Origin of the sequence: Phaeacidiphilus oryzae TH49 (assembly GCF_000744815.1) — a bacterium.
Classification (GTDB): Bacteria; Actinomycetota; Actinomycetes; order Streptomycetales; family Streptomycetaceae; genus Phaeacidiphilus; species Phaeacidiphilus oryzae.
In genome coordinates, this window is sequence record NZ_JQMQ01000005.1 from 5,205,136 (window position 1) to 5,258,579 (window position 53,444).

The 53,444-nt window shown below is 70.7% G+C and carries 74 protein-coding genes (2 of these 74 only partly in view); 65 read left to right on the plus strand and 9 right to left on the minus strand.

Annotated features, from left to right (window positions below; genetic code table 11):
- The 3 genes in view from BS73_RS26725 to BS73_RS26735 are tightly spaced (each overlapping or abutting the next) and all read left to right on the plus strand, a layout consistent with a single transcriptional unit that may run on beyond the window.
- Positions 1-197, plus strand: the 3' portion of a protein-coding gene (locus BS73_RS26725) for a replication initiator (protein ID WP_051940733.1). Its footprint begins 1,207 nt before the window's first position; 197 of the gene's 1,404 nt are visible here — the last part of the coding sequence; its start codon lies off the left edge, out of view; its stop codon occupies positions 195-197.
- Positions 179-385, plus strand: a complete 207-nt coding sequence (locus tag BS73_RS26730) for an excisionase family DNA-binding protein (RefSeq protein WP_037576687.1) — start codon at positions 179-181, stop codon at positions 383-385. The genes BS73_RS26725 and BS73_RS26730 overlap by 19 nt, the downstream gene beginning before the upstream one ends.
- Entirely contained in the window at positions 385-1,572 is a 1,188-nt protein-coding gene (locus BS73_RS26735) for a tyrosine-type recombinase/integrase (protein WP_051940735.1), read from the plus strand. Before BS73_RS26730 ends, BS73_RS26735 begins: the two co-directional genes overlap by 1 nt.
- Before the next feature lie 327 nt (positions 1,573-1,899).
- Here BS73_RS26735 and BS73_RS26740 read toward each other — a convergent pair whose 3' ends face one another.
- Positions 1,900-3,159, minus strand: a complete 1,260-nt coding sequence (locus BS73_RS26740) for a tyrosine-type recombinase/integrase (RefSeq protein ID WP_051940738.1) — start codon at positions 3,157-3,159, stop codon at positions 1,900-1,902.
- Positions 3,160-3,610: 451 nt separating this feature from the next.
- Complete coding sequence (locus tag BS73_RS26750) at positions 3,611-3,988, minus strand: helix-turn-helix domain-containing protein (RefSeq protein ID WP_051940741.1); 378 nt, start codon at positions 3,986-3,988, stop codon at positions 3,611-3,613.
- A gap of 259 nt (positions 3,989-4,247) precedes the next feature.
- Here BS73_RS26750 and BS73_RS26755 point away from each other — a divergent pair, with 259 nt between their 5' ends.
- The 26 genes from BS73_RS26755 (at position 4,248) to BS73_RS26865 (ending at position 18,368) form a co-directional block, all read left to right on the plus strand.
- Entirely contained in the window at positions 4,248-4,484 is a 237-nt protein-coding gene (locus tag BS73_RS26755; RefSeq protein ID WP_037576690.1) for a hypothetical protein, read from the plus strand.
- A gap of 79 nt (positions 4,485-4,563) precedes the next feature.
- Positions 4,564-4,806, plus strand: coding sequence for a hypothetical protein (locus BS73_RS26760; RefSeq protein WP_037576694.1), 243 nt, complete (start codon positions 4,564-4,566; stop codon positions 4,804-4,806).
- A 151-nt stretch (positions 4,807-4,957) separates the two neighbouring features.
- Positions 4,958-5,263, plus strand: a complete 306-nt coding sequence (locus tag BS73_RS26765; RefSeq protein WP_152617731.1) for a hypothetical protein — start codon at positions 4,958-4,960, stop codon at positions 5,261-5,263.
- Positions 5,260-5,670, plus strand: a complete 411-nt coding sequence (locus BS73_RS26770; protein WP_152617732.1) for a hypothetical protein — start codon at positions 5,260-5,262, stop codon at positions 5,668-5,670. The genes BS73_RS26765 and BS73_RS26770 overlap by 4 nt, the downstream gene beginning before the upstream one ends.
- Positions 5,667-5,789: a hypothetical protein gene (locus BS73_RS40480; RefSeq protein ID WP_265736877.1), complete on the plus strand. Its 123-nt coding sequence runs from the start codon at positions 5,667-5,669 to the stop codon at positions 5,787-5,789. Before BS73_RS26770 ends, BS73_RS40480 begins: the two co-directional genes overlap by 4 nt.
- Positions 5,786-5,974 (plus strand): hypothetical protein, encoded by a 189-nt coding sequence (locus BS73_RS26775; protein WP_037576701.1) that lies wholly within the window; start codon positions 5,786-5,788, stop codon positions 5,972-5,974. Before BS73_RS40480 ends, BS73_RS26775 begins: the two co-directional genes overlap by 4 nt.
- Positions 5,971-6,138 (plus strand): hypothetical protein, encoded by a 168-nt coding sequence (locus tag BS73_RS38375; RefSeq protein WP_161789708.1) that lies wholly within the window; start codon positions 5,971-5,973, stop codon positions 6,136-6,138. The genes BS73_RS26775 and BS73_RS38375 overlap by 4 nt, the downstream gene beginning before the upstream one ends.
- Positions 6,135-6,611: a hypothetical protein gene (locus tag BS73_RS37725; RefSeq protein WP_037576703.1), complete on the plus strand. Its 477-nt coding sequence runs from the start codon at positions 6,135-6,137 to the stop codon at positions 6,609-6,611. The genes BS73_RS38375 and BS73_RS37725 overlap by 4 nt, the downstream gene beginning before the upstream one ends.
- Before the next feature lie 3 nt (positions 6,612-6,614).
- Positions 6,615-6,857 (plus strand): recombinase family protein, encoded by a 243-nt coding sequence (locus tag BS73_RS26785; protein WP_037576705.1) that lies wholly within the window; start codon positions 6,615-6,617, stop codon positions 6,855-6,857.
- Positions 6,854-7,390: a hypothetical protein gene (locus BS73_RS26790; RefSeq protein WP_037576708.1), complete on the plus strand. Its 537-nt coding sequence runs from the start codon at positions 6,854-6,856 to the stop codon at positions 7,388-7,390. The genes BS73_RS26785 and BS73_RS26790 overlap by 4 nt, the downstream gene beginning before the upstream one ends.
- Positions 7,387-7,686: a hypothetical protein gene (locus BS73_RS38380; protein WP_037576711.1), complete on the plus strand. Its 300-nt coding sequence runs from the start codon at positions 7,387-7,389 to the stop codon at positions 7,684-7,686. The genes BS73_RS26790 and BS73_RS38380 overlap by 4 nt, the downstream gene beginning before the upstream one ends.
- On the plus strand, positions 7,683-8,399 hold the full coding sequence (locus BS73_RS26800) for a WhiB family transcriptional regulator (RefSeq protein ID WP_037576714.1): 717 nt from the start codon (positions 7,683-7,685) through the stop codon (positions 8,397-8,399). Before BS73_RS38380 ends, BS73_RS26800 begins: the two co-directional genes overlap by 4 nt.
- Before the next feature lie 114 nt (positions 8,400-8,513).
- Positions 8,514-9,176, plus strand: coding sequence for a 3'-5' exonuclease (locus BS73_RS26805; protein ID WP_084704387.1), 663 nt, complete (start codon positions 8,514-8,516; stop codon positions 9,174-9,176).
- Positions 9,177-9,251: 75 nt separating this feature from the next.
- Positions 9,252-10,496, plus strand: coding sequence for an ATP-binding protein (locus tag BS73_RS26810; RefSeq protein WP_063837074.1), 1,245 nt, complete (start codon positions 9,252-9,254; stop codon positions 10,494-10,496).
- Positions 10,497-10,582: 86 nt separating this feature from the next.
- Positions 10,583-12,049 (plus strand): UvrD-helicase domain-containing protein, encoded by a 1,467-nt coding sequence (locus tag BS73_RS26815; protein WP_037576718.1) that lies wholly within the window; start codon positions 10,583-10,585, stop codon positions 12,047-12,049.
- A gap of 59 nt (positions 12,050-12,108) precedes the next feature.
- Positions 12,109-12,489 (plus strand): hypothetical protein, encoded by a 381-nt coding sequence (locus BS73_RS26820; RefSeq protein WP_037576720.1) that lies wholly within the window; start codon positions 12,109-12,111, stop codon positions 12,487-12,489.
- Between the two features lie 3 nt (positions 12,490-12,492).
- Positions 12,493-13,308, plus strand: a complete 816-nt coding sequence (locus BS73_RS26825) for a DUF2303 family protein (protein ID WP_037576722.1) — start codon at positions 12,493-12,495, stop codon at positions 13,306-13,308.
- A gap of 84 nt (positions 13,309-13,392) precedes the next feature.
- Positions 13,393-14,226 (plus strand): hypothetical protein, encoded by an 834-nt coding sequence (locus BS73_RS35115; RefSeq protein ID WP_051940743.1) that lies wholly within the window; start codon positions 13,393-13,395, stop codon positions 14,224-14,226.
- Positions 14,226-15,557, plus strand: a complete 1,332-nt coding sequence (locus tag BS73_RS35120) for an AAA family ATPase (RefSeq protein ID WP_051940747.1) — start codon at positions 14,226-14,228, stop codon at positions 15,555-15,557. The genes BS73_RS35115 and BS73_RS35120 overlap by 1 nt, the downstream gene beginning before the upstream one ends.
- Positions 15,554-15,736, plus strand: a complete 183-nt coding sequence (locus tag BS73_RS37730) for a hypothetical protein (RefSeq protein WP_037576724.1) — start codon at positions 15,554-15,556, stop codon at positions 15,734-15,736. Before BS73_RS35120 ends, BS73_RS37730 begins: the two co-directional genes overlap by 4 nt.
- Before the next feature lie 2 nt (positions 15,737-15,738).
- Positions 15,739-16,209 (plus strand): single-stranded DNA-binding protein, encoded by a 471-nt coding sequence (locus BS73_RS37735; RefSeq protein WP_051940752.1) that lies wholly within the window; start codon positions 15,739-15,741, stop codon positions 16,207-16,209.
- A 39-nt stretch (positions 16,210-16,248) separates the two neighbouring features.
- Entirely contained in the window at positions 16,249-16,611 is a 363-nt protein-coding gene (locus BS73_RS26850; RefSeq protein ID WP_037576727.1) for a hypothetical protein, read from the plus strand.
- The gene (locus BS73_RS26855; protein ID WP_037576730.1) at positions 16,608-17,006 is read left to right on the plus strand and encodes a hypothetical protein; all 399 of its coding nucleotides are present in this window, start codon (positions 16,608-16,610) and stop codon (positions 17,004-17,006) included. Before BS73_RS26850 ends, BS73_RS26855 begins: the two co-directional genes overlap by 4 nt.
- On the plus strand, positions 17,003-17,149 hold the full coding sequence (locus tag BS73_RS38385) for a hypothetical protein (protein ID WP_161789709.1): 147 nt from the start codon (positions 17,003-17,005) through the stop codon (positions 17,147-17,149). The genes BS73_RS26855 and BS73_RS38385 overlap by 4 nt, the downstream gene beginning before the upstream one ends.
- Entirely contained in the window at positions 17,146-17,649 is a 504-nt protein-coding gene (locus tag BS73_RS26860) for a DUF1643 domain-containing protein (RefSeq protein ID WP_037576733.1), read from the plus strand. Before BS73_RS38385 ends, BS73_RS26860 begins: the two co-directional genes overlap by 4 nt.
- A 92-nt stretch (positions 17,650-17,741) precedes the next feature.
- Entirely contained in the window at positions 17,742-18,368 is a 627-nt protein-coding gene (locus BS73_RS26865) for a hypothetical protein (RefSeq protein ID WP_037576736.1), read from the plus strand.
- A gap of 18 nt (positions 18,369-18,386) precedes the next feature.
- On the opposite strand, the gene BS73_RS37740 is transcribed toward BS73_RS26865, so the two are convergent.
- On the minus strand, positions 18,387-18,833 hold the full coding sequence (locus BS73_RS37740) for a hypothetical protein (RefSeq protein ID WP_152617733.1): 447 nt from the start codon (positions 18,831-18,833) through the stop codon (positions 18,387-18,389).
- Positions 18,834-18,854: 21 nt separating this feature from the next.
- Positions 18,855-19,334 (minus strand): hypothetical protein, encoded by a 480-nt coding sequence (locus BS73_RS26870; protein ID WP_152617734.1) that lies wholly within the window; start codon positions 19,332-19,334, stop codon positions 18,855-18,857.
- A 241-nt stretch (positions 19,335-19,575) separates the two neighbouring features.
- On the opposite strand from BS73_RS26870, the gene BS73_RS26875 reads away from it, so the two are divergent.
- Positions 19,576-19,821, plus strand: coding sequence for a hypothetical protein (locus BS73_RS26875; RefSeq protein ID WP_037576740.1), 246 nt, complete (start codon positions 19,576-19,578; stop codon positions 19,819-19,821).
- A gap of 126 nt (positions 19,822-19,947) precedes the next feature.
- Here the strand turns inward: BS73_RS26875 and BS73_RS36595 are convergent, their stop codons facing one another.
- The 3 genes from BS73_RS36595 to BS73_RS26885 form a co-directional block, all read right to left on the minus strand.
- Entirely contained in the window at positions 19,948-20,082 is a 135-nt protein-coding gene (locus tag BS73_RS36595; protein WP_235215543.1) for a YegP family protein, read from the minus strand.
- 556 nt (positions 20,083-20,638) lie between these two features.
- Entirely contained in the window at positions 20,639-21,097 is a 459-nt protein-coding gene (locus tag BS73_RS26880) for a hypothetical protein (RefSeq protein ID WP_152617735.1), read from the minus strand.
- A gap of 104 nt (positions 21,098-21,201) precedes the next feature.
- Entirely contained in the window at positions 21,202-21,420 is a 219-nt protein-coding gene (locus BS73_RS26885) for a hypothetical protein (protein ID WP_152617736.1), read from the minus strand.
- 381 nt (positions 21,421-21,801) lie between these two features.
- Between BS73_RS26885 and BS73_RS26890 the strand changes: the two genes are divergently transcribed.
- From BS73_RS26890 to BS73_RS26940, 12 genes are all read left to right on the plus strand, one after another.
- A complete protein-coding gene (locus BS73_RS26890; protein WP_037576748.1) occupies positions 21,802-22,326 on the plus strand; it encodes a hypothetical protein in 525 nt (174 codons plus the stop codon).
- A gap of 74 nt (positions 22,327-22,400) precedes the next feature.
- Complete coding sequence (locus BS73_RS26895) at positions 22,401-22,631, plus strand: hypothetical protein (protein WP_051941565.1); 231 nt, start codon at positions 22,401-22,403, stop codon at positions 22,629-22,631.
- Between the two features lie 77 nt (positions 22,632-22,708).
- A complete protein-coding gene (locus BS73_RS26900) occupies positions 22,709-22,957 on the plus strand; it encodes a hypothetical protein (protein WP_037576751.1) in 249 nt (82 codons plus the stop codon).
- A gap of 99 nt (positions 22,958-23,056) precedes the next feature.
- On the plus strand, positions 23,057-23,248 hold the full coding sequence (locus BS73_RS26905; RefSeq protein WP_037576754.1) for a hypothetical protein: 192 nt from the start codon (positions 23,057-23,059) through the stop codon (positions 23,246-23,248).
- Positions 23,245-24,450, plus strand: a complete 1,206-nt coding sequence (locus BS73_RS26910) for a hypothetical protein (RefSeq protein WP_037576757.1) — start codon at positions 23,245-23,247, stop codon at positions 24,448-24,450. Before BS73_RS26905 ends, BS73_RS26910 begins: the two co-directional genes overlap by 4 nt.
- The gene (locus BS73_RS26915) at positions 24,447-26,648 is read left to right on the plus strand and encodes an FtsK/SpoIIIE domain-containing protein (RefSeq protein WP_051940757.1); all 2,202 of its coding nucleotides are present in this window, start codon (positions 24,447-24,449) and stop codon (positions 26,646-26,648) included. The genes BS73_RS26910 and BS73_RS26915 overlap by 4 nt, the downstream gene beginning before the upstream one ends.
- Before the next feature lie 186 nt (positions 26,649-26,834).
- A complete protein-coding gene (locus BS73_RS38390) occupies positions 26,835-27,011 on the plus strand; it encodes a hypothetical protein (RefSeq protein ID WP_161789710.1) in 177 nt (58 codons plus the stop codon).
- 66 nt (positions 27,012-27,077) lie between these two features.
- On the plus strand, positions 27,078-27,413 hold the full coding sequence (locus BS73_RS26920) for a hypothetical protein (protein WP_051940759.1): 336 nt from the start codon (positions 27,078-27,080) through the stop codon (positions 27,411-27,413).
- 85 nt (positions 27,414-27,498) lie between these two features.
- Complete coding sequence (locus BS73_RS26925; protein WP_037576760.1) at positions 27,499-27,843, plus strand: hypothetical protein; 345 nt, start codon at positions 27,499-27,501, stop codon at positions 27,841-27,843.
- Between the two features lie 141 nt (positions 27,844-27,984).
- Complete coding sequence (locus BS73_RS36600) at positions 27,985-28,380, plus strand: hypothetical protein (RefSeq protein ID WP_051940762.1); 396 nt, start codon at positions 27,985-27,987, stop codon at positions 28,378-28,380.
- 128 nt (positions 28,381-28,508) lie between these two features.
- Positions 28,509-28,991, plus strand: coding sequence for a hypothetical protein (locus tag BS73_RS38395; protein ID WP_037576763.1), 483 nt, complete (start codon positions 28,509-28,511; stop codon positions 28,989-28,991).
- Positions 28,992-29,315: 324 nt separating this feature from the next.
- The gene (locus tag BS73_RS26940) at positions 29,316-30,065 is read left to right on the plus strand and encodes a DNA-methyltransferase (protein WP_037576765.1); all 750 of its coding nucleotides are present in this window, start codon (positions 29,316-29,318) and stop codon (positions 30,063-30,065) included.
- A gap of 9 nt (positions 30,066-30,074) precedes the next feature.
- Here BS73_RS26940 and BS73_RS26945 read toward each other — a convergent pair whose 3' ends face one another.
- Positions 30,075-30,650: an SPFH domain-containing protein gene (locus tag BS73_RS26945; protein WP_037576768.1), complete on the minus strand. Its 576-nt coding sequence runs from the start codon at positions 30,648-30,650 to the stop codon at positions 30,075-30,077.
- Positions 30,650-31,285 carry a hypothetical protein gene (locus tag BS73_RS26950; protein ID WP_037576771.1) on the minus strand — a complete coding sequence of 212 codons (636 nt, stop codon included), beginning with the start codon at positions 31,283-31,285 and terminating at the stop codon, positions 30,650-30,652. Before BS73_RS26950 ends, BS73_RS26945 begins: the two co-directional genes overlap by 1 nt.
- Before the next feature lie 208 nt (positions 31,286-31,493).
- On the opposite strand from BS73_RS26950, the gene BS73_RS26955 reads away from it, so the two are divergent.
- From BS73_RS26955 to BS73_RS27075, 23 genes are all read left to right on the plus strand, one after another.
- Entirely contained in the window at positions 31,494-31,745 is a 252-nt protein-coding gene (locus tag BS73_RS26955; protein WP_152617739.1) for a MerR family transcriptional regulator, read from the plus strand.
- 308 nt (positions 31,746-32,053) lie between these two features.
- Positions 32,054-32,293, plus strand: a complete 240-nt coding sequence (locus tag BS73_RS26965; RefSeq protein ID WP_037576780.1) for a hypothetical protein — start codon at positions 32,054-32,056, stop codon at positions 32,291-32,293.
- A gap of 452 nt (positions 32,294-32,745) precedes the next feature.
- The gene (locus BS73_RS26970) at positions 32,746-33,183 is read left to right on the plus strand and encodes a phage terminase small subunit (protein ID WP_037576783.1); all 438 of its coding nucleotides are present in this window, start codon (positions 32,746-32,748) and stop codon (positions 33,181-33,183) included.
- Complete coding sequence (locus tag BS73_RS26975; protein WP_037576786.1) at positions 33,176-34,900, plus strand: terminase; 1,725 nt, start codon at positions 33,176-33,178, stop codon at positions 34,898-34,900. Before BS73_RS26970 ends, BS73_RS26975 begins: the two co-directional genes overlap by 8 nt.
- On the plus strand, positions 34,897-36,339 hold the full coding sequence (locus BS73_RS26980) for a phage portal protein (RefSeq protein WP_037576788.1): 1,443 nt from the start codon (positions 34,897-34,899) through the stop codon (positions 36,337-36,339). The genes BS73_RS26975 and BS73_RS26980 overlap by 4 nt, the downstream gene beginning before the upstream one ends.
- On the plus strand, positions 36,320-37,093 hold the full coding sequence (locus tag BS73_RS26985; RefSeq protein ID WP_037576790.1) for a VG15 protein: 774 nt from the start codon (positions 36,320-36,322) through the stop codon (positions 37,091-37,093). The genes BS73_RS26980 and BS73_RS26985 overlap by 20 nt, the downstream gene beginning before the upstream one ends.
- Positions 37,094-37,157: 64 nt before the next feature.
- Positions 37,158-37,772 (plus strand): hypothetical protein, encoded by a 615-nt coding sequence (locus tag BS73_RS26990; RefSeq protein ID WP_037576792.1) that lies wholly within the window; start codon positions 37,158-37,160, stop codon positions 37,770-37,772.
- Between the two features lie 13 nt (positions 37,773-37,785).
- Positions 37,786-38,745 carry a phage major capsid protein gene (locus BS73_RS26995; RefSeq protein WP_037576793.1) on the plus strand — a complete coding sequence of 320 codons (960 nt, stop codon included), beginning with the start codon at positions 37,786-37,788 and terminating at the stop codon, positions 38,743-38,745.
- 1 nt (position 38,746) lies between these two features.
- Positions 38,747-39,844, plus strand: a complete 1,098-nt coding sequence (locus tag BS73_RS27000; protein WP_235215545.1) for a glycosyltransferase family 4 protein — start codon at positions 38,747-38,749, stop codon at positions 39,842-39,844.
- 13 nt (positions 39,845-39,857) lie between these two features.
- On the plus strand, positions 39,858-40,253 hold the full coding sequence (locus BS73_RS27005) for a hypothetical protein (protein ID WP_037576796.1): 396 nt from the start codon (positions 39,858-39,860) through the stop codon (positions 40,251-40,253).
- 95 nt (positions 40,254-40,348) lie between these two features.
- Positions 40,349-40,615, plus strand: coding sequence for a hypothetical protein (locus BS73_RS27010; protein ID WP_235215546.1), 267 nt, complete (start codon positions 40,349-40,351; stop codon positions 40,613-40,615).
- A gap of 13 nt (positions 40,616-40,628) precedes the next feature.
- Entirely contained in the window at positions 40,629-40,955 is a 327-nt protein-coding gene (locus BS73_RS27015; protein ID WP_037576802.1) for an HK97 gp10 family phage protein, read from the plus strand.
- Positions 40,955-41,356, plus strand: coding sequence for a phage tail termination protein (locus BS73_RS27020; protein ID WP_037576805.1), 402 nt, complete (start codon positions 40,955-40,957; stop codon positions 41,354-41,356). The genes BS73_RS27015 and BS73_RS27020 overlap by 1 nt, the downstream gene beginning before the upstream one ends.
- 85 nt (positions 41,357-41,441) lie before the next feature.
- Positions 41,442-42,044, plus strand: coding sequence for a phage tail tube protein (locus BS73_RS27025; RefSeq protein WP_037576808.1), 603 nt, complete (start codon positions 41,442-41,444; stop codon positions 42,042-42,044).
- 103 nt (positions 42,045-42,147) lie between these two features.
- Complete coding sequence (locus BS73_RS27030) at positions 42,148-42,573, plus strand: hypothetical protein (protein ID WP_235215548.1); 426 nt, start codon at positions 42,148-42,150, stop codon at positions 42,571-42,573.
- A gap of 56 nt (positions 42,574-42,629) precedes the next feature.
- On the plus strand, positions 42,630-42,980 hold the full coding sequence (locus tag BS73_RS27035; protein ID WP_037576811.1) for a hypothetical protein: 351 nt from the start codon (positions 42,630-42,632) through the stop codon (positions 42,978-42,980).
- An 18-nt stretch (positions 42,981-42,998) separates the two neighbouring features.
- Positions 42,999-47,939 carry an aggregation-promoting factor C-terminal-like domain-containing protein gene (locus tag BS73_RS40485; protein WP_051940768.1) on the plus strand — a complete coding sequence of 1,647 codons (4,941 nt, stop codon included), beginning with the start codon at positions 42,999-43,001 and terminating at the stop codon, positions 47,937-47,939.
- A complete protein-coding gene (locus tag BS73_RS27045) occupies positions 47,936-48,229 on the plus strand; it encodes a hypothetical protein (protein ID WP_037576814.1) in 294 nt (97 codons plus the stop codon). Before BS73_RS40485 ends, BS73_RS27045 begins: the two co-directional genes overlap by 4 nt.
- 18 nt (positions 48,230-48,247) lie before the next feature.
- A complete protein-coding gene (locus BS73_RS27050; RefSeq protein ID WP_051940771.1) occupies positions 48,248-50,482 on the plus strand; it encodes a hypothetical protein in 2,235 nt (744 codons plus the stop codon).
- Between the two features lie 15 nt (positions 50,483-50,497).
- Positions 50,498-51,793 (plus strand): DUF5047 domain-containing protein, encoded by a 1,296-nt coding sequence (locus BS73_RS27055; protein WP_051940772.1) that lies wholly within the window; start codon positions 50,498-50,500, stop codon positions 51,791-51,793.
- Positions 51,794-51,873: 80 nt separating this feature from the next.
- Positions 51,874-52,470 carry a hypothetical protein gene (locus tag BS73_RS27065; RefSeq protein ID WP_037576820.1) on the plus strand — a complete coding sequence of 199 codons (597 nt, stop codon included), beginning with the start codon at positions 51,874-51,876 and terminating at the stop codon, positions 52,468-52,470.
- 17 nt (positions 52,471-52,487) lie between these two features.
- Positions 52,488-53,387, plus strand: coding sequence for a glycoside hydrolase family 25 protein (locus BS73_RS39955; RefSeq protein WP_063837075.1), 900 nt, complete (start codon positions 52,488-52,490; stop codon positions 53,385-53,387).
- Between the two features lie 42 nt (positions 53,388-53,429).
- Positions 53,430-53,444, plus strand: partial view of a hypothetical protein gene (locus tag BS73_RS27075; protein ID WP_037576823.1) — the 5' end (the start) only. Its footprint extends 420 nt past the window's final position; only the first 15 of its 435 coding nucleotides appear in the window; it begins with the start codon at positions 53,430-53,432; the stop codon falls past the right edge of the window.

The following is a 53,444-nucleotide window of genomic DNA, read 5'->3' on the forward strand; positions in this document are numbered from 1 at the left end:
CCCTCCGCCAGACCCGCACCGATCACCGGGCGGCCGAGAGGGCACGGCGCCTCGGCCTGGCCGACCGGCCCACCCTCGTGATCGGCCACTGGCGCTACGCCGGCCGCGGCTACACCCCGGCAGAGGCCCTGATCGCCTCGGCCTCGGCCTCGGCCGACCCCGGAGGGGAGGGAGCCCCGTGGCTGAACGTCTCCTGACGATTCCTGAGGTCGCCGAACGGCTCGGGACCACCCCGCGGTTCCCCCGCCGGCTCATCGCGGAGCGGCGCATCACCTTCGTCCACGTCGGGCGCCACGTGCGCATACCCGAGCCGGCCTTGGACGAGTTCATCGCGAGCAACACCACCCACCCGATCAGGCGGCGACACGGAAGGCAGGTGGCCTGATGCCCAACTCCAAGGGACGCAAGCGGCGGTTCGGCGCAGTCCGGCAACTCCCCTCCGGCCGCTGGCAGATCCGCTACCCCGACCCGCAGACCAAGCAACTGCGCAACGGGGAGCGCACCTACCCGAGCAAGACCGATGCCGAGGCCGCGTTGTCGGTCATCGAGGCGGACATCCTGCGCGGGCAGTGGACAGACCCGGAGGCCGGGAAGGTCACGTTGGCGGAGTTCGCTGGGCCGTGGCTCAAGGAACGGAACCTGGCTGCCAGTAGCCGGGACCGCAACGAGGTGGCCATTCGGCTGCATCTGGTGCCGAAGCTGGGGGACCTGGCGCTCAATCAGATCAGTACGCCTCGGGTTCGACGTTGGCGGGCCGAGCTGCTGGACTCCGGGGTCGGTGAGCCGACGGTCGTGCGGGCGTACCAGGTGCTGCGCGCGATCATGAACACCGCTGTCGACGACGGGTTGATTCAGCGCAACCCCTGTCGGATCAAGGGCGCGGGGGTGACCAAGACGCCGGAGCGGCCGACGCTCACCGTCGCTGAGGTCTTCAAGGTGGCGGATGCCATCGAAGCGCGGTACCGCACGCTGGTGCTCCTGGCGGCGTTCGCCAGTCTGAGGTTCGGGGAGCTGGCGGCGCTGGAGCGGCGGGATATCGACCTGGGGCGGCGGGTCGTCCGGGTGCAGCGGGCGCAGGTGGAGACGAAGTCGGCGGGGCTGGTGGTGAAGGCTCCCAAGACGGAGGCCGGCGTCCGGTCGGTGGCCTTTCCGGCGTCGATCGTTCCGGCGCTGGAACAGCACCTCGGCACCTTCTCCCAGAAGGGGCGTACCGGGCTGGTCTTCGTGGGGCCGCGGGGAGGGAGCCTGCGGCGGAGCAACTTCCGGGACACCTGGTTGGCGGCGCTCAAGACGGCCGGGCTGGAGAGCGTCCACTTTCATGACCTCCGGCACACCGGGAACACCCTCGCTGCGAACAGCGGGGCGAGTACGCGGGAGCTGATGCAGCGGATGGGGCACGCGTCAGTGCGGGCCGCGCTGATCTATCAGCACATGACCGGGGGACGGGACCAGATCATCGCGGAGCAGGTGGACGGGATGATCAAGGACGCGCAGAAGGAGGAGCGGAAGAGGAAGCGGAAGGCCGGGAAGGCGGGTAGGAAGCGGAAGATCGACGGGGGATCTGGCACGTAAGTGGCACGGAGGCTCCGGCAAGATCGTTCGGCCGGGGGAGTGATCAAGGCCCAGTCTCGGCGGGTATCCTCGCTGAGCTGGGCCTTCGTCATGTTCTGGATCTTGGATCCGTGGGGTGGGCGCAGACGGTTTCGAACCGCCGACCCCTGCTTTGTAAGGCACGTGGGCATAGTGATCATGGGTCTGATGAGGTCCGATGTGGACCGATGTGGGGTACGTTCGAGCCTGCTCAGGGCCAGTGCCAGGTTCCGAGACTGCGATGTGATCCGATGCGAGCGGATGTGGGCTCGTGGATTTGTTGTGGACTCACGGTGGACTGCGGCCTGCTCAGTTCGAACTGCTCACCATGCGAAGCCGCGGGGCGCCCGGGTCGAGGACCCGCCTCACGATCTCAACGGCCTCCGCCGGCGCGTGCTGGTAGATCCACGTCACCTTCGCGCCGCGCTCGTGCCCCAGGATGATCTGGGCCGTGGTCTCTGGCACGCCCTCATCGTGCAGCCGCGAAGCGAAGGTGTGCCGGATGTCGTGCACGTGCGGCCACCACTCCATCCGCCCCGTCTGCGGGTTCTTCACCGACCGTGCGATCCCCGCCTCCTGGATGGCCGAGACCCACAACCGTCGGAAGTTATGCCGACTCAGCACGCCGCCGAGTGGACCACGGAAGATCAGTTCCTCCTCATGCATGCCGTCCTGCGGAGCCGTGCGCGTCTCGGCCGGCCGCCGCAGCCGCATCGCTTCGCGCATCGCGTCCGCTGCCTTCCCCGTCAAGGGCACCGTGCGGAACCCGGCGGAGCTCTTCGGCTGTTCCTTGCGCTGCAGGCCGTGCTCGGTGGTCTCGACGATGACCTCCCGCACCTGGATCGTGCCGAGATCGAAGTCGACGTTCTGCAGTCGGAGGTCGGTGAGCTCGCCCCAGCGCAGGCCGCTCTCCTCCGCTGTGATCAGCAGCGGGTGGTAGTGCACTGGGAGGTGCTCCCGCACGAGCGCCAGCTGCTGATAGGTCGGAGGCCGCAGGTCGTCCGGGTGCTTCGGCTTCTTCCGTGGCAGCTTGATCCCATCGCAGGGATTGAAGGGGATCCTCCGGTCTCGCAGTGCGACGGCCAGCAGCCGGTCCAGCAGCTGGAAGGCCTTGATGACTGCCGTGCGCCCGGTCGCGTTGCCCATGCGAGTGACCCAGGCGTCGACGTCCATGTGGGAGATGTCGAGCAGCTTCCAGGCGCCGAAGGCCGGCTCGACGTGCACGGTCCAGGACGACACGTCCCGCTCGATGGTTGTCTGCTCGCCACGGCGGCCGCCGATGTAGTCGGAGTACAGGGTCGCCAGGGTGATCCCGGAGCGGCCCGGGTCGATGTAGGTGCCGGTCCGCACGTCGGAGCGCACCGAGTCGAGGAACGCCTCAGCCTGCTTCTTCGTGCGGAACGTCTTCGCACGCTGCTTCCCGCCTGGGTCCCGGTACCGGGCCTGCCAAGAACCCGTGCAGTCCTTTCGGGTGGGCTTCTCGCCGGGGCGAAAAGCCGCGACGCACAGCTTGCAGCTGCAGGACTTCGACCTGATCTGACGCGGATTGTTCCGCGCTTTACGAGGCATTCCTCGTCCTTTCCCCCTGCGCTTTCCCGCGCTGTTCCGGGATGAACGCCCGAGCTGGGTCTCCGCGGGGAGCGGGGATCTCGACGGGGTCGCCGCACCAACAGGTCGGCTCCGTCTGCCCGGCCGGCGCCCCGAGGAAGACCAGCAGAAGCCGGACGTGGGCACGCGCACGCTCTGCGCTGAGCCGGTCAGAGACCTTGATCGAGACGTTGGGGCGGTCGTACACCGGTGCGGCCGGATCGATGTCCGCAGTGCGGACCGTGACGCACATAGCTCCCCCTGTGCGAGACGGGTGGGTAGAGGCCGCAGGTGGAGGGTCAGCGGTAAGAATCGACCGTATACCCTCTTACCTATGTGCGTGTAGAGGTTCCGGATGACCAGATGTGCACTGCACTCATCTAGAAATGGTTGTGCTACCCGAGCATGATTTTTTAAATTGTGACGGGTGTGACTACTGAGACGCTTCCTTGTCGCTGCGCATTGCCTCCATGGTCGCGAGGACCACACGGCGCTCCTTGGTGTCCAGCTCGCGCAGCATGTGCAGGAAGTGGCTCTCCTCGTCCGGGGAGAGCGGTCCCGGCACCCGGCGGCCAGCGGCCTCGAAGACCTCGGCCGCTGGGAGCCCCAGGCCCTTGGCGAGCTTCCGCAGTTTCTCGGGGGCGGGTCCACGGCTCCCGGTCCCTCGCACGCGCGTGGCCCAGGAGTGCACAGTCGAGGTAGGTAGCCCGCTGCGACGGGCGATCGTCGTGAACCCCCAGCCCTTCTCGTCCTTGACGCGCTGGATCAGCGCCGCGAGGCCGTCCACATCCTCTTCCACGTGCGCCAGCATGGGCCAGCGTCCACATTCGGAGCAAGCTGGTAGGCGCACGTTGGCCGGTTGTCGCATCCACATTCGTGACACGGCCGATCATGCTCTGACCTGCATGATCAGCAACTGACCTGCAAGTACAGCAGATTTGTCGACATCACATCGCTTGACATCCATCCAAATCTGGATGTGGAATGTGGAAACACGGCATGGGACCGAACGGCTCCACATCCACATTCCACGAACGATCCCGGCTGCCGCGCACCCCGAGGAGACGCGCATGATCAAGCTGGACGGCGGTCAGCCGCTGAGAGAAGCACTGGCCGAGTCCAAGTTGAGCATCGCGGAGCTCGCTCAACGCACCCGCGAACTCGACCCCGAGCACCGCGGAGTCACCAAGTCGACAATCGGCCACCTCGTGTCTACGGGAACCTCCGAACGCCCCGGGTGCCGCCGGCGCGCCGCAGGCCTCATCGCGGCCGCCGTCGACCGGCCGGTCGACGCCCTATTCCGCTGATCCATCCCGCTTCGTGCGGGCGCTCGCACGCCATTGGTTTCCACATTCGCTGGAAAATCATCCACTTCCGAGGGAAGAGATGAACGACAGCATCAAGCCCCCCTGGATCCTCGTCACCCGACCTGAGCTGCTCGCGGCACTGCGCGTCAGCGAGTACTGGCTCCGCACCCGCGAGGAGGACGACCCGGAATGGCGCTCGACCGTCGAGGTCGACATCGCCAACCCGGGTTCCAGTCGGCAGAACCTCCGCTACGAGCTCAACGCGGTCGCCCGGCACCTCGGCATCCCGGTGCCCGAGGTCCCCATCGCCGAGGCCGCCTGACAGACCGCGCAGAAGGGCCGCCCGCTGCTACCCGGACGGCCCGTGCGATCAACCCAACCATCCATCTCTGACAGACATGGAAGGGGACCGCGTGTCCCGATCATTTCAGACCCAGACTGCCGGGCGCGAGCCCGTGACGGTGCCGTACCAGATGCTGATCGATGCGGCGCACACCGAGGCGTTGCTGATGGCCGCGCTGGTGCGGGACCAGCATCAGCCCTCGTCGGGCCGTGTGCTGGCCGACGGGCGGATGCGGTGCACGTGCGGCGGGAGGTACAGCGTCCTGACTGCCCACCACGCCGAGGTGCTGTCCGGGGCAGCTGCCCCGGAGTACGACGCCTTCGCCGCATCGCACGACCCGGACCCGCAGTGCTGGACCCCGGCCGAGCGCGGCGAGTACGCCGGCCTCGACCACGGCACCGCCGCGGCGCCGGCCGGGATCGGCGGTGCACGGTGAGTGAGCCGATGTCCGCCGAGCGGCTGGAAGAGATCCGCTCCGCCCAGCTCGGCAACTGGTACTCCGAGCCCTGGCACGAGGACTACGTCGTCGCCTCCGGCGACGAGCCCGCCTACAACCGCGTCGTCTGCGGAAACACGACCCTGGCCACCCTGCCGGACTTCGCCGGGCCGATCGCCCTATGGATCTGCGACGCCCACCAGGCCGTGCCGCAGCTGCTGGCCGAGGTCGAGCGCCTGACTGCGCTGCTGGAGCAGTCCGGGGCGCTCCCGGTCGTTGAGGAGCTGGAGGGCTGCTGGCGGGTCCGCTGGTCCGCGTCGCTCCCTGAGCCGCGCGGCCGGTTCTTCCGGACCCGGGCCGCCGCGGACGAGTGGATGGCCAAGCTCAAGGCGGGTGAGGTCCGATGACCACGCCCTTCGCGCTGGTCCTGCTCGCGGTCTATGTCGGCGCCTACGGCATGGCGTTCGCCGCATGGGAGCTGGTGGCCGCTGCGGTCCGTATCGCCCGCAGGCGAGGTGAGCAGTGACCGCCAACCCGCTGTTCGTCATCGCCGGGGCTATCGCTGCGCTTGGCCTGTTCCTCGGCGCGCGCCTGGCCGCCAGGCACGCCGCCGCCCGGGCCGGCGCCCGCCGCGCCTACGCCGCCGCGCAGGTCCGCGAGGCCGCCGGCACCCGCCGCATCTACCGCCGTCCGCGAGGAGGACGACTGTGAGCGCGATCAAGAAGGCCGTTGGGGTGGTGGCGGACGCCGTCCGCACGGCTCGCGGCGAGCAGACCGAGATCCACGTCGGCACCGCGCGGTCCGTCCGGACCGTCACCAGCCGCCGCGCCCCGGTGCCGGCGCCCACCGACGACGGCCCGGAGGAGCAGCGATGACGACGAATCACGCCGCGCACGCCGAGCGGCTGGCCGCCCGCGCGCAGCACTTCAGCTACGGCGACGGAGCCGACCCGGCAACCGGCACTGCGCTCGCTGCCGAGGGCCTGATCCACGCCGTGCTGCACCTCGCCGAGCAGCTCGCGCCGAAGACGCTGGATGAGCCTGTCGCCGCGCCGCAGCGGGACGCGACCGCCTACCGGGCAGAGTGCTGCGGCGTTCCCCTCGGTACGTACTGGTGCATCGGCGACGCCCAGGCGCACTGCGAGACCCAGTACCGGGACGCCTTGCCCGCGCCCGGCGACGGGCCTCTGCACTGGTACCCGAACGACGACCGCGACGACAGCGAAGATCCGGCTGCCCCGCTCCGCCTCTACCAGCCCTTCGTAGACGCGGACGGCGAGAACCCCACCGAATACACGGTCACGCCGATCGTCGTCTGGGCCGACTTCGACCCGGCGCGGGAGGGCTGAGCGATGGCCACGATCCGCCTGACGAAGACCGGCCGCGACTACCTGCAGCGCTTCGCCGAGGCCACCGTCCACGTCTACCGCGACCCGGCTAAGCCCGGTTCCGGGGTGTCCCGTCCGGCCCTGGACCGGCTGCTCCGCGACGGCCTGGTCCGTCTCGGCGACCACGCGCCGCTCAAGGGCCGCCCGATCGAGCTGACTGACCTCGGCCGGGCCGTCCTGGCCGGCGGGAAGGAACTGAACGCATGAGCATCACCGACCGCATCGCGGCCATGGGCGACCACAAGTCGCGTCGCGAGCTGCAGGTCGAGATCACCGACCTGCGCGAGAGTCTCGACATCGTCGGCCGCGAGCGCACGGCCCAGGCGCTGCGCGCCAGCGACCTGGAGAACCGGCTCCGCGCCGCCAACCACTTCATCCAGCACCAGCTCCCCGCCGAGGTTGCCAACCCGTGGCGGCGGATCTGCGAGGCCCGGCGGTACGCCGATGCCGAGCACCGGGAAGCCGACGCGCTCCGGCAGGAGAACAAGGCCATCCGGCGTGAGGCCCACGGCCGCCGCGAGGAGAACCTCGCGTTGCGCGCCCAGGTCGCCGACCTCGAGCGGGCCCTCGCCGGCCGCCAGCCCATCGCCATCGGCCCCGGCGACCGCGCGGCCACCGACCGGCACGCCCAGCCATCCCCGGACCTCGTGGACACCCAGCCGATGGTCGTGTCGCTCGGCTCCGCCGCATGGTTCGCCGGCGCGCGGCGCGCCGCGGCCGAGAAGGCGGGCGCCGCGTGATCCGACTTGTTGCTGCCGCGCGCCTGCGCGACCTCGAGGAGCGAGCCGCTCAGTTGGGGCCGCTCCAGGCGGAACGTGAGATGCAGGAGTTGGCTGTCGAGGACCTGCGGGTGCGCGCGGCCAGCCTTGCTGCGGACTGTGACCGGCTCGCTCGGCAACTCGCCGCCTCGCAGTGCGCCCAGACCATCCGGCGCCTGGAGGCCCGGCTCGCTCACCTCCAGTCAGCCAACGAGGCGCTGAGTCGCGAGGCCTACGAGCGGACCCACGGCCCGGCCGAATCGGGGGCGGTCCCGTGACGCACTGGACTGACCAGGCCGCCTGCCAGGGAACCGAGGAACGGCTGTGGTTCCCGGAGTCGGGCGACGGCGACGGTCAGCTGCAGCGGGCCCGCCGTTACTGCGCCATCTGCCCGGTCTGGGAGCCCTGCCTCGATGCCGAGCTTGCGCGGCCGGGCCCGCAGTACGGCATCCGCGCCGGCCTCACCGCACGGATGCGCGAGGCCATCCGGGACGGCGAGAAGCCCAGGCCCACCGAACCGCCCCCGTACACGCCCCAGCCCGCCAAGCAGCCGAGACGAAGGAACAAGGAGATCTCGATGGAGGAGCCCACGCCGATTCGGCCAGCCGCGCCGGAGCCCGCTACCGAGTCCACCGCCGAGGAGCTCATCGCGTGGGGCGCCGGCTGCGCCACCCAGCGGGTGCGGACCCTCGCTGAGCGCGCCCGTATCGCCCTGGCCGAGCTGCGCGCCGCCCGCACCCAGGAGGCCCAGGTCGCGGCAGCCAAGGCCGAGGTGGAGAAGGCCCGCGCCCGGCTGGCCGCGGCGGAGCAGAAGCTGCGCGCGGCCCGCGGCACCGCGACTGGGGCCCAGCGGCCGAGCACCGATGGCCGCAGCCGGGACGAGCTGCGCGCGATCCGCGACTGGGCCCGGTCCCAGGGCTACGAGGTGGCTGCCCGCGGCCAGGTCGCCCACGAGATCCAAGAGGCCTACGACCGCGCCCACGCCGCCTGAGCCACCTGACCGGCGCGCGGCCCCGAGACCCCCGCGGGGCGGCGTGCCTCCCCGCCCGGCCGGCCCGCTACCTCCCCTCGGCGGGTCGGCCGGGCCCCGACAGAACGGATCACGATGGACATGGACCTCGTCTTCGGCGACACCGAGACCACCGGGCTCGACCCCCTGCTGCATGAGGTGTGGGAGGTCGCCCTCATCCACCGCCGGGACGGCCGAGACGTCGAGCGGGTCTGGCACCTGGAGCCGGACCTGACCCACGCCGACCCCGAAGCGCTCAAGCTCAACCGGTTCTACGAGCGCACCGGCGCGCCCGGCTGGCGGTGGGATGACCCGCAGGAGGCCGCGCGGGAGATCTTCGCGGTGCTCAACTCCAGCGTCCTGATCGGCTCGAACCCAGCGTTCGACGCGGACCACCTGAGTGGGTTGTTCGCCCGACACTACGCGGTCGGTCGGCCCTGGCACTACCGAACCGTCGACGTCGCCACGTTGGCCGCCGGATACCGGTACGGGCTCGGCGCCCAGCTCGCCGGCGTCCCGCGGCGCGTCGTGCTCGGCGCCGGCCAGGACGCCGCGGCGCTCGCCCTCGAGGACGCCCCGGGCGCACACCTGACGGTGCACGGCGCGACGCCGTGGCCGTGGCGTTCCTACGAGCTGTCGGAGGCCTGCGGCGTGGACCGCCCTGCCCCGGACGTCGCGCACACCGCCCTGGGTGATGCCCGTTGGGCGCGGGACCTGTGGGACCGCCTCATCGCCCCGGCGCCACCGGCGACCCCCTGATCCCGGGGCGGCGCCCGGTGACACGGCCCGGGCGCCGCCCCGCTGTAACCCCAGCACGACTGTGAGGAGATCGAGTTGAGCAGCTACACCTTCGCTCCCGCGACGCGGGAGCAGGCCAGGGCGCGGATCGCCCTGGAGGGCCCGGAGGGGTCCGGGAAGACGTACACCGCGATGGTGCTGGCGACCGTGCTGGGCGCCGGCGCCCGGTTCGCTGTCATCGACACCGAGCGCGGCTCCGCCTCGAAGTACGCCCGCGGCAAGTCCGGGACCGGCTTCGACTTCGACGTGGCGCCGCTGCACTCCTTCGACCCACGGGAGCTGCCGAAGGTGCTGGCCTCGGCCGCCCAGGCCGGCTACCCGGTGGTCGTGGTGGACAGCCTGTCGCACTTTTGGATGGGCAAGGGCGGCATGCTGGAGCTGGTCGACGCGGTCGGCAAGCGCCAGGGGAGCGGCGGCGGGTTCGGCGGGTGGAAGGAGGCCCGGCCGTGGGAGCGCGACATGATCGACGCGCTGCTGGCCTTCCCGGGGCACGTCATCGTCACGATGCGGACGAAGACGGAGTGGCTGATCGACGACTCCGGCCCGAAGAAGAAGATCACGAAGGTGGGGACGAAGGCCGAGCAGCGCGAAGGCATCGGCTACGAGTTCGACATCATCGGCGACTTGGACCAGGAGAACACCCTGGTCATCTCCAAGTCCCGGTGTCCGGCGCTGCAGGGGCAGGTCATCAACCGGCCCGGCCCGGACGTCGCCGTGTCCATCCTGGAGTGGCTCAACGACGGTGACGCCGCCCCGGACCTGAAGGACCTGGTCGAGCAGGCCACCGCGCTGACCACCTTCGTCGAGGCGCGGGCGCTGCGCGATGACGTCGAGCGGCGCGGCCTGCTCGGCGGCGCGCACATGCACCCCGCCACCGGGCAGCCGACCACGCTCGGTGCGTACATCCTGGAGCGCGGCCACCAGCTGCGCGCCGCCGAGGCCCAGCAGCCCGCGGCCGCCGCGCCGGTCGAGGACCGCCCGGCGCAGGCACCCGCGGCCGCCGAGGAGCCGTCCGCCGCCGCGGAGGAGCCGCCGACCGCGTCGCCCGCGGAGCGGGGCGGGCAGCCCTCCGGCCCGCGGCCCGCGACCGCCCCGCAGATGCGCAAGATGGGCGCCCTGTTCCGGGAGCTGAAGCTCACCGACCGGGCCGAGGCCCTGGAGTACACCGCCGGCGTCATCGGCCGGCAGGTCGCCTCCCGCAACGAGCTGACGCGGGAGGAGGCCGGGCGGCTGATCGACCACATGGAGAAGTCCGCGGCCTCGGAGAGCGCCTCCGTCTGACCCCCGGTGGTCGGGCCGCCCGCGCCCAAATCGCGGGCGCCCCGACCACCCCATCATTCCCGACCACCCCCAGAAAGGAGGAGATCATGCCCGACCCGACCGGAGAGCAGGCGGAGGCGATCGCGGCCTATGGCGACGGCACCGACCTGGTGCTGCAGGCCGGCGCCGGATGCGGCAAGTCCAGCACCCTGCGCATGATCGCGGGCAGCGACCGCAGGCGCCGCATGCTCTACGTCGCCTACAACCGCTCCATCGCCGCGGACGCCGCCAAGTCGTTCCCGGCGAACGTGACCGCGAAGACCGGCCACGGCCTGGCCTTCGATCCGAAGTTCCTGCCCAGGATCCAGCGCCCGCGCCAGACCGCCTTGGACGCGGCGAAGGCGCTCGGTGTGGACCGGATGCTCGGCGGAGTCCAGCGGATCCTCACCGACCACGGCGACCTGAAGGCCATGACCAGCAAGGTCGTCATGCGCTGCGCCCTGGACACGGTGGCCTGGTTCTGCCACTCCGCCGACCCGGAGCTGACCTCCCGCCACATCCCCGCCTACGAGGGCCTGAAGCTGCCGGACGCCCGCGCCGAACTGGTCGACATGGTGCTGCCGGTCGCCAAGCTCGCCTGGGCCGACGTGCTCAAGGGCGACGGCGTCCTGAAGCTGTCCCACGACCACTACCTCAAGCTGTGGGCCCTGGGCCGGCCGACGATCGACACCGACGTGATCCTGCTGGATGAGGCCCAGGACACCAACGACGTGCTCTCCCGCGTCCTGCTGGACCAGGAGCACGCGCAGCGCATCGCCGTCGGCGACTCCGCCCAGCAGATCTACGAGTGGCGCGGCGCGAAGGACGCCCTGACGGTCTTCGAGCGCGAGCTCGGCGCTGAGACCCGCACCCTCTCGCAGTCCTTCCGCTTCGGGCAGCCCATCGCCGAGGAGGCCAACCGCTGGCTCTACCTGGTCGGCACCGAACTGCGGCTGACCGGCTGGGAGCAGTGCACCTCCGACGTCGGGCCAGTCACCAGCCCGGACGCGATCCTGTGCCGGACCAACGCCGGGGCGATCGGCATCGTCTTGGAGGCCCTGCGCGCCGGCCGGAAGGTCCACCTGGTCGGCGGCGGCAGCGAGATCAAGCGCCTGGCGTGGGCCGCCCAGTCCCTGCAGGCCGGCCGGGCCACCGACCACCCGGAGCTGCTGGCGTTCCCCTCCTGGGAGGCGGTGCGCGAGTACGCCGAGGAAGAGGACGGCTCCCTGCGGGTCCTGGTCAAGCTGGTCGACGACCACGGCCCGGAAGAGCTCATCACCGCCGCGGACGCCCTCGCGGGGGAGACCTCAGCGGAGCTGGTGGTCTCGACCGCGCACAAGGCCAAGGGCCGTGAGTGGCCGAAGGTGCGCATCCACGGCGACTTCCGCCAGCCCAAGCCCGACCCAGCCACCGGGGAGACCCGGCTGCGCCGCGAGGAAGCACGGCTGGCCTACGTCGCCGTCACCCGAGCGCGCGAGCACCTGGACTGCGACGCCCTCGCCTGGGTCAGCACGGTCAACGCCGTCAGCGACTGACCCCTAGAACCGGCCCACCGGGCCGACGAACTCACCACCACGAAGGAAGAGAGACCCCCTTGAGCACCGAGCACGAGAGCGCGGACGAGGCCCGTGTGCGGCCCTTCGCCGACTTCCTCATTGAGCAGGCCGGCGGCCGCACCCACACCGAACTGTCCGAGCAGCTGCACGACCTGATCTCCGCCGTCACCGCGACGGGGAAGGGCGGCGCCCTGACCCTGCGCGTCGAGGTCAAGCCGCTTACCCCGGGAGACGCCACCACGCTGACGGTCACCGACAAGGTCACCGTCAAGATCCCGCAGGGCGACCGGCCCAAGAGCGTCTTCTTCGTGACCGGCGACGGCAACCTCTCCCGCAACGACCCCCGCCAGCTCGCCTTCGAGAGCCTGCGCGAGGTCCCCACCACCACCGCCCCGACCGAGCTGAAGAAGGCCAACTAACCCATGCAGAGCGACAACATGCAGGCCGTCATCGACACCGCGATCCGCGCCTGTCAGGGCGAGCCCCTGGAGCCCGGCACCGTCTACGCCTTCCACACCCCCGCCGGCATCGAGCGCGTCGACCTGACCGGCCCGGAGTACACCGGCGTCCTGGAGCGCAAGCGCGGCACCGTGACCGTCCAGGACGTCGACTCCTTCCTCGCCTACTGGGACAAGCACAACGAGCCCGGCAGCGACATCTACGCCCGCCCGGACCGGCTGACGGTCACCGCGGTCCTCGACGCACACAGCGCGACCGAGGCCGGCTGGGGACAGCACCGCCTCCACCTGCAGCTCACCCCCACCCCCGCGTGGCAGGCCTGGAAGGCCCTCTCCGGGCAGTGGGTCGGCCAGGAGCAGATGGCCGAGTTCCTCGAGGACCACCTGCCGGAGATCGTCGAGCCGTCCGGCGCGGACATGCTGGAGCTCGCGCAGACCATCCAGGCCACCATCAAGGCCGACTTCAAGTCCAGCTCCCTGCTGGCCAACGGGGCCCGCACCCTGGCCTACGCGGAGGAGATCGACACCCGGGCCGGCCGCAAGGGCGAGCTGACGATCCCCGGCCAGCTCGCCTTGGGCATCGAGCCGTTCGAGGGCAGCGGCGCCTACCGGGTCACCGCCCGCTTCCGCACGCGGATCCAGGACGGGCACCTGCGCCTGGCGGTAAAGCTCGACCGGCCCGAGGACGTGGTCAAAGCCGCCTTCACGGATGTGCGGCAGGCCATCGCCGAGGCCGACTCCGTCCGCGTGCCGGTCCTGCTCGGCACCCCGATCGCCTGACGCACCGCCATCTGTCCGGCCGGGGCCCGTCCTACTCCGCGGGCCCCGGCCGGCACCACCCGCACGAGCAAAGGACCGCAGCACGTGGGAATCCGCCTGATCGTCGAGGTGCTGGATCACGCGCCGCAGACGCTGACGCACCGCGAGAAGCTCACCCTCACGGTGCTGGCGGAGGACGCCAACGACGAGACCCGACGCACCTGGAGCAGCGTCGAGGCGCCGATGATCCTCCGGCGCTGCAAGGTGACCCGTTCGGGGATGTACGAGGTGCTCAAGGGCCTGGTCGCGAAGGGCGCTTTGGAGAAGACGACGGCGGGCCAGAAGAACGTCCGGGCGGCCGAGTACCGGCTGCTTCCGCTGGCCCCTCAGTGTCCTGGTTCTCCGGACACTGAGGGCCCTCAGTGTCCCGGAATTCCGGACCCTGAACCCGTACTTCAGGGTCCGGAGAACCCGGACACTGAGCCGTCTCAGTGTCCGGAAAACCCGGACGCTGAACCCCAACTTCAGGGTCCGGGGAATCCGGACACTGACGGCTCTCAGTGTCTGGAGAACCCGGACACCTACCCCTCAATACAAAAGAGAGATAGCTCTCCACACCCGCCAGCCCCGTCAGCGCACTCCAGCACCGACGGCTTCGCCGAGTTCTGGGAGACCTATCCCCGGAAGATCGGCAAGGGGCACGCCCGTAAAGCGTGGGCCGCGGCCATCAAGGGCGGCGCCGACCCCGCCGAGATCCTCGCCGCCGCCGCCCGGCACGCAGACGCCTGGAAAGCCGCCCACACCGACCAGCGGTTCATCCCCCACCCCACCACCTGGCTGCACGGCGAGCGCTACGACGACGCAGACCTGCCCACCGCCCCCGCCGCCAACCCGCAGCAGCCCCCGCTGCCCAGCTACGCCGACCAAGGGATCTTCTGATGACCGCCCCCGCCGCCTTCCCGCCCGACGACAGCCTGGACGCAGGGCCGTCCCTGCCCCACGACATCGACGCCGAACAGGCCTTCGTCGGAGCCCTGATCACCGACCCCCGCCGGCTGCGCACCAACCTCGCCGCCGTGGCTCCCGCCGACTACTACCGGCCCGCCCACGCGATCATCCACACCACCATCCAGCAGCTGCACGACGACGCCCAGGCCGTCGACCCGATCACCCTCACCGCCGCCCTGCAGGCCGCCGGCCACCTTGGCCGCGTCGGCGGCCGCGACTACCTGCACACCTGCATCACCCAGCTGCCCGCCCCGGCGAACGCCGACTGGTACGCCGAGCGGATCCGCGACCTCGCGCTGCGCCGCGCCCTGATCACCACCGGCTCGGACATCGCCGCGATGGGCTACGACCCCGCCTCCGGCGACCCGGCCGAGCTCGCCGAGCGCGCCGTCGCCTTGGCCCGCGACGTCCGCGACGCCGGCCGCGCCGCCGAGGACAGTCCTGTGCTGGACGTGCATGACTTCCTCGCCATCGACGACACCGCCCACGACTGGGTGCTGCCGGGCCTGCTGGAGCACGGCGACCGGATCGTGTGGACCGCGGGCGAAGGCGGCGGCAAGTCCGTGCTGCAGCGGCAGCTCGCCGTCTCCGCCGCGGCCGGCGCCCAGCCCTTCGAGTTCGAGCCCAACGCCCTCGGACCGCAGAAGGTCTTGGTCTTGGACTGCGAGAACAGCGAGCGGCAGTCCCGCCGGCACTTCCGGGACGTGATGAACGCCGCCGAGCGGCGCCGCACCCCCGTCAAGCGCGGCCAGCTGCACGTCGACGTCCGCCCCGAAGGCGTGGACCTCACGCGCCCGGACGGCCGCGCGTGGCTGATGCGCCGGGTCGAGGCTGTCATGCCCGACCTGCTGATCATCGGCCCGATCTACCGCCTGCACACCGGCGACCCCAACAGCGAGGAACACGCCCGGCGGATCACGGTGGTCCTGGATGAGGCCCGGGCCACCGCGAACTGCGCGATCAGCCTGGAGGCGCACTCCCCGCAGGGATCCGGCTTCGGCCCGCGCACCCTGCGCCCCGCCGGATCGAGCCTCTGGCTGCGCTGGCCCGAGTTCGGGCTGGGCCTGCGCCCGGTCGAGGACGAGCGCTCGGCCCGCGAGCACCGGGCCCGGCGGATCCTGCCCTGGCGCGGCGCGCGGGACGAGCGCACCTGGCCCTCCTTCATCTGCCAGGGCTACGAGGGCAGTTGGCCCTGGCGCTCCTACAAGCCCGTCGACGCCGACCCGTACTCCGGCTACTCGCCCACCGGCGCCGTCGCATGACCTCGCTCCGCACCGGCCCGCGGATCGGCCCGCAGAAGACCGGCGACATGACCCTGTGGGCCAGGACTATCCGGGGCCGCCCCTACGCCTTCATGGCGTGGCCCCGCGCCGTCGCCGTCTACCTCACCCCGGACGACGCCACCCCCCAGCTCAAGCACCTGATCACCAAGGAGAACTGACCATGCCGCTGCCCACCCTGACCGGCGTCGCCCGCCTGGTCGCCGACCCCGAACTCCGCTTCACCCAGGCCGGGAAGGCCATGGCCCGGCTGCGCCTGGTCTTCCAGAACCGGCGCAAGAACGAGCGCGGCGACTGGGAGGACGGCGACGTGCTGTGGATCAACGGCACCGCGTTCGGCCCGCTGGCCGAGCACATCGCCGAGTCCCTGGAGAAGGGGATGGAGGTCACCGTCTCCGGCCGGCCACGCACCGAGCAGTGGACCGACAAGCAGACCCAGGAGAAGCGCACCGCGGTCGCGTTGGTGATCGACCAGATCGGCCCCTCGCTGGCCTTCGCGATCGCCCGCGTCTCTCGGCCCGAACGCGACGGGAACGGGTCGCAGGCGGGCGCACAGCAGGCGCCACGGCCCCAGCAGACCCAGAGGCAGCAGCCGCAGGCCGACCCGTGGGCCATGGACCAGCCCCCCTTCTGAGCCATCCGCCCCGCCACCACCCGCAGGAAGGAGCTCCTGATGACCGGTCAGATGCAACTCGGCATGGCCCTGCCCGGCCTGATCGACGAAGACGCCGGCGAAGCCGCCAAGAACGCCGGCATCGCCCGCGCCGACGCCAACACCCGCCCCGACTGGGCCGCGCAATGCGACCAGGCCATCCGCACCATGGCCGCCCGCGGCGTCGTCTTCCAAGCCGCCGACCTCATCGCCGAAGGCCTGGTCGACGAGCCCGACCACCCCAACCGCTGGGGCGCCCGGTTCTACGCCGCCGCCCGCGCCGGGATCATCCGCGACGCCGGCTCCGCCCGGTCCAAGCGCGCCACCGTCCACCGCTCCCAGTGCCGCCAGTGGATCGGCATCCCCGAAAGGACCCGGAAGTGACCACCGCGATACTCCCGCCCGGCCCGACCGCCGACGATCGCCACGGCATCCTCGCCATCCTCATCGACCACGCCCTGCTGATCGCTGAGGCCAACACCCAGCCCCTCCGCCGCCGCACCCGCGACCGAATCCGGGCCGAGCTGGCGGCCGCCCTCCGCCCACTCCTCGACCCGACCGACGACGGTGGCACCGAGATCGGCCGGCTGTGCACCGAACTCGCCACCCACCAGCTCAACTTGCGCCTGGCCATCGACATGACCGCCCGCGGCGCCCGCGCCGAGGACGAAGCCCGCCGGTGGCGCCGCCGCTGGGCCGGCGCCGTCGCCCAGGCCCGCCGCGAACACACCCGTGCCCAGGAGCTCGCGGCCCAGCTCGATCCGTCCGGAGCCCTGTGAAGCCTTCCGTCACCTACCTCGCGCGCTACGCACTCGGCACAGCCGTCCTGCACCCACAGGCGGCCCGCGCCCTGTTCGCCGCCGCGCTGGTCGCGCTCGCCGTTGGGATCGCGCTCTACGCCAGTGACCGGGAGCGCCGATGACCACCCGCCCGGCCCCCGGGCTGTCCCGGGCCGCCGTGATCTCGCCGTGCGGCCGGTACCGGTACGAGCTGCGCCGCTGCTGGGCCGGCGGCCCGAACGCGACCTGGATCATGCTCAATCCGTCGACCGCAGACGCCGAGCGCGACGACCCCACGATCCGCCGTGTCTGCGGCTTCTCCCGGGCGCTCGGCTGCGGCGCCGCCACCGTGCTGAACCTCTACGCCTGGCGCGCGACCCGGCCCGCCGAGCTGTGGCAGACCGACGACCCGGTCGGCCCGGACAACGACGCCCACCTGGCCCACGCGGCCGAGGAGTCCGCGCGGACCGGCGGCCCGCTCATCGCCGCCTGGGGCGCCGGCGCCCGGCCCAACCGCATCGGCCAGGTCCTCGACCTGCCCGGCATGCACCGGCTCACCGCCCTCGCCACCACCCGCGCCGGCCAGCCCCGGCACCCGCTCTACCTTCCCGCAGGCCTCACCCCCAGCCCCCTGGAGTCCTGACGCCTGACCACCCGGTCCGGCGGCCGCCCTGCGCCCGGCCGCCGGACCCCGAACCGCCCCCCGTCCCGCCGCACCGCCAGGAGCCCGCACCGATGCTCGACCAGGCCACCGCCGACCGCCTCCGCCGCCAGCTCCGCGACATCCCTACCCTCTGGGTGTACGCCCACATGTCGCTGCTGCCCGGCTCCGCCCCCGCCGGCGGCCGCGTCACCGGCGCCACCCGCACCCCGCCCCTGCCCTGCCGCGTCGACCTGCTCTCCCAACTCGGCCCCGGGAGCGCGCTCGGCGACGACACGGGGGAGTGGCCCCTGCTCGCCGTCCTCACCGGCTGGGCCCGCTACATCGCCCACCAGCGCCAGCAGCCCGCCCCCCGCGACCACGTCCAGGACCTCACGCACTTCCTGCTGCGGCACCACCGCTACGCCGCGCAGCAGGACTGGGCCGCCGACTACGCCGCACAGGTTGACCACGCCGTCCGGCCGCTCCGCGCCGTCGGCCCCAGCGACGTACCCGCCGGCCGCCGACGTACCATCCCCTGCCCCCGCTGCCACCGGCTGAGCCTGGTCGAGGAGTACCGGCCCGTCGTCCGGCCCGGCGGCGTCGACCGCGCGCGCATCGTCTGCTCCCGGCCCGACTGCGCCTGCGCGCTCACCGCCGTCGAGTACGACGCGCTTGCAGCGGCTGCGGGGCATGCGGTCGAGGCCGGAGTAGGAATCTGACTCCAGTGACCTGCGGGTCTAAGGCATTTGAAAGGATGGGTCAGTGACAGTCGCAGCGTTGTACCAATTCGCCAATGCATTTTGGTATGCCTGTAGATCCGTGCTGGGGTCTGTTCCCTGCTGACAGGTAGTGGCCGCGCTGGCCAGTTCACTCATTGCCGTCTGCCAATCCTGTGGGTCGACCGGCGGCGCAGGAATGTCTGCGGCGACGTTGACGGCACCGCCCAATGTGGGGCAGTCGACCGAGCTGCTGATCGCGTCGACTGCCTGAATGTTGACGTAGTACGTTGCCGTCCAGCTTTCCAGCGCCGCAGCATCTGCCCCCGGTGTGGTGGCAGACGCTGAACTCGGAGGTACGGCACTGTTGGTGCTGCTCGACCCACAGGCGGTGAGAGCGAGTGCAGCGGCGACGAGCCAGCTGACACCAAAGCCGAGTACGGATTTGCTGCGACCCATGTCGATCATCCCCAGGGGACTCTGCTTCGCTCAGAAGTCCAGCGGTGCGGTCTCCAACTGCTGGCCGAGCGTCGGCCACTTCGCGTTGACCGAATTCACGAACTGCGTCCACCCGGTCTTCGCGGCCTGGTGGTCCGCAGCGTAGTTGGAGCTGCCCGCACCCACGCAACTGTCCTTGTAGGACGCCTCAAGGTGGGCTGTGAACATTGACCAGTCCTGCTGGTCATAGGGCGGCTGTGGCAGCGCCTGCAGAGCTTGGATAGCTGGCTGGCCGGTGGCGCAGCTGAACGTACCCTGGTCTGCGTAATTGCCGGTTTCGAGGAGTGTGATCGTGTTGCTCGTCCATGCCGTCATCTCGGACGTGAGGCTCGCACCCGACCCCGAAGCGGAGTTCTGAGAGCTACTGCCGCACCCGGTCGCCGCAGCGGTGGCGAGCAGCAGACCGCTGACTATGACGCTGATAACCCTGGGGTGCGAAGCGCCGATGTGGGGCATATCGATCGCCTCCACCTCCAAGGATGCGCTGACCGCGAGGCCCGCGCATGCTCCCAGAAGTACGACGCAGGCCGTAGTGGGCCTGATGGAGCATGCTGGAAGGAGCACAACCGGGAAGTCCCTTAGGGAGGCGACTCCCGTGAACGAGCAACCGTCGCAGCAACCCCCCTCACCTCCGCCTGGCCCATCTCAACAGGGCTGGCAGTCGCCGGCGACCAGGCCCTACCTTCCACAACGAGTCGGCCAGTCTCCGCCGATGCAAGTCGTACCGAAGTCGCCGGGGATCGCGGTCCTCGCCTCGCTCTTCATCCCCGGCCTCGGCTCGATGATCAGCGGGCGGGTCGGAATCGGCGTTCTGATCCTCGCCCTCTACGCGATCTCCTGGATCCTCACGATTGTGTTGATCGGCTTCATCGGGGTCTTCGCCTTTTGGGTCTGGGGGATGGCGCAGGCCTACCACGACGCCGTCGACTGGAACCGCAGACACGGATTCATCAGCTGATCCAGACAAACAGAGAAGCCCCGTCCGCCCGACTCAGCCCCGCCGGCGGGCGATCGCCGCGTTCTGCTCCTGCAGGACCTCCAGGATTCCAATGACGTCGTGGATGAGACTCTCCGAGATCGGCCCCTAGCTCAACCTGCTCGACCAGAGGCTCGGCGACTCGCCGACCGCGACGACCTCACCGTTACCGGCCTTGAGCCGGAAGCGCCACTGCTGGGCCTTGTCCTGGTAGATCTCGAACTTGCCGGCCCGGTGACTCACCTCGCCGTGCGGAGGATCAGTACGTACCGGCGCGTTAAGTCCGAGTCGCTCGTCTGGCATCCAGAGTGGGCCAAACCGGAGCTCACGCCGTTTACCTGCCCCAAAGTGCTGTCAGCCGGATCGGTCTCGGTCCGTCAGTCAGGGCTCGCCGGGGCCCGTACCTGCAAAGGATCACCAAGTTCCCTCGACCTCTCCCGCCAACCGATCACGGGCCGACGCCGAAGAACAAACACAGTGACGAGAGGTGCCGCCCCCGGAACGGTGATGACAGCAGCTGTGCCACTGTGTCCACGGCTCACCTGCCACACGCCGAGACCCAGAGCTACAGCGGCGATGATGAACCCGAAGATCAATCCCAGAAGGTCAAGTTGCCAAGCGCGTTCATCTCGCAAGGCAGCTTGTCGCTGCTCTTCGACCCTCAGGTCATGCTGCCTCGTCATCTCAGGCCCGACTGCAAGCAAACACGCAGCGAGGTGCTCGGGAGGCAGCTTTGCCCATTGCATCGCGATGTCGAGGCCAGTCGGCCCGTGCCCGGCACTCTGGCTACTCCCCGCGCTCACTGCAGCGACCCCCCGTCCAGTGCACTGGGATGCCCACTTTGATCTGACGCACCTTCCGGAGGAGGCCCGAGAGTCCGCAACATACGGTCCAACTGGGCGAAGAGCACCGCCTCGGCGTGCGGGGTCTCCGGGGCCTCAGCAAGACGCGCCAGCGAGATTCCCGCATATCGCCCGATATCGAATGTCTGCGCAAGCAGCCGGGCCTGCTCTTCGAGTTCCCGCTCTTGTGCACGCTTCATCGCAGCTAAGTGTCTATCTCGGGCCACCATATGCAGCTCATCCATCGCGGCTGCCGCTAGGGCGACGGCGCCAGGGAGCACCACCAACAGGAAGACCTGGCGAGACCCCGCCAGTCCGATGACCAACTGCATTACAGTGAAGATCAAAACCCATGCCGTTGAGATGATCGAAAGATCACTACGTGTCCGCGCTCGGCTCCGATGCGGTTCGGTCATCCCTCGATACTGGCAGCCACGCTCACGCCGGATAAGCCCCCTGCTGGACTACGTCACAGCCGAGAGGCCAAGGCGCCCCTAGGCCCCTCCGGAGCCCCTGCCAGCTATCTGCCGATCTGGTGGCGGCTGCCGCTTCGATCAGAAGACTCGACCGCACTCTTCGCCTTCCTCCGCCCCTTGGCGATGCGTTCGGCCTGCTGGCGGGTTGCCCCGATGATCTGCCCGATCTCGTCGAACGTCATCCGCTGCCCGCGCAACGTCAACACCCCCTGCGGACGGATCTCCCGCAGCGTCTCGTGCCTGCCCGGCCAGTCCCGGAGCATGCACGTGCCCACCCTCGCGCGCTCCGCCGCGTTGGGGATCGCCTCCGGGGCCTCCAATGCGGCTCGACCGCGTCATGCCGCTCGACCCGGGCTGTGCTGTACCCCCGGCGCAGTTCCTCCAGCTGCGCATGCAGAGTGTGCGGCACCAGCCGGGCCAGCAGCCGCGGGTACTTCCGGAAGGACGCCTCGTGCGTCCGCCATCCCGGCGCTGCCTGTTCCAGCAGCCAACCGACCGCCCGCTCCTCCCAGCCCGGCCGGCCAGGCGCCGGCACCTGCTCCGGCCAGCCCGGAGGGATGGAGATCTGCAGCTCGCGGGACTCGGTCATGTGTTCGAGTCTAGGTCGACGGGCACGCTCGCAGCGACAGGCTCACACTTGGATCATGGGCACCGTGATCCTGAGCTGCATCGCGGTGGCCGTGGCGATCATCACGGCCATAACCGCCGTATGGCAGGCGCGGTCGGCCCGAATCAGGGAAGTGGAGAGCCTCTACATCAGTCGCTACTGGACGCTCATCGATCGCATGGATCTCCGCACAATCACCTGCCATGCACTCGGGCCATTGGAGAAAGACGAAGAGAAGTGGCTCAGGCTCTTCATCCGGCTTAGCGAGGATGAAGCGGACCTTCGAGCCGCCGGTTGGGTGTCCGATGACATCTGGGCGATCTGGGAGGCGTCGATCCGGCGCCAGTTCCGCCCAGGCGCACCCTGTCGGCGGATCTACGAGATGGCGATCAAGGACTCCGACGAGGAACGGGACTACCAGTACTTGCACCTGCGGAGGATCCTCGGCGGCGCAGCCTCAGAACAGTACGACCCGGCCTACGGCATGTCTCGCTGCGCATTCCGCTCCCTGCGCAGACTCCATCCAAGCCGAGTCAAGCGCCCTCGGCATGCACTGGGCTAGCCCGTATAGCCTTCGGCAGCTCACATGCGTGAAACAGTTGCTCGTACCCCGGCATACGAGTAGTGTGCTTCGTGATGGACCCCCGACCCTGGCGGGAACGCATCGCCGCCGAAGACGAGATCCAGCGCCAGCTCCGCGAGGACATGGCGCAATCAGCCGTCCGCCGCGCCGAAGCGCTCCGCGACGGCGTCGCCGACCTCGGCAGCAACAGCGCCGTCGCCCGGGACCTGGGCACCACCGAAGGGGCCGTGAGGCGCGCACTACGCGCCCTCAACTCCGCTGGCACGGAGGAGAACCCCATCTAACCCCATAAAGCAGCGGGCCCCGGAACAGCGACTGGCATCGCCGCCCGGGACCACTTGACCAAGGAGTTGCACCCTCCATGGCCCGACCGCACCCTACCGCGCGTGATCGCGCGGAGATCACCCCCGACCCTGCTCCCATCACCGCGGAGCTCGCCGGCGACGTCGCCAACCGCGACCGCGTGCTGATCACCATCACCGGCACCCGCGGCCTGTGCGACCTCACCCTCCACCGCCTCCGGCACGTGTTCTCCCACGTCGACGCGGACCAGCCCGAGGACACGGGCATGGCCGGCCTCGCCATCACCTGGGCCACCTGCACCCTCTGACCCCTCCGCCACCGCCCGTGCGGGCACGGCGGAAGGCAGCGCACCCATGCGCCGACGTCACCGCCGCGCCCCGGGCCCAGCCCGGAAGGCCACGCACCCATGCGCTTCTCCACCTGGCTCATCATCCTCACCGCCGCCGCGCTCCTCCTCACCCACCCCGCCGCCCTCGGCGCCGCACTCACCGCCGCCGGCTGGCTCCTGCACAGCACTGCCGCCCTGATCGGCCTGCTCGCCGCCGCACTGGCCTGGCGCCTGCTGCGGCCCCACCCGCTGGCCCGGTGGGGCCGATGACCACCGCGTCCTCCATGTGGAAGCTGCTGGCCGACCACGGCACCGCCCTGGTTCTCACCAGCATCACCGCGGTGGCACTCGGCGCGCTCTGGCGCTCCGCCCGCCGGCCCCGCCTCGCCCGCCCGCCGATCAACCGCCTGAGGCTCGCCAGCCTCGTCCTGGCCGTCCCCGGGCTGATGGCTCTCGGACTGTCCGCGAACACCTCATACCGCTACCTGGGCGTCCACCTCGGCATCCACGAGACCACCGAACGCCTCGCCCTGGCCGGCGTCGCCGAGGGGGCCATCGTCGCCCTGAGCGTCTACTCCTGGGCCACCAAGGCCAAGGGCCCGGCCTGGATCGCCTACGGCGCCGTACTCGTCCAGGCCATCCCCGCGTTCGCGGTCTCCGGCGGCTGGGGCGGCATCGTCCGCGTCCTGTTCGGCCCGCTGCTGCTCGCCACCGTGCTGCACTACCTCCTCGGCCTCGAACTCCGCGCCGCCGGCCTCCGCTCCGACGGGATCCTCGCCCAGGGCGGCCGGGAGATGCGCGAGCGCCTGGTCGCCTACCTCGGCATCGGACGCCGAGGCGCCGACTCAGCCGCCATCGCCCGCTCCCGCGCGGCCGACCGCGCCGTCGCCCTCGCCGACCACACCGCCGCCGCCGAACGGCCACGCCGCAAGCGCCGCCTGGCCGCCCGGCTCGCCATCGCGATGGACGCCGCCCGGCATGGCTTGCCCGAGCCCGACGCCGACGCTGCCGAGCGCGCGATCGTCGCGCGGATCAAGCGCCGCAAGTCCGCCGCCGCCCTCGCCGCCATCCCCGGCAACTACCAGTGGACCGCCGGTCGAGCCGAGGCCGGACCCGCTCCGGAGGTGGTCATCGACCGGGCCGCACCGGACAGGCCGGCCCTGCGCTACATCCCCATCGCCCGGCCAGCCGTACCGGTGGCTGCGCTACCAGCCAAGGACGATCGCCGGGCCCGGCGGGTGGTCACCGAGACCGTGACCATCACCCCCGCTGAGCTGCGACGCAAGGCACAGCGGCTGAACGCCAAGGTGGTCACTGAAACCGGCCGCCCGGTGACCATCGCCGTGCTCCGCGAAGCGTTCGACCTCTCCCGCCGCGACGCCACCGAACTCCGCCGCCAGCTCGTCGGCCAACCGGTCACCCAGCGCCCCGCCGACGACCCCCAGGCCGCTACCACCGAGGGATACCTGTGACCATCAACGGCCACACCCGGCCGAGCCCGAAGCTCCTCCCCGCGTCTGGCGAGGACACCGTCCAGGACCGTGTCCCGGAGACGCTGCCCGCCGTCCCGGCCCCGATCGAGGGCACCGTGCTGCCCGCCGACAGCGCCACGCCGCCCGCACGGCGGCCGCGCGTCCGCATCGTGCACGGCGCCGCCCGCACCGTCCGCGTCGTCAAGGTCGTCGCGACCCACCAGCGCACCAAGGCCGGCGGCCGGATGCTGGTCCGGCACGGCCTCTACGTTGCGGCCGGCGCCGCCGTGGCCTACCGGCACGCCAAGGACGCGCGGACCACCGCCCGGCACGAGCGGATGATGCGCGCCGCTGAGGCTGCCGGCCAGCACGAGGTGGCGATGGAGTGGGAGCAGCGTGCCCACGCCTTCCGCGAGGCGAGGCACCGGCGCCGGATGGACATGCTCAGCGCGCCCGAGCGCCTGGCCAAGGGCGCTGCTCTCACGCTGGGGCTGACCGAGGGCTCCCTGCTGCTGCTCGGGATCGTGCTCGCGGTCGCCGAGAAGCGCGTTGCGGACGTGGTCGCCCCGACGATGTTCGTGATCCACGCCGTTCAGTGGATCGTGTTCGTGGCCGGCCTGGTCTGGGGCCCGCTGCTGCTCGCTGTCCCGTGGCTGGCGCTGCTCGGGCTGTGGCAGCTCGGCCGCGCCCGCGGCACCGTCCCGAACTGGGTACTGCCCGCCGACCAGCAGGAGAAGCGGGACCTGATCCCGGACGAGAACGCCATCGTCCAGGCCCTGCAGCACCTCGGCATCGCCGCCCTGAACAAGGCCTTCAAGGAGGGCTGGCAGCCGCGCTGGATCCAGCCCACGATGCGGATGGGCAACGGCTACCACGCCAAGCTGCAGCTTCCGATGCAGGTCCCCGTCTCCGAGATCGTCAAAAAGAAGGCCGTACTCGCCCACAACCTGCTGCGGCTGCCCATCGAGGTGTGGCCGACCGAGCCCCGCAAGGAGCCCGGCGTCATGGACCTGTGGGTCGCCGACCAGGGCAGCACCTCGGGCCCAGTGCCCCCATGGCCGCTGCTGACCGAGGGCACCGCGGACTACTTCAAGGGCATTCCCGTCGGCGTCTCCCAGCGTGGCGAGCCGGTGATCGGCAAGCTCATGGCCTCCAACTACATGGTCGGCGGCATCATGGGCTCGGGTAAGTCGTCCCTGGTCATCGCTCTGTTGCTTGGTGCTCAGCTCGACCCTCTGGTCGAGATCGAGGTCTACGCCATGGCCTACAACGTCGACTACGACCCGATGAAGCCCCGCCTGCGGACCCTGATCAAGGGCGACGAAGACGAGCAGATCGAGGCCGCGATCCACGCCCTACGCGCCCTGCGCGACGAGGTCACCCAGCGCGGCAAGCTCCTCGAGGAGCTCGGCGGGGAGAGCACCGCGCTCACCCGGGAGCTGGCTGAGCGGGACCCGCGGATGCGTCCGAAGGTCGTGGTCTTCGACGAGTGCCACGAGTTGTTCATGCACAAGAAGTACGGCGACGAGGCCGAGGAACTCGCCATCAAGGTGATGAAGAAGGCCCGCAAGACGGGGATCACCCTGGTCTGGGTCACCGTCTCCCCGACTGCCGACTCCATCCCGCGCGACGTCACCCGCAATACCAGCCACCGGGTGGCGTTCGCGGTCGGCGACCACGTCGCCAACGACGGCCTGCTCGGCTCCGGCAAGCACAAGGCCGGCATCACCGCCACCACCCTCAACCCGGCTGAAGACGTCGGGACGTGCCTCACCGTGGGCTTCACCAAGAATCCCTTCGAGCTGGTCCGTGCCTACTACGTCCGCAAGGACGCCCAGGCCGACCAGCGCACCCCCGTCGTCGAACGCGCCCTCGCCCTGCGCGACGGCATCACCCCCGCGCCGGCCCCGCCGGCCGCCGAGCGCGTCGACCACCTCGCCGACATCGCCACCGCCATCGGCGACGAACCCCGCATGCGCACCGGGGAGATGTTGCAACGCCTCGCCCAACTCAACCCGGGCGCCTACACGGGCAAGGACGCGCAGTGGCTCGCCCAGGTCCTCCGCGACGCCGGCGCCCCGACCTACATGTCCAACGGCTACCCCTCCGTCTCCCGCGCCAGAGTCCGCGCCGCACTCGAAGAACGCGACGAGCTCGCCCCCGCGGACACCCCGAGCGACGAGATCGACGACCAGTGACCCAAGCCAGGGCCAGTGAGATCTCACTGACCGGCTCACTGACCAGCCCCACCGCCACCACCTGCAAAAACACCGCCTCAGTGACCCAAGTGAGGCCAGTGAGGCGCCCCGACGAGCAACCCAGAACCCGCGGAATCAGCCCTTCGAAGCACACCGCCCCGACTCACTCACCGAGGAGAGCCCACCGTGCCCAGCCACCCCAGCGCCGACGACATGCGCACCTACCTGACCGAGACCGCCAAGCTCGCCGCCGAGACCCCCGCCGGCGACCCGAAGCACGCCACTTACCACCAGAACATGAACGAGGTCCTCGACCAGATGCGCCGCGAGGGCGGCGTCAGCTACGGCCAGCAGCCGCGCTGACCCCCACTCGCCGCACCCGGGCCACCGTGCTGTGCCCGGGCCCGCCCCGACCGATAGGAGCACGTCGTGACCGAGTACCGCGTGTACACCCCCGCTGAGAAGCGCCGCCGCTTGTGGCTGACCGCCCGCGGTGCCAAGCAGGCCATAGCCGGTGTCGACGCCGTGAACGCCGGCATCAACCGCGAGCTCGACCAGATCGAGGAGCGTGCCGCCGACCGCGGCGCCCACGAGGCCGCTGCCCTGATCGCGCAGAACGAGACCGCGAAGAACGAGCTGGCCGCCGCGAGAGCGGCCGAGCGCGCCGCCCACGGCGACGACCGCCGAACGGCCAAGCAGGCCCGGCAGAAAGCCGAGGACCGCGTCCGCGACACCGAGCGCGCCATACGCCGCGCCGGCCTGTAGATACGCCCCGGGGCGGCCGCTGCCGCCAAGCCGTCGACCGCCCCGGGCCCCCGAGTCCAATCCACGAACCCTGGAGACCCACAGCATGCCCCGCGCCTACCCGCCCATGCCGCAACCCGGCCCCGCTGAACAGCGGCCTGCGCCGCCGGCCGGGCCCCGACAGATCGGCATCGCCACCGACGGCCAGCCGATCTGGGACCAGAACGACCGCACACCCGTCGTCATCCACCACCACTACGCGCCCAAGGCACGCCTGGACCCACGCGACGTCTTCGCCTGGGTCATGGTCGCCGGCGCCGTGAGCGCGGTCCTCATCGCGGTCAGCTTCGCCGCCGTCGCTCTCGCCATCGCCGCCGTAGCCATCGCCATCTCCGTGCTCGTCCTCTACGGGCTGTACCGGCAGATGAAAACCGAGAAAAAGCGGCACTGAACGCCATCCTGGCCGCACAGGCTCAACGGGAAAACGTGGAAAGTACCCACCTGTGCGGCGCCGCTCTGAGACGGTATCCCTACCACCAAACGTGAAGGTTTGGTGACTATGCATCACAACGTCTGCCCCCGAGGAGACACGATGTCCGAGCAACGTCCGCCCTACCTGCCCCCGCAGCCGGGGCAGCAGCACCACCCGCAACAATGGGCCGCCACGCCGCAGCCCCAATACCTGCCCGACGTCCGGCAGGCAGGCGCCTACCCGATACCGCCAGCGCCCCAGATGCCAGTAGCCCAGGTCCTGCCGAAATCGCCCGGCGTCGCCGTCCTCGCCTCGTTCTTCATCCCAGGCCTGGGATCCATGATCAGCGGCAATGCCATGCTCGGCACCATCATCCTCATCGGCTACATCATCTCCTGGGTCCTGACACTCCTCCTGGTCGGCATCATCGGGGTCATCGGCTTCTGGGTATGGGGCATGATCCAGGCCCACCACGATGCAGTCGCCTGGAACCGTGCCCACGGAATCCTCAGCTGACCGGCCACCAGAACCACTACGCTCCACACCGAGGGCCTGCCATCATCCCCCGTATGGCAGGCCCTCACCATGTCACGGCATCATCACATCGCCTTCGCCGGTTCCTCGGGCCTGCCACGGTGGCAGTCATGCCCACGACCACGCGTCCCCTCGCGAGCGCCGTGCTCGCCGCTGCGGCGCTCACCCTCGCCGCCTGCTCCAGCAGCACCCCCCACACCCACCCGGACATCACCGGCAGCCCCGCCGTGACCGCGAGCAACCCCGCCGCCCCCGCCGGCGCCACCCTGTCCACCTGGTACACCAGCACCGGCACGACCGCGTTCAAGAGCTTCCTGACCGAGCAGACCCAGCTCAGCAAGGACGGCGCACACGCGCTGAGCGCCGACTCGATGGACTGCTCGACGATCGACTCCACCGTGACCGCCGCCCAACAGGCCCCCGCCCCGCCGGACGCGTCGATCGCCGCCTCGTGGAAGCGCGCCCTCGACCAGCTCCACCAGGGCGCCACCGACTGCAACGGCGGCAAGAGCGGAGCCCTCGTCGAGCTCACCACCGGCATGACCCAGATGGACACCCTCGCCACCCAGATCCAGACCCGCATCCACGCGTAGACATAGATCACGCACCCACCATGGCCGGTGGGAGGCGTGTGCCCTGGCAGACGAGTGGGTCCGCACGCCGTCCAGGAGAAGTAGCCACGCTACGCTGCGAGTTGAGGGTCTGCTGTCATCCCACAGTGCGGCAGGCCCTCGCCATGTCTGGCGTAGGTCACCGCCCCGCAGATCGGTTCGCGCATAGTTTTGATACGAACCAATCAGGGCATGATCGGCCGAGCATCCGGCTACCGGGCCGCCTCAAGACGGCAAGCCCTCCGAATGCCCCGAAGCACCGACTCGCTCGCCATACCGGCGCACGCGACCCGCAACGGAGGCATCATGCCCACCTGGACCATGCACTGCGGCGACGCCCTCACCGTCCTCCACACCCTGCCCACCAACTCGGCAGACGCCGCCATCACCGACCCGCCCTACAACTCCGGCGGACTCACCGCGGCCCAACGCACCAGCGACACCGCCCGCGGGAAATACGTCAGCGGCGACGCCCAACACCAGCTGCCCGACTTCGACGGCGACAGCCGAGACCAACGCGGCTACCTCGCCTGGCTCAACCTCGTCCTCGGCCAGTGCTACCGCATCGCCCGCGCCGGCGGCCCGCTGCTCGTCTTCACCGACTGGCGCCAACTCCCGATCACCTCCGACGCGATCCAGGCAGCCGGATGGACCTGGCGCGGCATCGTGCCCTGGCACAAGCCCATCGCCAGGCCGGCGCGCGGCGGCTTCCGCCGCTCCTGCGAATACGTGCTCTGGGCCAGCAAAGGCCGCGTGGATGCGGACCGGAACCCGGTCTACCTCGACGGTCTCCTCTCCGCGTCGCAGCCGCGAGGCACGAAGCGGCGCCACATCACCCAGAAGCCCGACGAGCTGATGCGCGACCTGGTGCAGATCTGCCCGCCCGGCGGCACCATCCTCGACCCCTTCGCCGGGTCCGGATCGACCGGCACCGCGGCGCTCGCCACCGGACGATCCTTCGTCGGCATCGAGCTGTCCGCCCGCTACGCCGCAGTGGCCGAAGACCGACTCCGGCTCACCCAGGAGGACTTCACCCTCGTGCCCGAAGGCGAATAGCATCCGCGGTCAGCCGATCGGCTCGGACGACTCGCTCAGCGTCCCGTGCTCATCGAGAGCCCACCGCCTACCTCCTGCGTCGGTGAAGTAGGCCACGGGGTGCGAGATGTCCAACGTCGATTGATCCATCCGCGACGACTTGAAGACCACAGGTCGCCTGGGACCAAGCGTCGCCATCGGCCCCGAAGTCAACGCGGGCCTATCGGTCTCATGAGCGATCCAACCCGCTGCGAGATAGGCCGAGCCGAACTTGACCATGACGTCGTAAATCGGTTGATCACTTCGGTTGGCCACGCTAACCGACCAGTTGCGTGCGTTTCCGGAGCCGATCCTCGAAGCCTTCATCTCGATCATGCGTGCTTGGGCCATGCGACGTTCCTCCGCATCGGCCGCAAGCTCTGCACGCTGGAGCTCTAGCACCTCCGACTGGCGCCGCATCAACTCGGCCTGTTCGTCGATGAACTCCCGCTGCTCACCGATCTGATTACGCTGGCTTATTAGCGTCCGGTAGGCCGCCCATGCCGCTACGCCCGCGAAGAGCGTTGCTCCCCACGTCGGGACGTCGCCCCAGTCAGGCCAACCCATTACGCGCTCACCGGGATGGTGAACACCCGCTCCTGGTCCGCGTCATCGTTGGAGAACACCAACTGGCCGGACTCCTTCGGCACCTCGACCATCAGCGTCCCAGATACCGTCTCGCCCGGCATCGGATCCGGCTGGCCGGACATGTCCTCATCGGACATGCCGAGCGTGTCGCAGCCGACCCCGCCGACCGTGTCCGCGCTCGACAGATCTCCCTTGTCTCCCCGCCACGACGGGTTGTCGAACGGGCTCAGGTGGCCCTTCGCCGAGCCCGAGCTGACGTTCTTCACTCGCAGATCGACGCACACCATGCGCTTCCCCGGATCAGCCGTCACCGTGTAGTCATCCGAGTGGTCCGTCACCTGCGTCGCCGTCTTCAACGCGAGCACCGTGACCTGGTACTTCGTCTTCGCGAAGAACGACGCGCCCTGCTCGACGATCGTCACCGTCGCCGTGTGCCCTGCAGCCAGCGGAGCCGACGCGCTCGGACTCGGCGAGGCCGGCGCCGTGGACGCCGAGGCGCTGCTCGCCGGCGCGATCGCCGGAGTGACGCTCGGCTTACTGCTGCCGCAGCCGGTCAGCGCCAAACCCAGAATCCCCGCTGCGGCGACGCCCGCTGCACACTTCCCCATCTTCATGATTCCCCCTCAAATACGATGCGGTTCCGCCATCTTGACGCAGCATCAGTCAGCTCCAGTTGCCGACCCCCGCGCCGTAACCCCATCGCGACATCCCCCCGCCGCTTGCGCAAGATCCGTCACTCATGTCACGCTGCTGCCAGCACCACACGTATGCCCAGGCAGCCCCGCCACCGAGCGGGGCATTCGCACGTCTGAGGAGGTGTCCTTGGACGGCAACCTGATGCTCGCCACCGAGCTCGCCGAGTGCCTCGGCGTCTCACCTTCGGCCGTTCGGAAGTGGAAGCAGCGCGAGAAGCTCCAGCCCGCCGGCCTTGACCACCTCGGCCGGCCGCTCTACCGCTACGACGACGCTGCGGAAGTCGAGTACGCCACCCGCCAGCGCTCTGGCCGTGACCCCTTGGTGCGCCGCACCTACGCGCCCGAACACCCCGACCGGCCACGCCGGACCGCGGCATGAGCGGCCGCTGGGCAGGCTCAGACCGCCGCCGCCGACTCCCGTCGAGCTGGCCCAAGATCCGCGCCCGCATCCTCGAACGCGACCCCATCTGCACCATCTGCGGCGTCCGGCCATCCGCCCAGGTCGACCACCACAAGGCCAAGACCGACGACCACGGAGACTCAGCCCTGCGCGGCGTCTGCGGCCCCTGCCACGGACAGAAGTCCAGCCGTGAAGGGAACGAAGGCCGGCGCCCGCAGAACCCGCGCCTGAGGCCCAACGAGCCACATCCAGGACTCCGATAGCGCCCGCGCCAGAAGGGCACCCTCATGGCCAGCACACGACGGCGCGGAGGCAACGCGCAGACACTCCGCGACTACTGGACCCACGGCAAGGGCGCAGCCAAGATCGGCTGGGGTGCGCCCGGCGACTTCAACCGCTGCGTCAGCCAGCTGTCCAAGTACCTCGGCCCGCGCGCCAAGGGCTACTGCGCACTCCGCCACCACGCGGCCACCGGCATGTGGACAGCCCAGCACGCCAAGGCCCTGCGTGGCGGCCGCAAGCGCTGACCCACCGACCGCCCGCCCGGCTGGTCCGGCTCCGGCCGGCTGGGCGGACATGCTGCCTGGCAGCGTCACGGTCACCGGCTGACCGACCATCGCTCGCGCGAGGCGTTGATCGTTGCGCGAATGCGCGAAGCGAAGTGATCACAAAGGAACTTCTTGATCAACAAGAAATGCGATCAAGAAAGCAAGATCAAATAGATCTCATTGGCGATCAAGGCGCCGACCAGCACAGATCCATGGTCGCCATGCGCATTGCCCTGGGGGGATGCCCCTGACCTGGGGTTTTGGCGGATCGGGGCCGTATAGCACCTGACCTCCTGTACGGGTTTCCATGATCCAGCCGCCCACCAGCACAAACACCGCTGACCTGCGCAAATGCCCTGGAGGCATGATCGCTGGTCGCTGATCATCCCGCCCGCGCGCCCCGGCGGCGCGCCCTGACCCTGGAGGTCACCGTGGGAGCACGAGGCCCCATCCCGAAGCGCTCAGAGGAGCGCCGCCGCCGCAACCGAGACGAGGGCCCCGAGCTGGCGCAGGCCCCATCTGGACCGCCGCTCGACCTGCCTGCCCTGCCGGACCCGGATCCGGACTGGCACCCGATCGCCACCGACTGGTACCTCAGCCTCCGCGAGTCCGGTCAGGCCGCGTTCTACCAGGCCTCGGACTGGGCGGTCGCCAGGTACGCGGCCGAGCTGATGTCCCGGATGCTGTCCTCGGAGCGGATGCCGAACGGCCAACTGGTCGCCGCAGTCGACGCGGTGATGGCGCGTCTGCTGACGACGGAGGGCGACCGGCGCCGGGCCCGGATCGAGCTGGCCCGGCAGTCCACGGAGCAGCAGGCGCCGGCAGGCGTGACCGCCATCGCGGACTACCAGGCCCGGATCGGTGGCTGACGTCCCGGACGTCGTCCAGCCCGTAGCGATCGGCCCGACTTGGCGCCGCGGCCCCGACGGGAAGTTCGTGCTGCCGGCCTTCACGCTCGGCTGGCAGTGCCTCGCCTGGACAGGCACCTACCTGCAGCATCACGTCGGGGCGCCATGGCGGTACACCTCGGAGCAGGCCCGGCTGACGCTGTGGTGGTACGCCATGGACCCGGTGAGCCACCGGTTCCTCTACCGGGACGGCGTGCTGCAGCGGCTGAAGGGCTGGGGCAAGGACCCGGTCAAGGCCACCTGGTCGGCGTTCGAGTTCGTCGGGCCCTGCCGGTTCGGGGGGATTGCCGAGGCCGGGAACCCGTGGGGCATCCCGGCCGGGCAGCCGGTCGGTGCCCAACATCCGGCGGCCTGGGTGCAGATCGCGGCGGTCTCGCAGGACCAGACGCGGAACACGATGACCCTGTTCCCGTCCATCTTCACCAGGCGGGCGCTCGAGGAGTTCCGGATCGATCTCGGCAAGGAGATCATCTACGCGGACAAGGGGCGGGCCCGGATCGAGGCCGTGACGTCCTCTCCGAGGGCGCTGGAAGGCGGTCGGCCGACCTTCACGTCCATGGGCGAGACGCACCACTGGGTAGAGTCCAACGGCGGGCACGAGATGGCCGCGGTCATCGAGCGCAACGCCACCAAGTCCGCGGACGGGCAGGCCCGGACGCTGGCGGACACCAACGCCTACGAGCCCGGCGAGGACTCGGTGGCGGAGCGGACCCGAGAGGCGTGGGAGTCAGCGCGGTCTGGCCGGGCGGCCGACACAGGGCTGTTCTACGACTCGCTGGAGGCGCCGGCGGAGGCGCTGCTGACAGAGGAATGGATCGGGCCGACGCTCCGGGCGGTGCGCGGGGACTCGGTGTGGCTCGACATCGACCGGCTGAAGGCGTCGATCCTGGACATCCGCAACCCGCCCTCGCGCTCCCGCCGGTTCTGGTTCAACCAGATCGTGGCCGCGGAGGACGCGTTCCTGGCGCCCTACGAGTGGGATGCATGCCCGCATGAGGGCCTGCAGCTCGCCTCCGGCGACGAGCTGGTGCTGTTCTTTGACGGCTCGAAGAGCGACGACGCGACGGGCCTGGTCGGCTGCCGGGTCTCGGACGGCCTGGTCGTGACGCTCGGGGTGTGGCAGCGGCCGGCGAACTGGCCGGACGACACCCCGTGGCGGGTGCCGCGCGAGGACGTCGACGGGGTGGTCGAGCGCGCCTTCGCCGAGTACCGGCCGCTGGCGTTCTTCGCGGACCCCGGCTCGGGCCACGACGATGCGGATGGCGAGCGGTACTGGGACGGCTACATCGACGCGTGGGCGCAGCGCTACGGCAAGCGCCTGAAGGTGAAGGCGGTCACGGGCGGGGCGAACCGGCACGCCGTGCTGTGGGACATGCGCGACCGGCGCCGGCAGCAGGCGTTCACGGAGGCCGTGGACCGGTTCTACCGGGACGTCTTGGAACGCCAGTTGCTGCATGACGGGCACCGGGTGCTGCGCCAGCACGTCGCGAACGCCCGGCGGCGGACAAATGCCTGGGGCTACACGATCGGCAAGGAGCACCGGGAGTCCGCCCGGAAGATCGACCTGGCGGTGTGCGCGATCGGGGCGCGGATGCTGCGCCGGACGCTCCTGACCTCGGCTACCTGGGAGAAGCGCGCGAAGGCGCGCGGCAAGGGGAGGGTGGTGGTGCTGCGATGACCATCGAAGCTCCCGAGCTGCTGACGCTCGACCAGCTGTCGCCGGACGAGATGATGCTGATCGAGATGCTGCGCGGGGAGTTGCAGCTCGAGCGCTGGCAGTTCGATGAGCTCGACGCCTATTTCAACGGCGAGCAGATCATCCGAGACCTGGGGATCTCCATTCCGCCGCAGCTCAAGGGCCTGCACACGGTGGTGGGGTGGCCGCGGATCGGCGTCACCGCGCTGGAGGAACGCCTCGACCTGGACAGCTTCCGGTGGGTCGACGGGGCGGACTCCAGTGATCTGCAGGCGATCGCCGACGCGAACGATCTGTTCGACGAGGCGAGCTTGGCGCACACCGATGCGCTGGTGTTCGGCCGCAGCTACCTCGCGGTCGGTTCGGGGGACTGCGGGAGCGCGGACTGCCCGCCGCTGATCAGTGTGGAGTCGCCACGGGACATGGCGGTGATGTGGGATGCGCGGACCCGCACGGTCACGGCGGCGCTGCGGGAGTGCGATGCCCCGTGGATGGGGCTGATCGGCCCGCGGGAGCAGTTGCTGGTGCTGTACCTGCCGGATCAGACGGTGCAGGCGGTGCGGTCGCCGTCGGGCGGCTGGGAGGTCATCGACCGGGACATCCACAACCTGGGGATCGTGCCGGTGGTGCGGATGGCGAACCGGCAGCGTACCGGGGAGCGGTGGGGCCGGAGCGAGATCACGCCCGAGGTCATGTCGATCACGGACGCGGCGTGCAGGACGCTGCTGGGGATGGAGGTGGCGCGGGAGTTCTTCGCGGCGCCGCAGCGGTACATCCTCGGTGCCTCGGAGCAGGCGTTCCAGGACGCGGAGGGCAATCCGAAGGGCGCCTGGGAGACGTATATCGGCCGGGTTCTGGCGTTGGAGCGGGACGAGGACGGGAACGTCCCGGAGGTCGGGCAGTTCACGGCCTACGATCCGAGCGCCTACACGAAGATCATCGACCTGTATGCGCGGATCATGGCGACGCAGCTCGGCCTGCCACCGCACTACCTCGGCTACACCAGCGACAACCCGGCGTCGGCGGACGCGATCCGCTCCGCGGAAGCGCAGCTCATCAAGCGCGCGGAGCGGCGTCAGCGGCGGTTCGGGCATGCGTGGGTGCAGGCGCTGCGACTCGGCCTGTGGGTGCAGCAGGGGGAGCCGCCGGACAAGACGCGGGTGATCGAGCCAGTGTGGCGCAACGCCGCGACGCCGACGGTGGCGGCCTCGACGGACGCCGCGGTGAAGCTGGTGACCGCGGGGGTTCTGCAGCCGAACAGCGCGGTGACCATGCAGATGGTGGGCCTGACGGCATCGCAGCAGCAACAGGTCCTCGCGGAGCAGCAGCGAGCGGCCGGCCAGCAGGCGACGCAGGACATCCTGGCGCAGATCGCGAAGCTCAACTCGGTGAGCCTGCCTGATGCCGCAGAGAATCAGTGACGCGACCACCGCGGTCACCCGGTGGCGCGCGGCTCAGAGGGGCCTCACGCTGCTGCTCACCCGCGACATGCGGAAGATCCGACGGCTGATCGTCCCGGCTCGGATGCAGCAGACGGTGCCCACGTGGATCACCGCAGCGAACGCCCTGGTCGACCAGTACGGCCGAGCATCGGCGTCGTTGGCCGCGGACTACTACGACGCCGAGCGCCTGGCCGCGCGGGTGACCGGCAAGTTCACGGTGCCGCTGCTGGATCCGCCGCCGACCGAGCAGGTCGAGGCGTCCCTGCGGTGGGCCACGAAGGACCTGTGGCCGCGCGACCCTGATGCCCCGTCGGCGACGCCCGCGCAGCGCCCGCCGCTTGAGATTCGCCTGGATGCGGCGGAGGCCAAGGCCGAAGACGTGGCCCAGAAGCTGGTGACGGACACAGGCCGGGGCACGGTCGTCCGGGCGGTGCGCCAGGATCCGCAGGCGGTCGGCTGGGCCCGCGCGGCGGCGCTCGGCGCCTGCGCGTTCTGCAAGATGCTCGCGACGCGGGGCATGGTCTACCGCTCCGAGGAGACCGCTGATTTCCGGGCTCACGACAGCTGCCACTGCGGCGTGATCCCGGTCTACAAGGGGCAGCGCTTCGAGCTGTCCGACCACGCCGCCGAGTGGCGGCGGCTGTATGAGGAGCACGCGCAGGGCCACTCCGGTGACCAGCTGCGCCTGTTCCGCCGGGCGCTGTCCGACAACGTCCACCAGCCAGCCAACTGAACCGCCACAGGCGCCCTGGTGGCGCCCCGTCACCACCCCATGACCCCTGGAGGGTTGACCGCTCATGCCCGATGAGCCGACAGGCACCCAGACCCCGCAGACGCCGCAGCAGCCCCCGGAGGGCGAGCCGACGGAGCCGCAGGGCCAGCAGCCAGCCGAACCGACGGAGCCGACCGAGGAGCCGTTCGACGAGGCGCGCGCGAAGGAGAAGATCCGCAAGGCCAACTCGGAGAACAAGGCTCTCCGAGAGCGGCTGAAGGTCGCCGAGCCGCTCGCCCAGCGTGCCAAGGAGCTGGAGGACGCGCAGAAGAGCGAGCTGCAGCGGGCCCAGGAGGCCCAGCAGGCCGCCGAGGAGCGCGCGAAGGCCGCCGCTATCCGTGCGGTACGCGCCGAGGTCCGGGTGCTCGCCGCGGACACCTTCGCGGATCCCGACGACGCCGCAGGCGCCCTCGAGTTGGGCTCCTACCTCGGCGCGGACGGCGAGATCGACTCCACTGCCATCAAGACCGAGCTGGCCGCGCTCCTGGAGCGCAAGCCGCACTGGGCCAAGGCGAGCGGCCAGCGCCGTCCCGCCCCGGATCCCGCGCAGGGGTCCAGCGCCAACCGGCGCACCGCTTCAACTCCGGGCGACGAGTTCGCCAACTTCCTGACCAGCGCCTTGAAGGGGCGCGGTCGCTGAATTGAGGTAGATCATGACCACGCCCACCCCTCCGGTCCAGCTGCCGGGCATTCCATCCACCCTGCTGCCGCCGACCATCACGGCGCCGATCTTCGCGAAGGCGCTGGAGACCAGCACGGTGATGCAGATGGCCCGGCGGGTGCCGCTGGCGATGGACGCCACCACCGCGATCCCGGTCCCGCTGGACGTGCCGACCGCCGACTGGGTCTCCGAGGGCGGCGTGAAGCCGCTGTCCTCCGGGGGCGTGGGCGTGAAGACCATGACCGGCAAGAAGGTCGCCACCCTCGTGCCTGTGTCCATGGAGGTCGCGACGACCAACGCAGCCGGCCTGTACCAGCAGCTGCAGAACGACCTGCCGACCGCGATCAGCCGGGCCTTCGACACCGCGGCGATCCACGGCAAGACCATGAAGGGCTCGGCCGGACCGTTCCAGGACTACCTGACACTCACCACGAAGAGCATCACGCTCGGCACCACCGCGCAGTCCAAGGGCGGCATCTACGCCGACCTGGTCACCGGCATGGCCGAAGTCACCGAGGACGACTGGGACTTCACCGGGTTCGTCGCGGACAAGCGCCTCAAGCCGCAGCTGCTGCTCGCGACCGACACCCAGGGCCGCCCGATCTTCGTGGACACCACCACGGGCGGTACCGACGCGGCGGGCAACGGGACGCTGCTCGGGGAGCCGCTGGCCTACGGATCGGGGATCTCCGGCAAGTACCGCCGGCAGTCGTCCTCGACCGACAGCGGACTGCGGGCGATCGGCGGCGACTGGTCGCAGTGCGCCTTCGGAATCGGCCAGGACATCTCCGTAAAGGTGTCCACGGAGGCGACCTACGTCGACGAGGCCGGCACCGTGCACTCCGCGTTCCAGGAGAACCTGGTGCTGCTGCTGGTCGAGGCGTACTTCGGGTTCGTCCTGGGCGAGCCGGAGGCGTTCGTGAAGTACCTCGGCGCGCCGCAGGCTTCCTGACGTGCCGCCCCGCACGAAGCGGCCCGCCGGGGCCGCGGCCCGCGCCAAGGCCACCTCCGCCGCCAACCCTGTCCCGGCGGAGGCGGCCGCACCCGCCGGCCGCTCGCTGCGGATCGTTGCCCGCCTGCACGCCTACGCCCCGCGGCACAACGCGGGCGCGGAGTGGATGGCGCACAGCCTGCTGCGCGCCCTGGCCGCCCGGGGTCACCAGGTCGAGGCGTGGCTGACCCGCTACTCACCGGACCGCGAGACCTACGAGCTGGACGGCGTCCGGGTGGTGCCGCTGCAGGCGCGCCTGGACGGCGCCGCCGCAGTCCGCTCGGCCGATGTGCTGCTCGCGCACCTGGAGACGGTGCCCGCGACGGGGGCGCTGGCTCGCGGCGCGGGCACGCCGCTGGTGGTGGTCTGCCACAACACGCACCCGCCGACGTTCCGGGCGCTGGCGTCCGGGGAGACAGCGCTGGCGGTCTACAACTCGGCCTGGATGGCCCGCGAGGCGCAGGTGTACTTCGCGGAGTTCCCGGCCCGCCTGCGGCCGAAGAGCCAGGTCATCGTGCGGCCGCTGGTCGATGCCGCGGAGTACGCGACGGAACCCGGGGATCGGGTGACGCTGATCAACTGCTGCCCAGACAAGGGCGGCGAGGTCCTGCGGCGGCTCGCCAAGCGCATGCCCGACACCGAGTTCCTGGCGGTGCGCGGGGCCTACGGTGACCAGGTCGACTACTCCAGCCTGGACAACATCGAGGTCCTCGACCATGTCGCGGGCAGCCGGATGCGGGATGCGGTGTACGGGCGCACGCGGATCCTGCTGATGCCGTCCCGGTACGAGTCGTGGGGCCGGGCCGGCACCGAGGCCCTGGCCTCGGGGATCCCGGTGGTCGCCCAGCCCACTCCGGGCCTGGTCGAATCCCTCGGCGACGCCGGCGTCTTCGTGGACCGGTCGGACCTGGACGGCTGGGTCGCCGCGCTGGAGCAGCTGCTCGGCGACGAAACAGAGTGGAAGGCCGCCTCGGAGCGGGCCCGCGCGCGCTCTGCCGAGCTCGACCCGAGACCGGAGCTCAAGGCATGGTGCGAGGCCGTCGAGGCGCTCGCACCCTGAGGGGAGGTGCCTGGTGGGGTACACGACTCCGACCGCCGAGGATCTCGGGCTGTTCCTCAACCTGGACACGATCCAGGGCGATCGGGCGGACCTGCTGATCAGCCTGGCCGAGGACCTGTGCAAGACGATCGTGTCGCCGCTGCCGGACGGCGCCGCCGCGGTGGTCCTCTCGGCCGCCTCCCGGGCCTACACCAATCCGCAGGCCACCACCTACGAGGTCATCGGGCCGATGTCGGTGCAGCGCCCGCAGGGCTCCGGTGGCCTGTACCTGACCAAGGCGGACAAGACGGCGCTGAAGGCGTTGGCCGGCCGCGGCGGGGCGTTCACGATCGACCCGACGCCGAAGGACGCCACTCCGTGGCCGTCGTGGCCGCCGCTGGTCGAGGATGTCTGGCCGGGTGAGCGCTGATGGTGTGGCCGCTGCCGGCCGGGGAAACGGTCACGCTGCTGCGGCAGGCCCCATCACCCGGGCGAGACGCGAAGGGCGTACCGATCCCCGGACCCGTGACTGAGATCGACGTGGCGCAGTGCGTCGTGACGCCCCGGCAGGTCACGGTGGCGCTGGGCGGCCCCGAGCAGCAGAGCCGGGATGCGACGACGACCGGCTGGACTGTCTACGCGCCGCCGGGCACAGAGGTGCTGACGACGGACCAGGCCCGGATCCGCGGCACGGTCTACCCGATCACCGGAGAGCCGTCGGTCTGGGACCGGAACCCCTTCAGCGGGCTGCGCGGGCCGGTGCAGTTCGACGCAGACCGGCCGCACGGATGACAAGGAGGCGCGGATGGCGAACAAGTTCACCTTGGACAAGGGCGGCGTCGGCGAGCTGCTGCGCTCGGAGGGGATGCGCGCAGAGATGCTGCGCCGGGCGGAGCTCATCAAGGCCGCGGCCGAGGAGACCGCCCCGGAGGGCGGCCCGCGGGACCCCCACCGCGGCCTCTACCGCTCGTCGTTCGTGGTCGTGAGCAGCACGCGAGGCGGCTTCAAGGACGACCGGGCGGCGGCCGCGGTCGGCAACACCGCGCCGTATGCGGCCGACGTGGAGTACGGCAACGGCCACGTCGAGGCCCACCACACGCTGGCCCGGGCGGCGCAGGCCGGGGGCGGCTGATGGGCGCCGCGGTCGGCTCGGTCGACGTCGAGGAACTGCTGATCGCGTGGCTCGGCGAGCAACTCGGCACGGGCGTCGTGGTGACCACCGAGCTCGGCAACGACCTCGCCGACCAGCTCCCGACCATCCAGGTGACCCGGACGACGGGCACGGACGACGGATTCCGGCTCGACCGGGCCGTGGTCGACATCGACGCCTACGCCGCGGACCGCGTGGCCGCCTCCAATCTCGCCGCGCGGATCCACGGGCTGATGCACACGGTGCTGCGCGGCAGCACCCAGCCGACGGCCGTGGTCGGCTCCGTCGTCACGGTCTCCTCGCCGTCCTGGCGCCCGTACACCAACACGCTGGTGCGCCGGGTCGGTGCGACCTACGCGATCCATCTGCACCCGGTCTCCTGACGGCCGGCCTGGGCCCGCGCCGGACCCACACCAACCCGCCAACCCCGCGTGACCAGCGGGGTTTTCGCATGTCTGGAGACCTTCCATGACCACACCCACCCCTCCCGCCATTGCGCGGGCGACGGACCTGTCGATCGTCGGAGCGAACGGCGGCGGCTGGGTCGCCCCGGCCGGCAGTGCGTCCCCGGCGGACCCGGCCGTGCAGCCGGTCAGCCCGTGGGCCGCCTTCGGCGCGATCTCCGACGACGGCCTCGTCAACGGAGTCTCCGAGGACAGCACCGACTTCACCCCGTGGGGCCTGACCGCGCCGGTTCGCACCGTCATCACCAAGAGCGTCCGTACCTTCAAGGCCACGCTGTGGGAGACCGCCAACCCCATCGCCATGAGCCTGATGTACCGCATCCCGGCATCCGGCTTCACCGCGGACGGGCAGGGCATCACCAGCTACGCCGAGACCGGCAGCCCGGAGCCGGACCGCCGGGCGTTCTGGTTCGTGGTCCTGGACGGCAGCACGATGCGCGGCTTCTACGTGCCGCAGGGCGAGGTCTCCGACCGCAACGACATCACCTTCAAGCAGGACGAGATGTCGGGCTACGAGCTGACCATCACCGCGTACCCGGACGACGCCGGCAGCACGGTGTACCACTCCGACCGCCTGCCGGTGGCGGGTGGCTCGGGCGACTCCTGATCGCCCCCTTCGACGGGTGGGTGGGCCGACTCTGGCGCGGGCCCGGTCCACCCACCTCTGTACCTCTGTCCGCCCGCGCCGCTCACGATGGAGGCTCGCGCCCATGAGCAACACCCGCACCGCCAAGCCCCGCTCGACCGCCGCCACCCGGGCGGCCGCCGCACGCCGCGCTGCTCGGCCCGCCCCGGAGCCGGAGGTCGACGACCTGGACGAGGCCCTGGCCGACGCCGCGGCCCAGCAGGCCGACGCCACCGAGGGCTACGTCACCGTGGCGCTGGCCGGTGAGCCTGTGCGGGTCCTGCACGCCGGGGTCTGGCGTAACTCGGCCATGCGCGCGCTGCGGCAGGGCGACTTCGACGCCTTCGCCGAGGCGGTCCTGCACGAGGACGACGTCGAGCTGTTCGAGGAGCTCGACCCCACCCAGGACGAGCTGGCCACTTTCGTGCAGGACGCGCAATCCCTCGCCGGAGCCGCGGGGGGAAAGTTCGGTGGGCCGCGCAGGTCCTCGAGGAGCACGCGGCGGCGGTAGAGGCCGACCTGGCCCGCTACTACCAGCTGGACGTCGGCGAGGTGTGGCGGGACCGGATGTCGCTGCGGCGCCTGTCCGTGCTGCTGGAGTTCCTGCCGCCGGAGTCGGCGACGCTGACCGCGATCCGCCGGGCACTGCCGGCCGGGGAGCGGGAGAAGCGGGCGACGGCGGATCCGGAGGCTGGCCGCTGGTCGCAGCAGGAGATGCTCCTCGCCTCCGTGATCGATGCGCTGCGCCGGATCGAGTACTACACGCTGCGGATCAACGGGGCGAAGCGGCTGGAGAAGCCGACGCCGCTGCCACGGCCTGGAGTTGCCGATCCGAAGCGGCGCAAGCCGATCCCACAGCACGCCTACGACGCGCTGTGGGAGCTCATGCACGGGACGCCGGGCGCGCCGCCCGGGTGAGGGTGAAGGGGGTGGCGTGTGTCCATCAGCATCGGGACCGTCCAGGTCGACGTCATCCCCAACACCAAGGGCATCCAGAAGCGGATGCAGGAAGGCACTGCTGCGCCGTCTGCCGCGACCGGCGAGCAGATGGGGAAGATCATCGGGGATCGGGTGTCCGCCGCGATCACCGATGCGCTGAAGGACTCCATCCCGAAGGGCGTCCCGAAGACGATCCCGCCGGCGACGAAGGGCGGCGACGAGGTCGGGGGCGCGTTCGGCCGGGCGATGTCCGCCCGGATCCGCGCCGCGATGGCGTCCCTGCCGAACATCAAGGTCGACGCGGACACCTCGGAGGCGGACAAGGAGCTGGCGGCTCTCCGAGAGCGGCTGAAGACGCTGGCGGGCAAGTCGGTCGGCGTAGATATCGACGCTGCGGATGCCGAGGCGGAGCTCGCGGCGATCCAGGCCGAGCTGGAGCGCGTCTCCGCCGACCACCCGAACATCGTGATCCGGACGGACGCCGCGAAGGCCCTCAGCGAGGTGCAGGCGGTCCGGACCGAGCTGGCCGGGCTCGGCCAGGAGAAGGTAGAGCCCGAGGTCGAACCGAAGGTCAACGAGGGCGCCTTCGCCGCGCGGCTGCGAGCGCAGCTCGCTGCGGCGCAGACCGCGCTGCCGACGATCGAGGTCGACGCGGACGCCGACCCTGCGCTGGTCAAGATTCAGACGGTCCGCGGGTCCCTGGCGGAGCTGTCCAGCATGCGCCTGGGCGTGGATATCGACGCGGCCAGCGCGCTGGCCAAGGTCGCCGAGATCCGCGCCTCGCTGGAGGCCCTGGGTGGCGAAGACGCCCCGATCGACGTCCAGGTCGACTCGGCCCGGGCGATCGCGGCCCTGGCGGTCATCCAGGCCCAGGTCGACGCGCTCAGCAAGGAAGAGCCCGAGGTACAGGTCGATGTCGAGCCGCCGGCCGACGGTGTCTTCGGGGCGCGGCTGCGGGCCCAGGTGGCGGCGGCGCAGGCCGCGCTCCCGGACATCCAGGTCGATGCGGACACCGATCCGGCTGCGGCCAAGGTCGCCGAGATCCGCGCGGACCTGGCGGCCCTGTCCACCGCCCGGGTCGGGGTGGACATCGACGCTGCCGCGGCCCTGGCGAAGGTCGTCGAGATCCGCGCGGCCCTCGCGGAGATCAACGGCAAGAACGCCTCGATCGATCTGCAGGTGGACGCCGCGCGGGCGGAAGCCCAGCTCGCTGCGTTCCAGGCCGAGGTCGAGGCGGTGGGGGCGCAGAGCCCGTCGGTGCGGGTGAGCGCGGACACCGGCTCGGCCATGGCCCAGCTGACGGCGCTCGGCGTGGAGCTGGCCATCATCGGGGCGATCCAGGTGGGGCCGGTCGCCGCGGCGGGGATCGGGTCGATCGCGGCCGCGGCGGGTGCCGCGGCGGCCGGCGTCGGCGTCCTCGCCGCGGTGGCCGGCCCGGCGATCGCCGGCATCAGCAAAGCATTGCAGGCGCAGACCGCAGCCCAGCAGGCGTCCACCACCGCGACGAACTCCGGCGCGTCGGCGATGGTGCAGGCCCAGCAGAAGGCGATCCAACTCGCCTCGGCCCGGGCGGCGCTGGCCACGGCGGAGCGCAACGGGGCCCAGCAGGTACAGCAGGCTGAGCAGCAACTCGCCCAGGCCCGCACCTCGGCGGCCCAGCAGGTCCAGCAGGCCGACCGGCAGGTCCAGCAGGCCGAGGAGTCTCTCCAGCAGGCGCAGCAGCAGGAGACCCAGGCCCAGCAGGCCCTCACCCAGGCCCGCAAGGACGCCGCGCAGCAGCTGCAGGACCTCGCCAACCAGCTCGCCGACTCGCAGCTGTCGCAGCGTCAGGACGTCCTCAACGTCACGGACGCCGAGAAGCAGCTCGCCGCCGACCGGGCGGCCGGCGCGAAGGTGTCCGCGGAGCAGATCGCCAAGGACCAGCTGGCCTACGACCAGGCGGTGCAGGCCCTCAAGGAGCAGCAGCTCCAGACCAGCCGCCTGACCCAGCAGAAGGCCGCGGCGGACAAGGCCGGCATTTCCGGCTCGCAGGCGGTCAAGACGGCTGAGCAGCAGCTCGCCCAGGCCCAGCAGGAGGTGCGGGACCGCACCCAGGCTGTGGCGGACGCCGAGCAGGCCGCGGCGCAGGCCCGGGTGCAGGGGCAGCAGCAGATCGCGCAGGCCCAGCAGCGGGTGGCGCAGGCGCAGGCCTCTGCCGCGGACTCGATCGCCTCGGCGCAGCGGCAGATCCAGTCCGCTGAGCTGTCGACCGCGTCCAGCGCCGGCGTCGCGTCCACGGCGCAGCAGAAGTACCAGGCTGCGCTGGCGAAGCTCAGTCCGAGCGCGGTCGGCCTCATGCATGCCTTCACGGGGCTGAAGACCGAGTACTTGGCCTGGTCGACGGCGTTGCAGCCGGAGGTGCTGCCGCTGCTCACCCGGGCGATCAACGGCGCCGCGGGGAGTCTCCACCTGTTCACCCCGATGGTGCACGAGGCGGCGGCCGGCGTCTCCGACCTGGAAGGCACCGTCAGCAAGGACGTGAAGTCCCCGTTCTGGGACCGGTTCCTGGTTGACCTCACCGGCAACGTGCGCCCGGCGATCAGCGGACTCGGCATCGCCTTCGCCAACGTCTTCACCGGCATGGCCGGGGTGGTCGACGCATTCCTGCCGCACACCAAGGGCTTCGTCGGCTTCCTCGACGACGTGACCGCGAAGTTCTCCAGGTGGGGGACTGGGCTGAAGGGCAGCCCGGCCTTCGAGGCCTTCATGAGCTACGTCGCCACCAACGGGCCGCGCGTGGGCCAGCTGGTCGGCGACATCCTCCAGGCTGCCCTGGCACTCTCCCAGGCCCTGGCGCCGCTGACCGGTCCCCTGATGACCGTCGTCGATGACGTGGTCAAGGGCATCGGCTGGCTCGCCACGAACTACCCGGGCGTCATCCAGGTCCTGTGGATCGGGGTGGCCGTGTGGAAGGCCAGCCAGTTGGCCGCAGGGCTCGCCGCGGCCGCGATCGGCGCGTACTCGGCCGCCACGGCGTTTGCCACGGACGAGACCGTGGCGTTCGACGCCGCGATCCAGGGCACGGTGATCGTGCCGATCATCGAGGCGATCATCGCGGCGGTCGCCCTACTGGTCATCGGCGTGATCTACGCCTACAACCACTGGTCCTGGTTCCGCACCATCGTCGACGGCGCGGTTCACGGGATTGCCACGGTCGCCCTGTGGCTGTGGAACGTCGTGCTCAAGCCGACGTTCAACTTCATCTGGGCCGCGATCCAGCTGGTCGGCCAGGTCGCGGTGTGGCTGTGGAAGAACGCGATCGCGCCCGCCTTCAACTTCATCGGCCTCGCCGCCCGGGTCCTCTTCGCGATCTTCCTCACGGTGCTGATCACCCCGGCTGTGATCCTCTTCCACCTGCTCGGGGCCGCCGCATCGTGGCTGTGGACCAACGCGATCAAGCCCGCCTTCACCTGGATCGGCGCCCTGGCGGGCTGGCTCTACCAGCACGCCCTCCAGCCCGCCTTCCACGGCATCTCGGTCGCCGCCTCAGCGGTCGGGGCCGCAGCCATGTGGCTGTGGCAGCACGCCATCTACCCCGCCTTCCACTGGATCGCGGACCTCGCCATCTGGCTCTATCAGCACGTGATCGGCCCTCAGTTCCACGCCATTGCGGCGGTCGCCACCTGGCTCTGGGACCACGGCCTCAGCCCCGCGTTCTCGCTGATCAACCAGGGCGTCAACCTCGTGGCCGGCGCCTTCAAGAGCGCGGTCGGCTTCATCGGCACCTGGTGGGGGAAGCTGGAAGACGTCGCCAAGAAGCCCGTCAACTTCGTGATCAACACCGTGTACACGCACGGGATCAAGGAGGTCTGGGACAAGATCGCGGGCGTCGTTCACCTGCCGAAGCTGCCGAACGCCCCCAAGCTCCTGGCCGCGGGTGGCACCGTCGGACCCGGCTGGGGCCCGGCCGTGCCGATGGTCACCAACCGGCCGACCGCGATCGTCGGCGAGGGCCGGACGCAGTACCCCGAGTACGTGATCCCCACCGACCCGCGCTACCGGGGTCGGGCGCAGGCGCTGTGGCAGGCCGCCGGCACCCAACTCATGGCCGACGGCGGGATCCTGGGCGACGTCTGGGGCGGCATCACCGGCTTCGGGAAGGGGCTGCTGTCCGGGCTCTCCTCGGCCGCCGACATCCTCGCCGACCCCGGGAAACTCTGGACGAAGGCCACCAGCCCGATCACGTCCACGGTCAACAGGCTGGCGGGGCAGTCGCCTTGGGCCAAGATGGTCATGCAGTTCCCGCGGAAGATGATCAGCGGGCTGAAGGATCACCTGCTGAGCCTGATCGGTCTCGGCGGCGGCTCCGGCGGTGCAGGCGGGGACACCTCGGTGCATGGTGCCTCGGCGGCCGCGGCGCAGGCCATCGCCCGCCAACTCCTGCCGTCCTACGGCTGGGGCCCGGGCCAGATGACGCCCCTGATCAAGCTCTGGAACCAAGAGAGCGGGTGGCGCTGGAACGCGCTCAACCCCTCCAGCGGCGCCTACGGCATCCCGCAGAGTCTCCCCGCGAGCAAGATGGCGTCGGCCGGCCCGGACTGGCGCACCAACCCGGCCACGCAGGAACGCTGGGGTCTGAGCTACATCAAGGGCCGGTACGGCTCGCCGGCGGGCGCCTGGGCGCACGAGGTCGCAATGAACTGGTACGACTCCGGCGGCTACATCCCGCCGGGCCTGTCCCTGGTGGCCAACGGAACCGGCAAGCCGGAGCCGGTCCTCACCGACTCCCAGTGGTCCGCGATCGCCGCGGCGACCAAGGGCGGCGACAGCGCCGGCGGCCAGTTCACCGGCCAGCTCTACCTCGACTCGGGCGAACTCCTCGGCCTGGTGCGCGGCGAGATCGAATCCGAGACCACGCGGCACACCGCCGCTCTTACCGCAGGAAGGAAGTCCGCATGACCAACGCCACGCCCGCCGGCAGCGAGGGCACCCCAGACCCGGCGCCCGATCCGACCGGAGATCTCCCGGTCTTCACCCCGGATCCGATCCCGGATCCGGTGACTTCGCCGACAGATCCGTCCCATCCGCAGAGGACGCCGTCCCGGCCGGTGCCGAACCCGACCGACCCGATCCCGCAAGACCCGGACCCGGGCGCCGACGGCTCGGGCACCGGGGATACCGGCACGGACGGCTCCGGGACTGGGAGTTCCGAGGACACCGGGACGGCGCCGGCCGCCCCGGCCGAGTAGCAGTAAGGAGGCCCCGCGGTGTCGCTCGCGACGAACCTGCTCAGCGCCAACGTGTCCTCGATGGAGACCGACGTCTCCGGGTGGACTGCGGGCTCCTCCACCACCGCCAGCCAGGGCGTCGCCGGATACGCCGGCACCCACTGCCTCAAGCTCACCCGCGGCTCGACCGCCGGTGCGGTCTCGGCAACCATCGCAGCCCGCGTCGCGGTCACCGCCGGCGTCGAGTACTACGCCGAGGCCTACTACGCCCCCGGGGCGGTCACCGCCGGCTACACGGCGACCATCGCCGTGTCCTGGTACTCGGCGGCCACCGGGGGCACCGCGATCTCCACCAGCACCAGCCCGGCAGCGAGCCTGGCCTCCACCGGCTGGACCACCCCGCCCGCAATCCTGATCGCCACCGCCCCGGCCGGCGCTGCCTACGCCGCCGTCACCGTCACCGTCTCCGGCCTTGCCGCAAGCTCCGCCGCCCTGGTCGACGCCGTGGGTTTCGGGCTGCCGCAGTCGATCAGCGGCAACGTCTTGCCCTATGCCACCCAGTCGGTCGAGCAGGACACGAGCGGCTGGGGCGCCGTCAAGAACTGCACGATCTCCCGCAACAGCGCGGACTCCTGGGAGGGCTGGTGGTCGCTGACCGTCACCGCGACGGCGGCCGGCGATACCGAGGCCTGGGCCTCCGTCATGCAGCCTGCGACTGGCGGCACCGAGTACATCGCCAGCGTCCTGATCAACCCGCAGGGCTCCGCGGCCGGGGCACAAATCAAGGCCGAAATCTGGTGGTACAACAGCAACGGCTCGTTCATGTCCCTGACGTCGGTCACCTGGACGCCGACGGGCTGGACCCCGATCCAGGTGATCGGCACCGCCCCGGCCGAGGCCACCGGCATGCGCTTGATCGTGCGCCCGCAGGCGACCGCAGCCTCCCAGGTCTGGCACGTCGACCAGGCCAGCCTCATCCCAACTGCCCTGCTCTTGGAGGCCGACAACCTCCTCACCTACAACGAGCAGAGCGTCGAGCAGGACACCAGCGGCTGGACGCTGACCGGCGGCGCCACCATGGCCCTGGACTGGTCCACGTCCCTGGACGGCTGGTACCAGCTGCTCATCACCGCCACCGGCGCCTCCGACCCGGTGCTCACCCTCGCCCGCGACATTCCCGTCACCCCAGGCACGGTGTACAAGTGGGCGCCTCCGGTGACCGCCTCACAGCCGCAGACCTACACCCTGACTATGCGCTGGCTGGATGCCTCCGGCACGGTGCTGCGCACCACCACCGGCTTCTGGTCGGTTACCTCGGCTGGGGTGGGAGCCTGGCAGCTGGGCGCCATCTCCGACATCGCCCCGGCTGGCTGCGCGAGCGTAAGCGTCTCCCTCACCCTCACCGGAAGCGCGGCCGGCGCCAGGGTCGCCCTGGATGGCATGGTCGTCGGCCCCGGGGGCCTCGCGGCCACCGCGCAAGCGCTCCCCACCGGATACGCCGCCCAGATCAACGTCCAGGGGCTTACCGTCTACGGATTCGACACATGGGGGATCTGGCGGATCGGCCCCGACGGCAGCCTGCTGCCGGTCCGCGGCGTCGGCGGGGACATGACCGCGGTCACCACAACTGGAGCCACCGCGATCGTCACCGACTACGAGGCCCCCCTCGGCGTGCCGGTGCGCTGGCAGGTCCGCACCTGGTACTCCTCCGGCGCCTCCGGCGAGTTCTCCTACATCACTGATCCGATCACCATCGACGGGCCCGGCCCGCAGGTGGTCGTCCTCAAGGACCCTGGACTGCCGGCCCGGTACATGGAGCTGGTGGCCGCATCCCCGCCGTCGTGGACCCGGTCGGCCCGCTCCGCCCGCTACGACCCCCGCCGCGCGAAGCGGCCGATCATCGTGAGCGACGTCCGCGGCCCGCACGAGGGCTCCCTCGGGGTGTTCACCCGCACCGATGACGAGCGGCAGCGCCTCGACTGGATCCTGGACGCCGGATCGGTGTTGCTGCTGCAGGTCCCGCAGGGCACCGGCTGGGACGCGGACATGTATGTGTCGGTCGGCGACAGCACCGAGGCCCGATCCGGGGTGGTTACCGAGCCGTGGCGCACGTGGACGCTGCCGCTGGTCGAGGTCGACCGGCCCGGCGGCGGACTGGCCGGATCCGCTGGCCGCACCTGCCAGACGGTGCTGAATGAGGCCGCCACGGGGCAGGTCCTCCTCGCGATGTATGCCAGCGGGCTGGGGTTGCTTACCGGAATCCAGGGCAGCTGACGGGAGGCCACCTGCATGTACCCGGTGACCTCCCAGTTCCTGGACGCCATCGCGCACAGCCACACCATGTCCGCCCGCGTCGACGCCGCCTACAACGGCGCGGCGACGAAGAACGATCTGACGTTCCATGACGGCACGGTCACCCTCGACCGCGGCAGCAAAATCCGCCGGCAGCTGTCGCTGACCGTCAGTGATCCGAGCCTCCTGCCGCGGGCGGTCACGGACACGCTGGGGGCCGGGGGGCAGACCCTGACCGCCTACCGCGGGGTGCGCTACCCCAGCGGCGTGGTCGAGCTGGCCACGCTCGGCACGTTCTCCATCACCGAGGTGTCCGGCGATCGGGACCTCGGCCCGGTCACCCTCTCGGCGAGCAGCGCCGAGGCACTGCTGCAGGCCGACCCGTTCGAGACCGCGACCACCACCAAGGGCTACAGCACCTGCCTGGACGCGATCACCTACCTGATCCACCAGACCATCCCCGGCGCCACCATCACCAACCGCACCGGCGCCAACCCGGCGCTGCCCACGATGAGTTGGGACGCCGGCGCCGACCGGTGGGACGCGGTCACGTCGATCGCCACCGCCATGAGCGGCGAGATCTACGTCGACCACGGCGGGGCGTTCATCATCGCTCCCGTCCCCAACCCGCTGACCGGGCCGGTTGTGTGGGAGATCGCGCCGGGTGGCGTGATGCTCACCGATACCCGCGGGCAGACCTTGACCGGCGTCTACAACGGCGTCGTCGTGACCGGCGACAACACCAGCAGCGGCAGCGCTCCGGTGACCGGCTCCGCGTACCTCACCGACACCAGCAACCCCCTGTACTGGGGCGGCCCGGCCGGCAAGCGCACCTACAGCTACCAGTCGTCTGCCGTGGTGACGTCCGGACAGGCCACGCAGGTTGCCCAGACCCTGCTCGCGCAGTACGGCGCGCCGCACACCACGGTCGGCGTGGGCTGCGTCCCTAACCCGGCCCTGCAGCCGGGAGACATCGTGCGCGTGCGGCACAACGGACGGCAGCGCCGACCTGGCCGTCGTCCAAACCGTCACCATCCCGATGGCGCTCAGCGGGGATTTCGGCGTGACCTTCTGGGATGCCCGTTCCGACACGACCAGCTAGGAGGGCCCGGTGACCGCGCTCGCAGACGCCATCACCCGCGCCATCAACAAGGCCGTCGGCCAGGCCGCCGACTGGCAGCGCGGCACCGTCACCGCGCTGAACGGCACCACCACCGTCGATGTGCAGATCGGCGGTGCCACCGTGCCCGACGTCCCGCGGCTGGCCACCTACACCACTGCCGCCGTCGGTGATGTTGTCATCGTTCACCGCTCATCCACCGGCGCCCGCTACACCCCCGGCCCGCTCCACACCTGAACGACGGAGGACCACCGTGCCCGCCACCGACTCCTACGGCCAGAACGTGCAGTACTTGCAGCTGTCCGACGCGCCCAATCTGGAGCAGCTCGGACAGTGGCTCACCAGCGGCCTGGTCCCGCAGAGCATCATGCGCTTCGAGTCCTCTACGGCCCGCGCCGCGCTTCTCACCGGCGCCCAGGCGCCGCAGGCCGGCATGGTCACCTGGCTCGACTCCGAGCAGCGCATCGACTACTACGACGGGGCCGCGTGGCAGGCCTGGACGCCGGGCGCGTGGATCCCGCTCACCCTGTCCAGCGGCTTCGCCGCGTTCTCCGGGTCCCCTGCGTACCGGATCCTCAACCAACGCGTAGAGATGCGCGGGACCATCCAGAAGAGCGACGGCACCCCCTTCATCAAGAACAGCCTGTTCACCTTCTGCACCCTGCCGGCCGCAGCGGTGCCGAACGGCTACCGCTACTTCACCGTCGCCACCCAGTGGGCCACCGACCTGTACGGCCGCGTCGAGGTGCACCCGGCGCCGGACAACTTCATGCAGGCCCTGATCCCGCAGAGCACCACGACCGGCGCCGCGTGGCTCTCCCTCGACCAGGTCGCCTACTCCCTCGTTTGATCTCGCCAGGAGCAACAGTGATCCAGGGCATCGACGTCTCCGACATCCAGGGGACGCGCTTCTCCACCAAGGGCATCAGCTTCGGCTTCGTGAAGGCGACTGAGGGCCACACCTACACCAACCCCGACCAGAAGGCGCAGGCCGCGATGCTCCGCGGCGCCGGCGCCGTCGTCGGTTTCTACCACTTCCTGTGGCCCGGGAACATCGAGGCCCAGGCCGAGTACTTCGTCAGCAGGTGCGCCAGCGTCGACGGCGACCTGCTGGCCTGCGACTGGGAGACCACCTCGGCCGGCACGGCCGCCAGCGGCGCGGAGAAGGACGCCTTCCTCGCCGCGGTCCGGCGCCTGCGCCCGCAATACAAGGTGCTCCTCTACTGCAACCGCTCGTTCTGGCTGGACCGCGACACCACCTCGGACTGCGGCGACGGCCTGTGGATCGCTGACCCGTCCTCGCCGATGGGGAAGCCCGCGGTGCAGCACCCCTGGACGGTGCACCAGTACTCCGACGTCGGCGGCCTTGACCGCAACGTCGCCAACTTCCCCACCCCCGCCGCGATGCGGGCGTGGGGCGCAGCCACGACCACCACGACCACCACCAGCGAGGACGACATGCCCACTGCCCAGGAAATCGCCGAGGCCGTCTGGGCCTACCAGGTCGACGACGCCACCAAGAGCGGCCCCCAGTACGTGGCGGCCAAGGCCCAGCTCTGGGACGCCACGGCCGCGGCGGCCCACTCCGACAGCGCCACCAAGGCCCTGGTCGCCCAGATCGGCGCGCTGCAGGCCACTGTCGCGGCCATGGCCGCCACCGGCGGCATCACCGCCGAGCAGGTCCAGGCCGCCGCCGAGGCCGGCGCCAAGGCCGCGCTCATCGAGCTCGGCCAGACCCTCCAAGCCACCACTCCCTCGTCCTCCTGACGCGACCCGACTACACCTCACCTCGCAGAAAGAGCCCGCACCATGGACACCGTCTAC

Coding starts and splice junctions, on each gene's coding strand:
- BS73_RS26735 (WP_051940735.1), top strand. CDS start 385: ATGCCCAACTCCAAGGGACGCAAGCGGCGGTTCGGCGCAGTCCGGCAA.
- BS73_RS26740 (WP_051940738.1), bottom strand. CDS start 3,159: ATGCCTCGTAAAGCGCGGAACAATCCGCGTCAGATCAGGTCGAAGTCC.
- BS73_RS26750 (WP_051940741.1), bottom strand. CDS start 3,988: ATGCTGGCGCACGTGGAAGAGGATGTGGACGGCCTCGCGGCGCTGATC.
- BS73_RS26755 (WP_037576690.1), top strand. CDS start 4,248: ATGATCAAGCTGGACGGCGGTCAGCCGCTGAGAGAAGCACTGGCCGAG.
- BS73_RS26760 (WP_037576694.1), top strand. CDS start 4,564: ATGAACGACAGCATCAAGCCCCCCTGGATCCTCGTCACCCGACCTGAG.
- BS73_RS26765 (WP_152617731.1), top strand. CDS start 4,958: ATGCTGATCGATGCGGCGCACACCGAGGCGTTGCTGATGGCCGCGCTG.
- BS73_RS40480 (WP_265736877.1), top strand. CDS start 5,667: ATGACCACGCCCTTCGCGCTGGTCCTGCTCGCGGTCTATGTCGGCGCC.
- BS73_RS37725 (WP_037576703.1), top strand. CDS start 6,135: ATGACGACGAATCACGCCGCGCACGCCGAGCGGCTGGCCGCCCGCGCG.
- BS73_RS26785 (WP_037576705.1), top strand. CDS start 6,615: ATGGCCACGATCCGCCTGACGAAGACCGGCCGCGACTACCTGCAGCGC.
- BS73_RS26790 (WP_037576708.1), top strand. CDS start 6,854: ATGAGCATCACCGACCGCATCGCGGCCATGGGCGACCACAAGTCGCGT.
- BS73_RS26805 (WP_084704387.1), top strand. CDS start 8,514: ATGGACATGGACCTCGTCTTCGGCGACACCGAGACCACCGGGCTCGAC.
- BS73_RS26815 (WP_037576718.1), top strand. CDS start 10,583: ATGCCCGACCCGACCGGAGAGCAGGCGGAGGCGATCGCGGCCTATGGC.
- BS73_RS26825 (WP_037576722.1), top strand. CDS start 12,493: ATGCAGAGCGACAACATGCAGGCCGTCATCGACACCGCGATCCGCGCC.
- BS73_RS35120 (WP_051940747.1), top strand. CDS start 14,226: ATGACCGCCCCCGCCGCCTTCCCGCCCGACGACAGCCTGGACGCAGGG.
- BS73_RS37730 (WP_037576724.1), top strand. CDS start 15,554: ATGACCTCGCTCCGCACCGGCCCGCGGATCGGCCCGCAGAAGACCGGC.
- BS73_RS37735 (WP_051940752.1), top strand. CDS start 15,739: ATGCCGCTGCCCACCCTGACCGGCGTCGCCCGCCTGGTCGCCGACCCC.
- BS73_RS26850 (WP_037576727.1), top strand. CDS start 16,249: ATGACCGGTCAGATGCAACTCGGCATGGCCCTGCCCGGCCTGATCGAC.
- BS73_RS26860 (WP_037576733.1), top strand. CDS start 17,146: ATGACCACCCGCCCGGCCCCCGGGCTGTCCCGGGCCGCCGTGATCTCG.
- BS73_RS26865 (WP_037576736.1), top strand. CDS start 17,742: ATGCTCGACCAGGCCACCGCCGACCGCCTCCGCCGCCAGCTCCGCGAC.
- BS73_RS37740 (WP_152617733.1), bottom strand. CDS start 18,833: ATGATCGACATGGGTCGCAGCAAATCCGTACTCGGCTTTGGTGTCAGC.
- BS73_RS26875 (WP_037576740.1), top strand. CDS start 19,576: ATGCAAGTCGTACCGAAGTCGCCGGGGATCGCGGTCCTCGCCTCGCTC.
- BS73_RS26880 (WP_152617735.1), bottom strand. CDS start 21,097: ATGACCGAACCGCATCGGAGCCGAGCGCGGACACGTAGTGATCTTTCG.
- BS73_RS26885 (WP_152617736.1), bottom strand. CDS start 21,420: ATGCTCCGGGACTGGCCGGGCAGGCACGAGACGCTGCGGGAGATCCGT.
- BS73_RS26890 (WP_037576748.1), top strand. CDS start 21,802: ATGGGCACCGTGATCCTGAGCTGCATCGCGGTGGCCGTGGCGATCATC.
- BS73_RS26895 (WP_051941565.1), top strand. CDS start 22,401: ATGGACCCCCGACCCTGGCGGGAACGCATCGCCGCCGAAGACGAGATC.
- BS73_RS26900 (WP_037576751.1), top strand. CDS start 22,709: ATGGCCCGACCGCACCCTACCGCGCGTGATCGCGCGGAGATCACCCCC.
- BS73_RS26905 (WP_037576754.1), top strand. CDS start 23,057: ATGCGCTTCTCCACCTGGCTCATCATCCTCACCGCCGCCGCGCTCCTC.
- BS73_RS26910 (WP_037576757.1), top strand. CDS start 23,245: ATGACCACCGCGTCCTCCATGTGGAAGCTGCTGGCCGACCACGGCACC.
- BS73_RS26925 (WP_037576760.1), top strand. CDS start 27,499: ATGCCCCGCGCCTACCCGCCCATGCCGCAACCCGGCCCCGCTGAACAG.
- BS73_RS36600 (WP_051940762.1), top strand. CDS start 27,985: ATGTCCGAGCAACGTCCGCCCTACCTGCCCCCGCAGCCGGGGCAGCAG.
- BS73_RS38395 (WP_037576763.1), top strand. CDS start 28,509: ATGCCCACGACCACGCGTCCCCTCGCGAGCGCCGTGCTCGCCGCTGCG.
- BS73_RS26940 (WP_037576765.1), top strand. CDS start 29,316: ATGCCCACCTGGACCATGCACTGCGGCGACGCCCTCACCGTCCTCCAC.
- BS73_RS26945 (WP_037576768.1), bottom strand. CDS start 30,650: ATGGGTTGGCCTGACTGGGGCGACGTCCCGACGTGGGGAGCAACGCTC.
- BS73_RS26950 (WP_037576771.1), bottom strand. CDS start 31,285: ATGAAGATGGGGAAGTGTGCAGCGGGCGTCGCCGCAGCGGGGATTCTG.
- BS73_RS26965 (WP_037576780.1), top strand. CDS start 32,054: ATGGCCAGCACACGACGGCGCGGAGGCAACGCGCAGACACTCCGCGAC.
- BS73_RS26980 (WP_037576788.1), top strand. CDS start 34,897: ATGACCATCGAAGCTCCCGAGCTGCTGACGCTCGACCAGCTGTCGCCG.
- BS73_RS26985 (WP_037576790.1), top strand. CDS start 36,320: ATGCCGCAGAGAATCAGTGACGCGACCACCGCGGTCACCCGGTGGCGC.
- BS73_RS26990 (WP_037576792.1), top strand. CDS start 37,158: ATGCCCGATGAGCCGACAGGCACCCAGACCCCGCAGACGCCGCAGCAG.
- BS73_RS26995 (WP_037576793.1), top strand. CDS start 37,786: ATGACCACGCCCACCCCTCCGGTCCAGCTGCCGGGCATTCCATCCACC.
- BS73_RS27015 (WP_037576802.1), top strand. CDS start 40,629: ATGGCGAACAAGTTCACCTTGGACAAGGGCGGCGTCGGCGAGCTGCTG.
- BS73_RS27020 (WP_037576805.1), top strand. CDS start 40,955: ATGGGCGCCGCGGTCGGCTCGGTCGACGTCGAGGAACTGCTGATCGCG.
- BS73_RS27025 (WP_037576808.1), top strand. CDS start 41,442: ATGACCACACCCACCCCTCCCGCCATTGCGCGGGCGACGGACCTGTCG.
- BS73_RS27030 (WP_235215548.1), top strand. CDS start 42,148: ATGAGCAACACCCGCACCGCCAAGCCCCGCTCGACCGCCGCCACCCGG.
- BS73_RS27035 (WP_037576811.1), top strand. CDS start 42,630: ATGTCGCTGCGGCGCCTGTCCGTGCTGCTGGAGTTCCTGCCGCCGGAG.
- BS73_RS27045 (WP_037576814.1), top strand. CDS start 47,936: ATGACCAACGCCACGCCCGCCGGCAGCGAGGGCACCCCAGACCCGGCG.
- BS73_RS27055 (WP_051940772.1), top strand. CDS start 50,498: ATGTACCCGGTGACCTCCCAGTTCCTGGACGCCATCGCGCACAGCCAC.